We start from the raw sequence: 50,712 nt of genomic DNA, 5'->3' as shown, positions 1-50,712 counted from the left end.
GCAACAATAGTCTCACTCGCCTTTAAATCAAGCGGGATAAAAGCAGCCTGATGATTGATTTAAAAATCAATTCAATTGCGATTCCCATGAGCTTCAAACAGTGTTTCCGTTGGGCCTCACGGAGTCTGAAACCTGCTGTTGTTTAATATGACTGTCCCAGTACGCATTACTCTAGTGCGACTGTCCAATCAAACGGACAGGCATTTCTATCCTTAGATAATGGAGCGATGTTTAATGATGTCTGTCCCAAAGGGCGCTCCCTCGGAAAACGGAGTAACGTGTCTGTCCTAAAGGATGCTTTGAATACGCTCATGTGTCTGTCCGCTTGGAAAACGGTGAGATAAACCATTAGCCTCGCTCTGCCTCAGGCAATTGAACCGGAATCTGAAAATTAAAAATCGCATATCCGGCAAAATCGGTATCCATTTCCAGCAAGGTTTCGAGAAGGCAGCCAGAAGTGTTGATCTCGTATCCCAGTTTTTCCGCAATCTGAAACAGAGACTCGATGGCTTTGAGGTACGCCATCTCGGAAGCAATGCGCACCTGACTGCATAAATAGTGTCCCGCTTCAATCACATCATCTCCTGTTTCTGGAGGCATGCGCCAGAGGCCAAAGCTGGCGCTCATATCCTGCCAGCTGCGTTCAAGCTGGGTGATGGGCGTCGCACAAAGCATCTTTGCGGTGCGTGCACCAAAGTGTTCATGATAATGGGTCCAGTTGCCCCGGTGGGTCACTGGCCGGGATATCCCTCGGGCGGGAAACCAGAGTAATTCACAGGGCATGGAGGCTGCGAGTTGTTGCTCCAGTGATTGAGGTGCCTGTCCGATGGGAAAACGCTGGCTGGGGTGGGCCAGTTTCGCAAGGAATGCTATGGTTTCTCCAGGAGTGCCCTGCGCACCCAATGTCTTGACCTGTTTCGGCTGAAAGCCGGTTTCGCGTTTTAATGCCTTGGCAAGCGACTGAGAGGACGAAAAGCCTGCGCTCAGCGCAATGTCTGTGACAGAGGCTTGCTGCACGGTGAGTAATCTGGAGACGGCGAATTGCAGCCTGAGCCGGTTCAAATATTGTCCCGGTGTTTCATGGAACAACTGCGTGAATTGACGGTGAAAATGAAAGGGGGAGATCGCGCTGCGCTGTGCAATGGTTTCCCAGGACAAGGGTTCCGCCAGCGACTGATGCATCAGTTGCAAAGCGGTTTCGAACCGGTGACGCAAATGCGCTGGCATCATGGCAAGTAAAGCGCTTTCCGGCACGATTTCATGTAAGGCAGACAAAGGGTGAGCATGTTGTAAATGCTGTTCCATGACAGAAAAGGCATTGTGAATGGTCACAAAAGCATGCACTGTCCTGCATTGTTGATCAAGCATCAGGGAATCTCTTGCTGCAAAGATTCAGAGAGAACCGATGCTGGGGTTGTAGAGAAACGACCCGCTGTCAGCCGTGACGGCACATTCAATAAGTTCAGCCAGGAGACTTGTCTGGCCCCGAACGTTTGCTGATTGAGCCAGTCTGTCAGTGTGTCGAGCGCTGCTGGTGCAAATGCTGCCTGTCCGAGCCAATGCAGCTTCAACAGATCCCAGAAGTCCATCTTCTGACGGGGAAAGTGGTGTGTATGCAGCAGCCCATGATTGGCGAATGGGATGAGGGTGGCGGTGACTGACATATTGCTGAGGTGCTGTTGCCGCTGATATTCAAGGGCTGCATCAACATTCAGATCATGCTCGCCCCACATCAGTAGTGTCGGTATTTCCAGCCGCTCATAATCCGCTTTTGCATCGGCGTCTAAATTTTTCAGAACAAACGAATACCGCGCTTCCGGCATTGCATCATTGCCCATTATTTTCCGGTAATCCGCGTAACTCGGGCGTTGATGCAGCAGTGCAATTTCCTGATCATATGCACTGAGTGCCGCCTGAATATCAGCGGCGGACGCGCCGGCTTCTTCCTGCTGGATACGCGTATAATACCGGCTTTGTTCGATCCAGTTTGTGGCAAAACCAATACCGACCATGAATCCGATGTGTGCTTTGGCATGGGTTGCCAGTGCAGGCAAGATCCAACCGGCTTGGCTGAATCCAATGATTCCGGTCGTTTGTGGGGTGAAATGATATCGGGACTGGACCCATTGAATGGCTGCCAGCACTTCGTTTTGTCTGTCTGTCATCGACTGATCCAGCCAGTTGCCTGTCGACGCTCCGATGCCCGGTTTATCCCAGCTCAATATGGAGTATCCTTCCGCCCGGAGCTGATCCCAAATGAGAGGATAATATCCTTCCGCATCAAACGGCATCGCGCCGTCGCCATGGACAAAAAGGAGGACGGCTTTGCTTGGCTGATGATTGGTCGGATGCAGGAATACCCCGGATAATCGGTTCTCGCCACTTTGAAAGGTGATTTTTTCTTCTGAAAAGCAGCCCGAAACCAGACAGGCGAAGAATAAGAGGAGGATTTTCAGCGTATTCATCGGGATATCTCTGTTTTCTTTTGGGTTGAGTATCGAACAGGTCAGCGCAGAAAACGTGTCTCGTTTTGCTGTTTTACTTATAAAGCAGATCAAGAACTGATGCGAAGAAATGACGCTATGCTGATCTTTCTGCGAGTGATACCTAAGTGTAATCTGATCAATATGAAATAAGAATAATATTCATGCTGGCTATATCTCATTCATTGTCGTTCAGGCTTGTCTGGTATGGTTGATCTCTGTTTCTCTCCTGAGTTCATCTGATTGATTCATCAGCAAAAGGTCAGATGAAAGTTCTCAATTATGGAGTTGAAATATGAAAGGAAAATCGATTTTATCTTTCGCAGCACTGACATTGGCAATGACGTCGATGACGACCCAAGCGCGCTCGTTTGATTTACCGGCAGGCTGTGAGTATGGCCGTGTGAAGTCGTATGATGTTCAGTATCAGGATGTCCGGAATGCGATTGACAGTGGTTATGATATTTACAATGATCCCCAAACTTATCCCGACCCCTCTCAACCGGATCAGACTGACTATAATCAGGAAGAATACGCGAACTTTTTTGAAGCCCTGATTAATCTGTTTAACTCGTTCGATTACCTGCGTGTCGAAGTACCAAAGCATGTGTTGCAGGATGAAGAGTTCCGGGCCAAAGGAAATTTATTCGACCGATATGCTTACGTTCGGTTTAATAACTCTGAGTTTGGATATGTGGGCAAAGATAAATCGAATCTGGATGCAAACTCCTATCTGAATATGAAGTTTTCCCGAACTTATGGTTATGGGCTGGTATGGATCAACCGTGCTGGGGGCATGTGCTCTGCTGAAGGGGTCTGGGTCCAGAAAAAGCCAAGAATTGTCAGTGCCAGCGCTTCCCATGCTTCCGGTAAAATTCAGGCCAATGTCCAGTATCTGATCGACAAGTATTCAACCGCAGCGAAAGATACGAGTGTTAATGCGCGCCTGACGATCCGGGTTCGGGATGACTTATATGGTCAGTCAACGTCGCGTTCGATTAGCCTCAGTGCATTGAATGGCAGCAAGACGATCAGCATCACGCCCGCCAATCCGGGAATTAACAGCGTGAGCATTTCGCTGTCAGATGGTAAATATACCGATGGCCAGTCCTTGGGATATGTCCGTGTACCGGGCACACCCAAGCCACCGTGTCCGCGATGTCAGCCACTTTAATGGTTTATAAAACTCAGGCCCGGAAGCGGGCCTGAATTCGTTTGGAGGGTTAGTGTGAATGGATCTGAAAGAAGGCCATTTCCTTCCTGAGGCGCTGCGTCAGGGCTGAAATATCATCATTGGCCAACTGGGTCTGGTTCGCGTTATCCGTATTCTGCTGCACGATCTGACTGATGGCTTCCAGTCGTTGCGAGATATCCCTGGTCACTGAAGATTGCTCTTCCGAGGCGGTGGCAACCAGAGTGTTAATGTCGGAAATCTGCGAGACTTGTTCTGAGATCATCTGAAATGCTTCCGACAGAGCGTGCGTATTCGTCTGAGATTCTGTCACCAGCGCCGTGTTCAGCTGCATGTGATCATCGGCCCGTTTGGATTGCGCCTGTAACTGGCTGATGATTTGCTGAATGTGGATGGTTGATTGCTGTGTTTTGGCAGCCAGTGCCCGGACTTCATCTGCAACCACGGCAAAACCGCGTCCCTGTTCTCCTGCCCGGGCGGCTTCAATGGCCGCATTCAGCGCCAGCAGGTTGGTTTGCTCAGAAATGCCGTTAATCACATCAACCACGGAGCTGATGTTGTCGGAATGCACTTTGAGTTCGTTGATGATGGTCGCAGATTCCTGAATAGACTGGCCCACGCGTTCAGCAATCTGATCAGAACGTTCCAGGGTATTGGTACTGTCGACGATCACCTGAATCGCTGAGCCTGTGGTTGTGTCAGCAGATTGAGCATTTTGCGCGACATCGGATGCGGTGGAAGATAATTGCGTGGCTGCGGCCGCAACCTGTTCGACTTCAGATAATTCACGTTCAGCATTGATGGAGTTGTTGCGAATCACTTCAGAGATTTGGGTTTGATTCACGGCCAGCTGACTCAAAATGTTTTCAGAGGCTTCAATGATGCTGACAATGCTTTTCTGCAATGCGTGCAGGGACGATGAAATAATGTCTAATTCATTGTTCGCTGTGGTGATCAGGTTGGGCGTAAAATCACCGTTCGACATTTTCTGAATGGCGCGTGTGATTTCCGGTAAAACACGTAATTCTTTCCGGATAATCCAAAAGGCAATGAGAAAACCCAGAATACAGGCGATGATGAGTAATATGATGGATTGAATTAAATCAGATTCATATTGTGTCTGGCTTTGCTGATAGACACTTTCAGAGGTTTTCAACTGAACCTGAATCAACGAATCGATATGGTTGGACAGGGGGTCAATTAACTCATAAACATGTCGGGTAATCTGATCCGCTGCTTCGGGGTTTGTTTTCGTTTGTTGTAAAAGCGTGATTAAGTCTTTATTAATGACCTGTATTTCAATTGAAAGCTGACTTGCAATCGCTTTTTCCTCTGTCGTTAAAGAGGTTGAGTGATAGCGGTTCCATGTGTCTTCGACGGTATCTTTTGCCTTCAATACGGATGTATTCAGTTCAATTTGAGATATCTGGCCAATATTCCACTTATTAAAAGCATCTACAATATCAACTGCAAATGCATCAGAAATATTTTTCAATTGCTGAAGTGGTATAACGCGATCTAAATAAATCGAGTTCATTGCTTTGAGTGTGCCTTGATTTCCAGACAATTGATTCCAGAACATCAGGAACATTAAGACACATAACGTCAACGGAACCACAAGAAGTTTTGTGAAAATTTTCTGCTTCATATTAACCTGGATCAATACCTGTTCAGTATAGCGTGTGGAGTGAGTATGGATTATGGCAATAATAATGTTTTTTGAATGACATTTCTTCATGTTTACGAGTGGATATCACACTGTCATTGCATGTTTTGCCACCAGTTAAAATCCCTCACCTTTCATAAGCGTTTGTATGCATAGTTGGGGTGAAAAATATTTCACCCCAACTTGTTCTGAAAATGTTTCAATCCATCGGCTTTGATGTAAATGTTGCCGATTGTTTTGATCCTTTTAAGTCGGCAGCGATCATTGTCGTTTTGTATTTTTTATCTCTGCTCATTATCTTGTGTAAAAGAATACTGCTATGAAATTGATTCCGATGCTTTCTCTCCCTGTCTTGTTGCTGTCTGTGACTGCCTGCACGGGGGATTCCGATGAAAAACAAGCCTCGAATGTCACGGAATCTACTTCCGCCGTGAATAGTAACCAGCTTGCTGCTCCTGATACCTGCGGCACGCTGGGGGTGAAATCAGTGCCTGTCCTGGTGCCGGATCTAAATCAGTTGATTGAGGTTTCAGATTACACGGCATTGAAAGCGGCCCTGGATAGCGGCTACGCCTATGTCAAAGTGCCGAATGGTGTCACGATTGAAATCCCCAATCAGCCGGGTGCTTTGTCGGTTGGTGCATCCCAGACGTTGTTTGGGGAGCGGGGGAGGGCGGCACAACCGGGGAAGTTACTGGTCTTGCCGAATTCTGGCAGCGATGAAGACCGATATCCTGTGATGACACTGGCCAGCCATGCGCGCGTGACGGGCTTGATCATTGAAGGACCAAGTCAGGTGAGTGACACCCTGAAGTCGACAATCGCGATGCAATCGCAAAGTGATGCTGTCGGGATTGTTGTCGATAATAATGAAATTTTTGGCTGGCCCTGGGCGGGGGTGTCGCTAAAGCGTTCGAGGGACAGTCAGATCAGCCATAACTTTATTCACCATAATATTAAAAGCGAACTTGGTTATGGGGTCGTGGTGCAGAACGGTGAGACCACCGCGGACATCCGGTGCAATATTTTTAATCATAACCGACATGCGATCGCCGGCTCTGGCGCATTGGGAGAAGGGTATACGGCATCATACAATCTGGTCATGCAAGGGGGCGGAAAAGATGCCTATCATCAGTTTGATATGCACGAAAAAGTCGGCTACGGCGGCAGTTATGTTCATGTTTACAACAACTGGTTTAATTATGGTGATTTCGGGACGGCGAACCGTTCATCCATCATGATCCGGGCCATTCCACAGCAAGGGTCGATTGAAGTGACTGGGAATGTCTTCAAGTCAGCGGTTGAAATCAGCCCCGGACGACCCACTGTCGCCGGTGTGGCAGGAGCTGTGCCGGATGAGGCCGCGCTGAAAGAGAACAATCAGTTCGCGCAGGTATTTGAGTTCCTGCGTGAAGAAGCTGATCAGTGTGTCATGAAGGTCGCGGGTCAGACGATTCCGGTCCATTGTCAGAGCGTGAGCTTGTAAGTGACTCCCTCAGCGCCGGAGGTGGGCGCTGAGGGAGAAGCGTTATTTCTGCTGCGGTGTCGGGAGTGGCTCTGGTTTGGTTCGCACCTGCTCCGCGACTGCTGCAATCCCCTGTGCGATGAGGACAAACGTGAAGGGGATAGCGCCTGCGATCGCGACCTGTTTATTCAAATCAACGTCGTTGAACATCACCAATGCCATGCTCATGGCAACCACAATCACAGACCAGCTGATTTTACTGCTGGTACGGGTGTCATCCGTCATCATGCCAGCTGCGTAAATGGCAGAATCCGAGCTGGAAATGACGAAGGTCAGTAACAAGACCAGTGCGGCAATCGACAGGATGTTACTGAAGGGCAGGTGTGCAAAAAACAGGAATAGCCCCTGCGTGTAATCCTGATTCACCGCTGCCATGATTTCCGGCAGATAATCACTTTCAAACACGGCACCGGCAAAGCCGGAAAACCACAGAATCGATGCCAGTGTCGGGATCATGATGGTACAGATCAAAAATTGCCTGACCGTTCTGCCCCGGCTGATTCTGGCAATAAAGGGCCCGACAAAAGGTGTCCAGGCAATCCACCAGACCAGATAAATAACCGTCCAGCCCTGGCTCCAGGTTTTGCTGCCTTCAATCATCCCGAACGAGACGTCTGGCAGCAGTGTTATGTAGGCTGCAACCGAACTGAACATTCGCGTGATCACGGCGCTGCCGTCAATATTGATGAACACGAATATGAATAATGCCAGCATGAGCCAGACATTCAGGCTGCTGAGTCGCTGAATCCCTTTCTTTAATCCTAATGCACTGGACGCTGTAAAAAGCACACCAATGACAGCGGTCATGACCAGTCTGAATCCGGTCATTTCTCCTTCGATCTGGAATACCTGACGAACCCCCTGTTCCACCAACGCCATGGTGTTAGCCAGCACACCTGCAATGCCGAACAGAATGGCAAGTACAGCGATCAAGTCTACCAGAGAGAACCATCCGGGGTTCCGGGCACCGATAAAGGAGGCACTGACACGCATGGGTCGTTTCTTTTCATAAGCAACCCAGGCCATGACTAATCCAGCCAATGCATACAGACACCAGGCATGAACGCCCCAGTGAAAATAGGTCAGTGCCAGTGCGGTATCTTTGGGATCCATCCCGGCTGACTGCAATGGCGGGTTGGCTAAATGAAAGACGGGTTCGGCAATCCCCCAGAAAATTAAACCCGAGCCCATACCGGTGGTAAACAGCATCACCAGCCAGGGGATGAATCCAAATTCAGGCGCTTCGTCCCCTAAACGCTTTTTGCCAAAGGGGCTGACCACGATGGCTGCACAAATCAGCAGTGCCAGGGTGGATAATTGAATCACCTGATTGCCCAGCTGTTCGATCACAAACTGAGTAAAGGCAGCCAGTTGATAGACACTGATGGACGGGAAAAGAATAAATACGCCAGCAATGATGGCAGATACCAACATTAAGCGCTGGGTGTGAGTGGTCAATAATTGCATAGTTTGCTCTGTGGCGGCATGAGTTAGCGCGGTCATGAAAAACGATGCGTTATTGCATTGCAAGCAGAAGGATGTGAAGAACACGAAAGTTTTTAAACAGCGCCCATTTTCAGGAAAAAGATAGCGATCATCTGAGTAGATTCATCCTGAGAACATCGTGAATACACAGGGCTGTCGGGTCATTTGAGATGCACTGTGATGATTTTAATGATTCGTTTGATTAAATCTCTGAATGTTATATGACGCAAATTCAATGTGTTGAATATTCACTGTCACTTTGTTTAAACAGAAAGGAAACCCATTGAACTGCTATCAGATTTATGTGAAAGAAAAAGAGATTGTTGTTTTAGATTTAGGCCTTGAGGGCGCATCGAAGCAAGCCTGTGCCATGCTGGACAATCATTATACTTTGTATGAAAAGAGCATCTCCGCTGAGAATGAAGCCGAAGCATTATCGATATATCAGCGCGAGTCAGTCAAAAATCTTCCCCTGAACCATTTGGATCTGCTGTGCTTTCAGAGCAACCGACTCAGAAGGCTGCGGTACTTTTTCTACTCATCGTTGATTAGTTTTCCGTTGCTTTACATGGTTGAAACGTACAACAGTTATTCCAGCGGGTTTCATTTGTTTGCAATCATTCTCTTTTTTTATATCAACATGGCTGTGAATATTGCACGCTGGAAGAACATTGGCCATCCATGGGGCGTTTTCTTCATTGCATTTGTTGCTTCTATCCTGATCAACTTCTTGACTTTGGGGCTGGCGAGTCTCTTCCTGGGAATTTATCTGATGGCTGCGAAGGAACATTCAGTTCAACATGCATTTCCATCGAAATAACCACATTCTCGAATTCATTCGGTGAGTCACATTCATCAGATGCCATGCTTTTTCGGGTTGTTCAGGCCGTAATATCGGCTCTGAGCAACCCATGCTGACACCGTAGATGTTGTGGTTGCCGAATCCCTGATGCTTGCTGCGATGATATGAATGCCTTCTGATGGGTCGCGATGGCCTGGTGAAAATCACAGCCTGAAAAGTCAGAATTACGGTCAATTATGTGGAAGTAACAGGCTGATAATCATCAATTTATTGCTTTTTGGGGTTTAAATTTGTCGGGTTGATTGGTCGCCAGACAATGTCATCCGTTCTTTGTCTGATGGCTCAAGCATGCATGATCAAAAACAATCCGAAACCCAACACGTGATTCATTACCACCCGACTCAATCCGATTCCATACAGCAGGCCCTTCAGCAGTTCTGCGAATGGATCAGCCATGAGCAGGCACTGGAAACGGAGGGTGTCACACTCAGCTTTCTGCCCCAAACCGATGTGAATGAGGTGCTGAAGAACCATCTGCACCAGCCACTGATGAAAGCATTGCTGTCCTGGAAATCCATTGATGCCTGGCAGCACCGGGATAACCTGTCGGCGGAGTTGAGCCCGGAAGAGGTTTTTTTCTTGCTGGCCTGTTCCAATCCCGCGTTGAAAGCGCAGCTCTTTGACGCAGGCGACCGTATTCGACTGGCCGCACGCGCACTGAATTGCCCGCAGAAACTCAGCGTAAATGAGGCGGAAGTTTTCGGTGCTGCGGCGCTTTATCTGATTGGCTTTACTTATCCTGAATACGCTTACTTAGCTGCGGGTTATGTGGTCGCTGGCTGGGATGAACGTTGTGCGCCCTCTGTGCTGAATCTGCCCGCTTTGCTGGTGGCTCATCATGGATTCAGTGCGTCGATGCTGAAGGCATTTTGTTACTGCGATAACGATATCGCCCGCGGACGTATGTTTTCCCAATGTGACTTGAAAGGGCCGTTCAACAACCTGATCCAGGTTGATTTTCGCCAGCATGTCAATCTGGTTCATGTGTGTCAGAAAGAGCCGGAGACGATTGACCAGTTACTGAGCCTGCTTGCGCAGCGTTGTGAAGCGCAACCTTATGTGTTTCCTGCTACCGATGAGCCGCACGGGGTTCAGTTTGCACGGCGGTTGGTTCTGTCGGTGATTCACCCGGATGATCAGGGGACAGACAGGACAGACGCGGAATCTCTGGCGGGGCCATTCATCGATACAATGTCTGTGGCTGCATTGACCGCCGAGGTGTCGTCGGTGATTCCGCCTGAGTTTGACCGCCGCATTGCAGCGGTTGAAAAGGCTGATGACGATATTGTCGAAGAAGACGGTGAAGAGTCTGATGATGAATACGAATTTGGTCAGAGTGTCGCTGCCTGGCAGGAATTCATCACTGGTGCACTCCCTCAGGGGGAAGCCTTATGGCGTTATGTGGAATCGGGAGAAAGCGAATGTGTTCTGGATGAAATCGAGCCCTGCGATATCCTGAGCCGGGCACGTGAAGGACAGTATCAGCTGCATCGGCAGTTAGTCCGGTTCTCATTACGGCAGGAAGACTTCGATCATTGCTTACCGATGCACTTCTCAGTGGGTTTAAGTGCTGACTGGTTTATGAGAGGTGTCGTGACAGGAGATGAAATTGAATATAACCGATATCAGTGCATTCGTTTGCTGGATGTCATCTACCGACTGAAAAATAAGACGCCTTTCTCAGATCAATTGGTGTTTAGTGTGCTTGCAAATGTTGGTCTGATGCCCGCTGAGGACTTTTATTTACGATACGGCTGTGATTGGGGGTCATTATTTTGGGGGGGATTTAAAGAATTTAAATCCAAAGGTGGTCAGGTTGATTACTTGGTGAATTTCTGTGGCAAGTTGCTCAGTGAGCATCAGGAGCAGGCAAGATCATTCTTGACGCAAATCCTTGACGATCCGAAACACAAGTCTGCGGGTATGGCACTGATTGCAGGGCTTTACTACATTCACTACTTTATCGATAAAAGTCATCTGCTTTTTACTTTGAGTCAATCGCTTCTGCAGCAAGAACTTGGGCAAGGTATGGTGGCTCATTTGCGAGCGTGGTGTACGAACGAAGTGGCGTTGGATCGGATTGAATGCACACTGTACGAAAATGATGAAGAAGAAGATCTGGCGCATTTTGCACAACCGATAACAGAGGCTCAGGAACAGGCTTTCATCGTGCTTGAAGACTATCTTCATGCCCGAAATAATGTCAGCCGGGAGGCGTCTGTGAAAGCGTTGAAGGCCATTTTGGAGGGCACCGAAAATGTCAGTGAAGAGACCATCTTTCACGATTATATTGACAGGTGTCGTGGGGCCGATTACTGGTTGCATGCAGCACATCAGTTGGCGAAGTTTCAAAATGACCTCGGGGAAACTTGTCGCAGGTTCTTATCACTCTGGATTGAAGTTGCACCGGCACAAGTTGCGGATGTGATTGCCGGGCAGTTCTATGTCGAGATGGATGTGGTTGCAATTATTCTTCATTTACGGGCGATTGTCGGAGACGAAATTGGCGAACTTCAGGAAACTGCCGTGCTGATGACGGCCCTGATTCAGTCCGACGATGCTGCAGCAAAACCGATTCTTGAAAAGTATGGTGCTCGCTATGCCGCTGAAAAACAGGAACCGAATCGCGATCAGGTGATTCATTCTGTTGTCAGTTACCTGCGGAAAGAGGATCAGCAACAGTTCTTTCAGATGCTGACCGAATTGTATCCGTCTCTTGAATGGTTTGAGTATTTTGATATCGCATTGTTCGATGAGATTCGCGAGCAGATTAGCGGGGAGATTTTTTCATATCTGGTGAAGCAAGAGATGGCGCTTCCGGATGATGAAGATGCTGTTCTCAAACCGTTAGAAGATGAAATTCTGACCTTCTTTACCGGACAATTAAGTCTGGAAAACACGCTGGAAAAGCTGCGTTTGTATCAGGTAGAAACTTTCCAGAGAAGGTTCGAGACTGTGAATCTGAGTTCTTTACTGTGGTATACGAGTCCGGCATTACGGGAGCTCGTTCTGACTTTGTGCGCCGCTCTGTCCGATCAAGCGTTACATGATTGCTATGACCCCAGCCAGATCAGTGAAAACGACTATGCACAGCAGCTGTATGACGCTGGCATTTCACTGGAAAGACTGCTCCCGTATTTGATTCGGTATGATTTATTTCATGGGATTCGTTATCTGGCGGAACGCCATGACTTGTTCTGTGCGATTCAAGGACTCAGTGAGCACACTCAGCTGAAGCTACTGAAATCGTTGTCGGTCGTGGATGGCCAGATGTCACTGGTGGAACGATTTTCGGATGATGATTCAGCGGCGATTCGTGACTTAGTCAGACGGATTCGTGCGGGGCAATACCGTCGCCGGATATATGGTTCCCTGCTGGACTTGGTCGATGAAGGGATTTACACGCTAGACGAGGAACAACTTGAAATCTATCAGCGGGAAAATCCGGAAGCGAAAGTTGTTCCCAATATTACGGATTATTTAGTGCTGGACAGCAATACGCGAATCTCTGAACTGACCTTCGAAAAGATTCTCGGGATGAAAGTTGTTTATCGCCCGGAAATGGACGGCCAGTCTTACCCGGATGAAATTGATGTGATCCTGAGAGTCACTCATCCGGAAGATCAGGGGCTGCCGTTTCAGACCAATTACACAATTCAGCCGAATCGCGAATTTTTCCTTGGCTGGTATCTGGGGACGAAAGAACACTGTCGTCCTGGCCGGTATGACATTGAAGTCATGGATGATCAGCATCGGGTTCTGTGGCACAGAACCTTCCATCTGTTCCTGCCGCCTCGCGGGCAACGTAACCGACTCCCTGAACTTGAGGCATTCCTGACCAACGATGCTGTGCTGCGGGAAACGCTGCAACCTGTGTCGATGGGACAGGGAGAAATCACCGTTGTTGATCCGGCGCGTGAGAATGAAGACGTGGTTTTCCCTTACTTGCTGGGGGATGCGCCCATTCCTGTCACTCTGTTCCGGGAACAGGCGTCGGTGATCGGTCTGGCGGTCGGACAACTGGCCTCGGTACAACAATGGCATCAAGGCTGTACGCCTGCTTATATGTGGCTGGAGCGTTCTCTGAAATCCAAAACGTTGCTTGTCGGAAACAAATCGACACTGGATCAAGTGCTGGCCGAACCCGACCAGAGCTGGCAACAGGTATCGAAAGCGGAACCTTACCGGGTATATCAGCCTGAAGGCCAAACTCAGGAATCATCGGCGTTGATTGCACTTCATTTTCAGCGTCAGGGCTATCATATCTTTTTCGGTTTTGATGACCAGGAAGAGATGTGCTGTTACTTCATCATGAGCCGCCGATTGAGCCTGTGGGATCGACTTGTCAGTTGGTTGACTCGAAAAGATGGACAACGCCGTATCGAAGTTCGAAATGAGGTGTGGATGCATCATTAAATCCAGACGTCAGGCCACGGCAAGGGCAGTGGCCTGCATGATCTCGTTGAATCTTGAAGATCTGACATGCTTTCGTGATTTCGGATGAACCCGGTTCTTTATCTTTGGGATAACAATATTCCTGCCTGAGCAACTCCGACAATAAAATGCTTCGGACAAGGTTCGATGAAATCATGGGGTGAGTGTATTCAATCAGGATATTAAATTGATTGAATCAAAGTTGGATCCATCTCATAAAACAAATAATTTAATGCAAACCAGTGTTTTTGACAGGGTGGATAGTAAAAATGACTGCTGTAACTTTCACAATCAAAGTTGTCTTAAAAAACAATGAGTAATACGATTACCTTCATTCACGAATCGTGAGATCACTTGGGTTTAAACAATATGAGTGCTTTATCATTTCAGGTTGTTCCTGGCCCGGTTAGAGCAGAGTGAACGAATGGTTAAAACATTTCACAGTGCGGTTCAGACCAGCAAAGAAAATAAGCCGAAGATAAAAGACTTCGCTTCAGTTGAACGTGAGAAACCGAAAGAAATCTCGACACCCGTTGCTGCACCACAGCCGGAAAAACCGCATCGTTCCCCCGGTGTTCTTTTTTCGCATCAGGTGAAATCTGTCAATGGCGAGGTCGATATTCCGGCAGACTGGAAACATCAGGTCGATGCCGAGAAACAGCCTGATGTTGAGCTGTCGAGTAACGATTATCTGAAAGTCAGAACGTATTCAGAAGAGATCAACCTGGAAAGCGCAACGGCTCAGATTGAGTTCTGCAATCATTTGTCGCAGCAATTTCAGGAGATTCAGGGTGAATTGTCGGACTATGCCAAGCTGGGAAAAGTCGATCAACTGACTGATATGGGATCGTCGGTGATTGATATTGCGAAAAGTATTGATATTTCAATATTCAATCCCAGAAAAGTGACCAGCAAAATCGCAACACTGATGCGAACTAAGAAAGGGAAGATCGAATTTGTGAAGCATGAATTTGATTTTGCCTGTGATCAGATCGACGCAAAAATCGACTCTGTTTTTCAGGATCTGACTTCAATGAAGTCGACCCTAACCGACTTCGAAGTGCGTATGGCGTCCGTTCAGTCCATTTATCAGGAACTGGAACTACGGGTGCTGGCTGCCAAAGTCAGACTGACCGTTTTTCGGGAAGAAATCAGTCAGGCGCAATCGTCTCAATCTGCGTCGGATCCTTTTGCCGCCGATAAAGTGTCGAGCAAGAAAGAAGCCTTGTCGCGTTGGGAAAGAAAAATCACGAATCTTCAGGTATTGCGTCAGTCTTTGCTGATGACGTTACCGCAACTCAAGCTTTATTCATCGAATCTGGTGAATGGTTTCAGTCGGCTTGAAGAAATCCGCACGCATATTATTCAAGTGTGGAAACAGCAGTTTTTAACTGCCATTGCGCTTCATGAGAAAAGTGAAGTCTCTCTGTATTACGAACTCAACGATGTTCAGGAAAAATTATTCACCAGTATCATGGAGCTGAATAAAAATGACGTTTAAACCTGTTTTTGTAAACACGGCGACCCCTGCACCTGGGGGTCAGTCCACTGAAGTTTCTCAACCGCCGGTTGCGCTTGAGCAGGGTGTGATCCAGGCTGCGGTTGATCAGGCCATGGGGCAGTATCAGTCTGAGCTGGAGCAATGCCAGATTGATACCAAAGTGCTCAGTACCACGCTGGTCAGCCAATTATCCCAAATGGATATTTACAGTCCGAATGGTGTGGCAACACTGGGCGATGCGTCTGCTCAGAAGATCAGCAGCTATTCGGATGACATGCTCAAGCATGTGAAGTGTAAAGACCTGGAGCACATGGCTGGTAACCTGACGGAAGTGATTGGCCTGGCGAAGGGCGTCAATATTGAAGCCCTGATGGGGGAGGACAATTTCTTCTCTAAACTGATCGCCAAGGTCAAGAACACCAAAGAGAAAATACTGGCCCAGTTTAATTCGGTGAATACGCAGCTTGAGCGCCTGGTCAAAGAAATTGATAAGCAGCAATCGAGTTTGCGTGAACGTGCACATCAGCTGGATAACGTCTTCATTCATAACATGAATGAGTATAAAGAGCTGTCTTCCTGCATTGTGTTCGGCGAAGCCAAGCTGAGTCTGATCCAGCAGCGTATTGATAGTATGGCTGAAGAAGCGGCAGGCTCCCCGTATCTGGCGCAGCAGGTCAGTGATCTGAAGGACATTGCTGCCCGGGTTGAAAAGCGCGTTTACGACCTGAAGTCACTGCAAATGCTGGCCCTGCAAACCGCCCCGATGATCCGCATGGTGCAGACCAACAACCTGACACTGGTTGAAAAATTCGACAACATCAAAACGCTGACGATTCCGGCATGGAAAAAGCAGTTTACGCTGGCGATTTCGATGCTGGAGCAGAAAAAAGCTGTCCAGCTCAGCAACAAAATTGACGATACCACCAATGATCTGATTCGTAAAAATGCCGACATGCTGCGCCAGAACACGCTGGATGTTGCGCGAAGCAATCAGCGTTCCGTTGTGGATATCGAAACCCTTGAACATGTCCAGACCACACTGATCAGCACGCTGCAGGATGTGGTCACCATTGAGCAGGAAGGCGCCAGACAACGTCAGGCCGCCAGCCAGAAAATGGAATCCATGAAAACAGAATTACTGTCTGTTCTGTCTAATTAAATCATCAGTAGAGAAACGTTATGGCTATTAATCTAGAAAAAGGCAACTCCATCAACCTGCAAAAAACAGAACCAGGTTTGGTTAATCTTCGTCTGGGCTTGGGTTGGGATCCTGTGACCCATACCTCCCCTTTTGATATCGACGCATCGGCTTTTGTTTGCCGTCATAATGCGCAGGGTGAGCCAAAACTACTGTCTGATGGTCACTTTATTTTTTATAACAACCTGAAGTGTCCGCAGGGCGCGGTTGTGCACACCGGTGATAACCGTACCGGTAATGGCGATGGTGATGACGAAAGCATCAAAATCAACCTGACCAGCATGTCTCCGGATGCAGACGAGATTTCTCTGATTGTCACGATCCACGATGCCCCAGCGCGTAATCATAACTTCGGTCTGGTGAAAAACAGCTATATCAAGCTGTATAACGAAGATTCAGGTCAGTTGATTGCACAGTTCAATCTGGGCAATGAATTCCAAAGTGAAACGTCGGTACAGTTCGGCTCTCTGTTTAAAGAAAACGGTCAGTGGAACTTCAAAGCCGTGGGCGCTGGCTATCAGCTGGGTCTGGTTGATTTTGTGAACGGTTACCAATAATTCACGGACCTGGAAGAAGTAGTTATGGCGATTAATCTAGAAAAGAACAGCACGATTTCCCTGACCAAATCGGCGTCGGTTGAATTAAAAAAACTGACATTGGGACTGGGCTGGAGCCCAATCCGTTCAACCGGTTTCTTTGGCGCAATTTTCGGTTCGGGTGATATCGATCTGGACGCCTCCTGTGTCCTGCTGGATGATACCGGTGAAGTCCTGGATACCGTGTATTTCCAACAGTTGAAATCAAAATGTAAAAGCGTTCATCATCAGGGTGATAACCGGACCGGTGAAGGCGATGGCGACGATGAGCAGATTAAGATCAATCTGGAAAAATTGCCGAATAATGTGGCTTATATGGCACTGACGGTGAACAGCTTCCGTGGCCAGCCATTCAGTAAAGTTGATAATGCGTACTGCCGTGTGATGGATCAAACCCAGACAGAAGTGTGTCGTTTCACCCTATCTGAGCAGGGAAATCATACCGGCATTTTCATTGCGATGCTGTCTCGTCAGGGCTCTGAATGGCACTTCTCTGCCAAAGGGGCACCGGTTCAGGGCACGCATGTGAACGAGATGATCGCGACCATTCAAGCCTCGTTGTAACCGACGAATTGCTGAACTTTGAAATGAAAAGCCATGATGGATGTCATGGCTTTTTTCTTGAAAATGACAAGGATAACAATACAAATGCGAAGCTTATTTTCACCGGGTCAGGTTGCTGCAGGGACTTTTATCGGTGGGCCCCTGGCCGCAATCTTTCTTTTGAAAAAGAACTTTGAAGCGATTGACGCACAGAAATCAGCAAAGAATATTGTCAGTCTCGGATGTTTACTGGTTGTTTTATTTTCGTTTATTGTGGTGTTGCTGCCCGAGAATTTCCCTGGCCTCATTGTGCCGATTCTGATGACGATTGCGGCGTATCATTACACGAAAAATCATTTCCCGCTGAAAGAGGATATCCAGAACTCAGAAACCTACCAGCTTCAATCCGGCTGGTTTGTGTTTGGTATCTCCATTGGCATGTTGATCGCCCACTTCGTTTTACTGTACCTCATTGTCGCTCTGCTCGATACCATGGGTATGATCAGTTTGTAAGCTTGATGTGAAAGCATACCGAGGCCGTTCAGCGAATCGAACTCAGGTCGCAGCTGAGATTTCGATACAGTTTGATTCTTTAAGGGCATAAAATGAGATCAAACTGTGCATTCACTTCAAATATTGCAAGCTGACACTTAAATAAGTGGATCGATGCATAAGCTTTTTGCTCAAATTGAGTCACTTTTGGGTTTATTGCTGCTGCCTGGCGTGCCGCTTTTCTGATATGACGGCTCGCAGGCAGCAGTGATAATGCAGGCCAATTTCATGAAATTCTAATTTAAGTCTTTACGGCGTCAGGGTCTAACAACAATGAAAAAGATCATCGTTATGGTCGTGTGTGCGATGTTTGCGATCGCTGCGATTGCAAGTATCACCTCCACGTCCTATATCTCCCATCAGGAAATCGACAGTATCATTCTGAAGCGGTCGCAGGCTCAGGCTGAATTGCTGGCGAAGCAGGTGGAATATGTGCTGCATTCATCTGATCAACCCTTAGTCGACTTACAGTCTCTCGTTTCGTCACTGAAACAGCGCACAGATATTAGTTATGCCGTGGTGATTGATACCAATATGACGGCTGTGGTGCACAGTGATCTCGAGAAACTGCATCAAGTGTACCCGACGAGTGACAAATATACTCTGGAGGGCGCGACTCAAGGGAAACCAAAGCATTCGAAATGGTATGCGGATGTGCAGAAAGTTTGGGTGTACGACATCATGACGCCCGTCTATCTGAATGGAAAATTATACGGTTCATTTGATGTGGGGATCCCGATCACGGAAGTGGATAACGCCGCCAAGCAGATTATCTACGCTCAGTTGGCTGCCATTCTGCTGATTTTTGCTGTGTGTGCTGTCGTACTGATGTGGGTGCTCGGTCGACTGTTCCAACCCCTGACCGGTTTGCAGCAGGCGCTGGAAGATATTTCCAGAGGCGATGGTAACCTGACGGTTCGCCTGCCAGTGAAAGGGGATGATGAAATTGCCCGTATTTCGACGGCCTTCAATACCTTTGTGGGCAAGATCAACGGAATCATTGTTGAGGTTGTAAATACCGGAGTTGGCTTGGGTCGCACCGCGACTTCGCTGCGTGAACAATCTGTACATGCCCTTTCCCGTGGACAGGAGCAAAGTGAACAAACGCTGCTGGTGGTCACGTCCATGAACGAAATGATCGCCACCATCAACGAAATTTCGAACAATGCAGCCGGAGCGGCTGAATCTGCGGGCACAGCAAACAGTCAAACCCAGGCGGGCCGTCATACGCTCCAGGCGGCAACCAGCACCATCAATCATCTGGCTGATGAAATGAATAACATGTCTGTGGTTGTGGCCACACTGGCAGACAAAACTCAGTCGATTGGCTCCATTCTGGAGGTGATTCGCGGTATTTCCGAGCAGACCAACCTGCTGGCGCTGAATGCTGCCATTGAAGCGGCACGGGCGGGTGAAGCCGGACGTGGTTTTGCCGTGGTCGCGGATGAGGTACGGAATCTGGCAACGAAAACGTCGAAATCGACCGATGAAATTCAGACCATGATTGACCAGCTGCAGCAGGAAGCAAAAAATGCAGTTGATGCCATGGAAAGCAGCCGCTCACTGACGGAAGATGGCACCAAAGCCACTGAAAATGCGCGGAATGCACTGGAAGAAATTTCCCGTCAGGTGGTTTCGATTCTGGATATGAACACGCAGGTGGCGACAGCAACCGAGCAGCAATCCAGTGTGGCGAATGAAATCAACCTGAACATGGATACAGTGAATCAGGCCGTTCAGGCTGGTCTGGACGCCAGCACCGAACTGGAAAAATCCAGTCAGGAACTGGCAGAACTGGCACAGACACTGGATCGTCTGGTCGGCGCGTTTAAACTCGCGAAGTAATCAAACTTCAGCCGCGGATGTGTTCTTCGCCGCGGCTTATTTCTTACATCCATCACGCATCTGGCCCGACCAGCCCCAGAGAATCAAAAGGCATTTCTGGGGATTCTATGTGTTCACTAAACGTCCCTGGTGTGCAACCACGAACATTGAGTTCATCGCAATACTGAAAGCGCGACAAACAGGGATATCATGTTTTTGACATCCTATGTTTACAATCGCCCAATGACGTTTCATTCCCTCCGAGACTCAGATCACTTTTTTTATTCCTCTTACTGATAGATCTCACGATCCTAATCACAGTTCAACTTTTCACCTGCTGCAAAGAAATCTCAGTGAATTAGAATTCATCGAAACGTTTCGATGGGTTTTCCCCAATCATAAAAAAGACAGGGGACAGACAACGCATCACTGCCCGTTTCGGGGAGAGAAACCGACATTTTGACGACGTTAGACAATTTTCCCGGCTGTTTCATCTGGCGCCGCCGGGATGATCCAATCAAGGTTTGAGCAAGGTCCGACCCAAAGACCGAACAAGGTATTGAAGCATGAAAAAAAGTACCCTCCTGCACGCTGAGTTGTCCTATCTGGTGGCGACGCTGGGGCACACCGATGAAGTGACAATTTGTGATGCCGGATTGCCGGTGCCGGATCAGGTGCAGCGGATTGATCTGGCACTGACCCATGGCGTGCCGGGTTTCATTGAGACTGTCCGCACACTGTTGTCTGAATCGCAGATTGAAGGCGTGGTGATGGCAGAGGAGTTTCAGCAGGTGAGTCCGGCGCTTCATCAGTCGCTGATGGGCTTGCTTCAGGAGGAACAGGCACACACTGGCCGCGAGATTTCTGTGACTTACCTGTCTCACGACGTGTTCAAGCAGCGGACGTACAACAGCCGGGCCGTGGTCCGGACGGGAGAATGCACCCCGTATGCGAACGTGATTTTTCAGGCTGGTGTGGTGTTCTGACCCCTGCAACCAAACCATTGAGGACGGCATATGACGCAAGCCATTTTACAGCTCAGTGACATTGAAAAAGCCTTTCCGGGCGTGAAGGCACTGGATAAAGCCAGCCTGAATGTCTATCCGGGACGGGTGATGGCGCTGATGGGGGAAAACGGTGCCGGAAAATCAACGCTGATGAAAGTTCTGACCGGGATCTACAGCAAAGACGCGGGCACCATTCACTATCAGGGGCAAACGGCCGCGTTCAAAGGGCCACGGGATTCCCAGCAGGCGGGGATCAGTATTATTCATCAGGAACTGAATCTGATCCCTGAACTGACGATTGCCGAGAATATCTTTCTCGGTCGTGAATTCACAGGGCCGCTGGGCCGGATTCAGTGGGGCCGGATGTACGCGGAAGCCGATCGGCTGCTGGCTCGGCTGAATGTGAAACACAGCTCGAAAACTTTACTGGGCGACCTGAGTCTGGGTGAGCAGCAGATGGTTGAGATTGCCAAGGCGCTGTCGTTCGAGTCGAAAGTCATCATTATGGATGAGCCGACTGATGCACTGACGGATACCGAAACCGCCTCGCTGTTCACGGTGATCCATGAACTGCGCGCGCAAGGCTGCGGCATTGTGTATATCTCGCACCGCCTGAAAGAAATCTTCGAGATCTGCGACGACATCACCGTCCTGCGGGACGGCAAATTCATTGGGGAATGCCGGGTGGCCAACACCAATGAAGACGGCCTGATTGAAATGATGGTTGGCCGAAAACTGGAAGAGCAGTATCCGCGCATTGCGGTTCAGCATGGCGAAACCTGCCTTGAAGTCATCGGCCTGACCGGCTCCGGCGTTCAGGAGGTGAGTTTTACCCTCAAACGCGGGGAGATTCTGGGCATTTCAGGTCTGATGGGCGCAGGCCGGACAGAACTGATGAAGGTGATTTACGGCGCTTTGCCAAGCGAGCGGGGCGTGATCAGCCTGAACGGCAAAACCATCAATCCGATCAGCCCACAGGACGGGCTGGCCAATGGCATCGCTTATATTTCAGAAGATCGCAAAGGTGACGGTCTGGTTCTGGGGTTGTCGGTGAAAGAAAACATGTCCCTGTGTGCGCTGGCACAACTGAGCCGAGGTGTTCAGATCCAGCATGGCGATGAAGCCATCGCTGTGGAGGATTTTATCCGCCTGTTCAACATTAAAACGCCGGGCCGGGATCAGATCATCGGCCATCTGTCGGGCGGGAATCAACAGAAAGTGGCGATTGCCAAAGGTCTGATGACCCGGCCAAAAGTCCTGATTCTGGATGAACCGACACGAGGCGTCGATGTTGGCGCTAAAAAAGAAATCTATCAGCTGATCAATCAATTCAAAGCCGAAGGCATGAGCATCATTTTGGTGTCTTCCGAAATGCCGGAAGTTCTTGGCATGAGTGACCGGATTCTGGTGATGCATGAAGGCCGGATCAGCGGCGAATTTGATGCAAAAGATGCCAATCAGGAAAAACTGCTGGCCTGTGCTGTCGGCAAAATGATGAACGGGGAAGCAGCATGAGTACCAAAACCTTGAGTCAACCGACCGAAGCCCGCGAGAAAAAGTGGTTCAGTAAAGCTTGGCTGATTGAGCAGAAATCGCTGATTGCCCTGCTGTTACTGATTGCTGTGGTGTCCTTTCTGAATCCGAACTTTTTCACCGCGGATAATATTCTCAATATTCTGCGCCAGACCTCGGTGAACGCTATTATCGCGGTGGGCATGACGCTGGTCATTCTGACTGCGGGGATCGATCTCAGTGTCGGCTCGGTGCTGGCGTTATGCGGCGCGTTTGCCGCCAGCCTGATTGCGATGGAAGTGCCGGTTCTGATTGCCGTGCCGACAGCGCTGCTCGCCGGGGCTGCATTGGGCGCAGTCAGCGGGATCATCATTGCCAAGGGCAAAGTGCAGGCTTTTATTGCCACCCTGGTCACCATGACGCTGCTGCGCGGTGTCACCATGGTGTACACCGACGGTCGTCCGATTTCGACTGGTTTTACCGATACGGCAGATGCTTTTGCCTGGTTTGGCACCGGCTATGCGCTGGGGATTCCGGTGCCGGTCTGGCTGATGGTGGTGGTATTTGCGGCGGTGTGGTATCTGCTCAATCACACCCGTTTTGGCCGCTATGTGTATGCACTCGGCGGGAATGAGTCGGCGACCCGTTTGTCCGGTATCAATGTGGATCGGGTGAAGATCGGTGTGTACGCGATCTGTGGTCTGCTGGCCGCACTGGCGGGCATTATTGTCACCTCGCGTCTGTCTTCGGCGCAGCCGACGGCGGGCATGGGATACGAACTCGACGCCATTGCGGCTGTGGTGCTGGGCGGCACCAGCCTGATGGGCGGTAAAGGCCGGATTATGGGCACCCTGATTGGTGCGCTGATCATCGGCTTTCTGAATAACGCGCTGAACCTGCTCGATGTTTCTTCTTACTACCAGATGATTGCCAAAGCAGTTGTGATTTTGCTGGCCGTGCTGGTGGACAATAAAAACAAGTAAATCCTCTGGATTTATCCATGAAAAGAGAGCCGGATGACGTGTACCGGCTCCCCCTACACAAAGGATCATGAGAATGAAAAAACTGGCAACCCTGATTTCTGCTGCATTGCTCACTTCGACCGTTTCTGTTTCTGCTCAGGCACAGGACACACTGGCGATTGTGGTCTCGACCCTGAACAACCCCTTCTTCGTGACGATGAAAGATGGTGCGGAAGCCAAGGCGAAGGAACTGGGCTACGACCTGATTGTACTGGACTCGCAAAATGACCCGAGTAAAGAGCTGTCGAATGTGGAAGATCTGAGTATCCGTGGTGTGAAGGCCATCTTGATCAACCCGACGGATTCTGATGCGGTGTCGAATGCGATTCGCATGGCAAACCGTTCCAAGATACCCGTCCTGACCCTGGACCGGGGTGCCAGCCGGGGTGAAGTGGTCAGCCATATTGCTTCGGATAACGTGGCTGGCGGCGAAATGGCGGGCAAGTTCATTATGGAAAAAGTCGGTGAGCAGGCCAAAGTCATTCAGCTGGAAGGCATTGCCGGTACGTCTGCGGCCCGCGAGCGGGGTGAGGGTTTCATGAAAGCGGTGAAAGGCAGCCAGATGGATCTGCTGGCGAGCCAGCCTGCGGATTTCGACCGGACCAAAGGTTTGAACGTGATGGAAAACCTGCTGGCAGCGAACCCGGATGTGCAGGCTGTGTTTGCGCAGAATGATGAAATGGCTCTGGGGGCGCTGCGTGCCGTTCAGGCGTCGGGCAAGCAAGTCATGATTGTCGGATTTGACGGCACAGACGACGGCATTGCGGCGGTGAACCGAGGTAAGCTGGCGGCGACGATAGCACAGCAGCCGGATCAGATCGGTGCGCTGGGCGTGGAAACCGCGGTGAAAGTGCTGAAAGGTGAGCCGGTTGAGCAGTACATTCCGGTGCCGTTGAAAGTGGTTGCGAAGCAGTAAACCTCAGGAATATACCCTCCCCCTTGAAAAGGGGGAGGGACAGTCTGAGTTTGTTGCAAGCACTGAATATTCCCTCACCTTTGGCTGGGGGAGTTGAGCACAACGCTTTGCTTTTTGCGGAAACGGTAAAGCCTTGTGTTTAAGTCGGAACAGAATTTCCAGGATAACGTGATGAATAAATTAGTGGTTTTAGGCAGTGTGAATGCGGACCATGTTCTGCGTGTGCCCGCATTTCCCCGCCCGGGCGAAACGTTGCAGGGACGTGATTATCAGGTGATTCCCGGCGGAAAAGGTGCAAATCAGGCGGTTGCGGCAGCACGGCTGAATGCGGATATCGGCTTAATTGCCTGTGTCGGCGATGATGCATTCGGCATTCATATCCGGGAAAGCTTCAAGCACGATGGTATCAATATCTCAGGCGTGAAAATGCAGCCCAACTGCCCGACCGGCATCGCCATGATTCAGGTGTCGGACAGCGGTGAAAATACAATTTGCCTTTCTGCGGAAGCGAATGATTATCTGACGGCTGAGCGGATCGAACCGGATCTGACGCGGATCCGTGAAGCCCGGTTTCTGCTGATGCAACTGGAAACACCGCTGGACGGGATCGTAAAAGCGGCACAGGTTGCGAAAGTACACCAGACCAACGTGATTCTTAATCCGGCGCCGGCGCGTGCATTGCCGGACAGCTTGTTGTCGTGCATCGATGTGATTACACCGAATGAAACTGAAGCTGAAGTGCTGACAGGGATTTCGGTCACAGACAATGCGTCTGCGCAGCGTGCTGCAGATGAATTACACCGGAAAGGCATTGAAATCGTGCTGATCACCCTGGGTGCGAAAGGCGTCTGGCTGAGTCAGAATGGCAGGGGCCAGCTGATTCCCGGTTACGCAGTGGATGCGGTAGATACTACGGCGGCAGGTGATACCTTTAACGGCGCGCTGGTGACTGGTTTACTGGAAGAAATGTCTTTAGAATCAGCCATTCGTTTTGCACACGCTGCTGCCGCGATTTCTGTGACGCGTTTTGGCGCGCAGACATCGATTCCGACGCATGCAGAGGTGGATGCTTTTCTGGCGGAGCGTTTTGCGGTCGTCGATTAAATACAGGAACATGACATGGCCACGATGAAAGATATTGCGAGACTGGCAGGGGTGTCGACTTCTACCGTGAGCCATGTGATCAACAAATCCCGCTTTGTCAGTGAGGAAATTGCAGCGCGGGTGAACCGGGCAGCTCAAGAGCTGAACTATGCCCCGTCCGCACTGGCTCGCAGCCTCAAGGTCAATCGGACTCAGACCATCGGGATGCTGGTGACCACTTCGACCAACCCATTTTTTGGTGAAGTGGTGAAAGGGGTTGAGCGCAGTTGCTATCAGAAAGGGTACAACCTGATCCTCTGCAACACCGAAGGGGATAACGAACGCATGAAAGCCTCGATTGATACCTTGCTGCAAAAGCGGGTCGACGGTTTGTTGCTGATGTGCTCAACGCTGGAAGGTGAGCGTATTGAAGTGTTCGATCGCTATCCGGACATTCCGGTCGTGGTGATGGATTGGGGGCCGATGTCTTTTGCCAGCGACAAGATTCAGGATAACTCCTATCAGGGGGGGTATCTGGCGGCGCAATATCTGATTCAGAGCGGACATCGTGAGATCGGCTGTATTACCGGTCCTTTGGTCAGACACCAGGCACAAATTCGTTATGAAGGCTATAAGCGAGCCATGAATGAAGCGGGTCTGCCCATTCCACCTGATTGGATTGTCGAATCGGATTTTGAATGTGACGGTGGATACCGGGCATTTCAGCAGATCTGTGCCAGCGGCCATTTACCCACGGCGCTCTTTGTCTGTAACGATATGATGGCGATGGGCGTGATCCACGCTGCACATGAACAAGGGATCCGAATTCCAGACGATCTCTCCATCATCGGCTACGATGATATCCATATCGCGAAATTTATGACCCCATCCCTGACGACCATTCACCAGCCGAAATATCGTCTGGGGCAGGCAGCGGTTGAGACGCTGCTCAAACGAATTAATAAAGAAATCACAGACACTCAAGTCGTGCAACTTGAGCCAACGCTGGTCAAGCGTCGGAGTGTGAAAGAGATTTCGGAATAATCGGAAGCCCTCCCCTCTTCAAAGCGTGTGTTCATTTGAGGGAGAGGGCTCTTTATTTTTTATCAGACCGTTTCAGATCCGCTTTGTGCAAGTGCGTTCTTCTTTGCCAGATAATATTCGGAGAGTGAGATGATCTCATCCATGAAAACAGGAAAAAAGAAGGGCATTAAAAGCAGCATGACAAAAACATAGCTGCATTTGTGTCGGAAAGGCATGGCTTGTTTTTTGCCCTGATCAAATATCGTTAAACCGGTCAGAAAGAAAAACACAAGCGCGTACAGGGTTGCCACTCCCCCGATGGCCAGATAAACCAAAAACATAAGAAAAGATAAGCTTTCCATGAGTACTCCAGGCTGAAAATAGATTGATTGCAGCAACATCGCATACAGTTGGTGCAAAAGAATGAGAATCATCGGCTAAGTTGGATGATTTCACTGAAATTTTCTAGCCTTCCCGTTATGTGCTGCGGTGCTTATCAAATTTTTCAGTAAAAGATTCTATCTGGAATTGATTTTATGTGTGGGTGTTCATATTATTCCGTTTTTTTGCTCTTTTTTCGTTATTGTTGATGAGTCTTGAACGGGAAAGCGGAAAGGCGCGGGGGTCATGATGTTTCTGGCAGCGGCCAGTATGATGGCCCGGACGGTTTGAGCGCGATTCGCTGAAAAGAAAAGGGGGAACTGGAGTCCCCCTCAGAGCGGGCCATCACCGAGTTATTGATGGGCCATTTTTTGTTTTGCGCGTTCGATGACACTGATGCTGATGCCCAGAAACAGGAGATCTTTGATCAGAAAGAAATTCGGGATCAGTAATCCGTCAGACACTTTCCAGGCATCCGGAGTCGTCACCATGAAACTGAGTGTCACGACGAAGATAACGGATGCCGCAATCCCCGACCAATAAGCCACGAGCGGCACGTGAAAACCAATCAGCAGTCCGCCCGCGACAATCATTTCACTGAGTCCTATCAGGTTCGACACCGCTTGCAGTGAAAAAATGTCATACAGCCAGCCCATCAGGGGGTGATTTGCCACCAGAGGCTCAATCGCTTTGGCTTCTGTCGGCGTAAATTTGTAGATCCCCAACCAGAGCAGGACCAGAATCACACCGGATGTTCCCAGAAGATAGCCATAATTTGTGTGATTGGATGTTGCGTTTGAAGTCATCTTTGATTCCTTGAAATTACAGTGCCTACATGAACCTGTTTCCTGCGGAGAAATTTCAGTCGTTCTGGCGGAAGTTGTTCAGAAATATTTCCTGACAGTAAAAGCGATGCACGCATTGGTATTGATCAGTCCCTGATCAACTCATTCAGTTGCATTCATTTTATGTTTGGCTGGAGTCACCTGGCATGTCATGCACTGGGGGCCATCTCGCATACCCGCAGCTTATGACAGCGCGTCTTACTCAGTGTCTGCCGGGCTCATTGACCGCTTTAGCCCGGTGTTTGATTGTGTTCGTCGTTCTGAGGGGGGAAGCGTGAGATTAAAAAAGCCACGGCACTCAGACAAGTGACGTGGCTTTGTTGGGGCTGTACCGATTATTTCCCCGGATAGACAGACCAGCTTCTGCCATCCAGCGACACATACGGCTTGCCGTTGATTTGGATCACTGTTGAGCCGTCATTTTGAGAGACGACAGGCGTTTCCGGCAGGTTTCTGATCAGCGTGGCCGGATCAAAGCTGTTGTGCTGATACGGATTCTGAGCCAGCACATTACTGATCAGCTGCGCCAGTGCCTGATGACTGGAAGGCGCGGTCACATGAACCGTGTCGCCGGTCCGGACCACATCTTTCCCAAACACTTTCAGGCCGACCGGAATATGAGTGATCGACTGAGACGGAATCTCGCGCATGCCGGAGATTTGCATCCGGTCGCCTTTCATGCCAGCGCCATGTTCAGGAATCATCACGACAACAATGTTTCGTTCAGACTGCTTGAGTGTCTGAAAGAAAGCATAGAGATCATCCAGCAAATTTTTCAGGCGTAGCTGGTAGCTGGCCATACTGGTGGTGCGATCGCCACGAATCAGCCGATTGCCGTCATGCAGTGAAATGGAGTTATACAGCGTGACAATTTGCGCATGACTGTCGGTGTTGCGCTGGGTGAGCCAGTCTTCAAGGACTTGTTTATCGCGATAAATCGACTTGCCATCGAACGCCTTCTGATACGGCGAAAAGCCATCCTGAGGCATGAGATCTGCGGTGACCTGTCCATCGGTTTGGATCAGTTTCAGGAAATTATCGAACACGCCATCGTGGTTCATGACCAGATTTTCTTCATAACCCAGCTTTTTCAGATTGTCGAACAGATAGCATTGTTGTGAGGGCGCACCGGAGAACAACTGACTGTGTGTTTCCTGTCCGCAGCCTGCGCGCAGCAGACGGATCACGGCCGGGCCACTGTAAGAGGTTGCGGCATTGTACTGGTCAAACAGGATGTCGAATTCTTCGAACAGCGGGTGATCACTCAGCCCGGCGATAGCGATATCGTCCCAGGCAACTGAACAGATGCTCAGGAACAGGATGTCAAAGGGAGCCCCTGCGGGTGTGTTTGGTTCAAAGCGCACCTGACGCTGGGCCTCGGACTGAAAGAAGTCCGACACATAAGTGTTCAGCGAGGCATCATCTGTTTGTGTTGGTATGGTCAGCGAATCTGACGGCTTCTGTACCGTGACAGACGGTTCAAGCCTGGTGGCGGTTTCTGGCTGTGCCACAGCCTGAGGCGTTTTGGCTGCAGGCACGCAGAGCACCACTAATGTTGCAACCACAAGAACAGAGACTCGCAGAAAACGATTCAGCAGCACATAACCCAGACAGACCGTCATCAGGGCCAGAAGGCTCTGAACCGTGATGAACCGGCCCATCAGTTCCAGCTGATAACTGAATTCAAATTGCATCAGCTGGCCCAACTGTGCCCATAAACGGGTCAGCGGTGGCAGGAAAGAATCGTAATGCAGCAGCCAGACGGCTGCCGGAATGGCAACAACCTGACGCAGCACCCTGAGCCAGGATGAACCCAGTGGCAGTAACAGAAAGACCACCAGTGCCATATTTTCCAGCGGGTGGAAGCCCAGCGTCCCCTGAATGTACAGGGCAATTTTGAGGATGAAATAGACATTCCACCATCCCAGTCCCGGCAGGACTTGTTTCGGATGACCGTTTACTTGATCTGTCATGTGCTGAATCTGTTCGTTAGTCTTGTTTAAAGTAATGCGCACGCCTGAAGCGGGTTTTGTAAGTTCGCTGCACCCAGGCGGCCAGATTTCGGGCAAAATAGCCGAGGATCAGTCCAATCAGCAGGCTGATGCCTGAAGTCAGCAGAAAATCTTCCAGACTCATTGGCCACCCCGCAGTTGAATGGGTTTTTGAGTGGCAAAAAATGAAGGTCGGACAGACTCAGGCTGCGTTGACTCACCGAATGCTTCTTTCTCAAAGTCGGACGCTGACACATTCTCCAGCGGGACAGCCTGCGTGATCACGGTCTGGAGTTCGCGTTCTGCGTCGTACTGCGTCTGAAAGATCTGAATCTGCTGAAACAGATCCCGGACCGGAATATCAAAGATATGATTCAGGGCTGTATGCACATCCGTCATGCGAATCGCACTGAACAAGACATAGAGTGCATGGTGGCAAGCGGTGACCACATCACCATCCCGCCGTATCCGACATAATTTGAGACATTCCTCTGCCTGCATTCCCGGCAGCAGATTGAGCCGAACCAGCGCAAATCCCAGCTGTGCAGGGGCCGCCTGCTGCATGGCGAGATGACTGTATTGACTGAATTGCTGATTGTCGAGATAACCGCGGCTTGCATACTGAAGGTTGAGCGACAGTAAAGCGTCCGGATCGGATGGTAAAGTTCGGACTAAAACCTGGTACTGAATGGCTTCCACCTGACTCATCAATCGGCTGAACGGCAGGTTGACCGGAACAATCAGGTTCACTCCAGCGGCCAGCAGAAAGGTTTCGTCGGAATATCGCAAGCACTGCCGGGTCTCCCGGATGATGATCTTCAGGGATGCGCCGGTTTGATGCCGTAATCGCAGGCAGGCGATGGCTAAGGGCTGAATGGACGCCGGGGAACCACATCCCAGAATCAGGGTGGCGGTTGCCGGAAAGTCTGTCTGAGTGAGCAGCACCTCATTGGAAATCAGACGCACCACCTGATCCGGCGTGCGTTCACCGTCGAGTAATGCCTCGTCACTGAGATAGATCGGGCTCGGCTCTGAATCGGGCTGCATGTCCGCTGAACGCTGGTGCAGCGGCGATTCAGGACTCAGCCAGTGTCCGTTTTCCGCCCGGTTTAACAGAAAAGTCTGATCAGACAGCACACCTTGCCGGTTTGCCCAGAAGGCCAACTGATACTGGCACTGGTGTGCGTTGATTGCCGTCATCGAGACAAGCCCGCGTATGCAGTGATTTATGGCAAGCAAGGCGGGGCGGATTGAGGTTGCCTGCTCACCGTAAATCATCAGTTCAATGGTTGCATTTCTGTCAATCGCATGCTTATTCAGCAGGTTGAGTAAATTGTGACGGCGATTTTGCATTAAATTGACAATCAGGGTATCGGGCATCAGGATAATCATGCGAGATTGCCTTGAAATCCGTATACGGCATAGATCTTTGATGAGCTTTAATGCACTTTGAGTTTTTCCTGACATGTCTTTGGACAGGAAATAAGCCTGCTTTCCACATTCCCGAACTAAATATTCCAGCGCACTCGTGACAGAAGGATTTAATCCACTGTAAAAGCTATCTTTATCGGTGACAAAAGTAAACGTTGTGTTGTTATTCTGTGTTTTATTTTGTGTCATAAAATCGATTGCAATCTGTTTGTGCCCAAATAAATAAACATAAACGGATTGTAATTCCTTCATTTCCTGAAATGGCTGAACGCCCTGGAAGTCAGACATAAGAAATACCAATCATACATCGCTCGCATCCTGTACGGATGGCTGGTCATCGGGAAAACTGAAGACTTTCGCAACAGACCCGAAATTATGGGTGTCAAAAATGTAGCCAGATAATATAGAATACGGTCAAAAAGTGAAGCGTTGATCCCAATAACTTACATATCATCGTCATTTTTCTGACAAGATCAAATCCTTATAGGTATGCGTGCTGGTGGTTATGCTTGCTGGTGCATTTCAATAAATTTGAAATCTTTTGGGATGCATCCGGTCTATTGATGTCCCTTTTTTTTTGTACAGGAAAATAGAATTTTTTATTCAGTGGATTTTTGATGTTTCAAGTAACAAAAGTAAAATAAAGTATCACAAAAAAATGATGTTCAATTGTATTCGTTGATTTTAAAGACGTTAAATAAAAATCTGAAAAATATACATTTTAATATTTTGTGTTAAGAAGTGGTGATCATTCGTGGCTGTTCCTGCTAAAGATATTGAAGCGATTTACGCTTCCTATAAATTGCCTGGCAACGAGTATGTCGAAACAACAGAAAGAGAAGCCTATGTGCGAATTCAGCTTAAATGGCTGATTCTCAGAGAAAAATGGGAGACAGCCATTCCCGCGGACTGTGAGCTGAGCACGCACCCTGTGGCTGCCCGTGTCACGGAAGCTGGATCATGATGAAACGGGTGGCACTGATCAGCCAGCGGGGGGGCGCTGGTTCGAATACCGTGACGGCGAATCTGGCGCAGGCACTTCGGCTGATTCAGAAAAATGTCCTGGTGGTGGATGCTGATCCGGCAAATGTACTGCGCTTGCATCTCGGCATGCCGCTGTCGAAAAAACAAGGCTGGGCACCGCTTGTCTGCGCGGGTGAAAACTGGCAGTCGGCTGGGTTTGAAAGCCCTTCAGGTGTGGCATTTCTGCCGTTTGGCCAATTGCAACAGCTTCAGCAGCTGCAGATGAGCACCTGCCGGATTCAGTTTCTGTCAGAACTGGCAGCATCGCTGTGCCGGATTGAATTACCTGCGCATGCAGACCACTGGCAGTTGTTTCATTTTGCACCGTCAGATTTGCACGAATTGAGCCCGTTGGCGCAAGCCCATCAGTTTGATTTGGTGCTGGTTGTGATGACGCCTGAGGCTTCAGCTTACAGTCTGCTGTCGCAAACGATCGATGTACTGGCGGAGTCGGGCAGTCCCCAGCAACGCCAACCACGCATCAGATACGTGCTGAACCAGTACCAGCCGGAAACCGAGATCAGCCGGGATTTTACCCTGGTGCTGAAAGAAGAACTGGGGACGCAGTTGTCCTCTGTTGTGTTACACCGGGATACCGCACTGCTCGACAGCGTGGCGAACCTGACCACGGTGCAGCAATTTTCGCCCAGCAGTCAGGCGGCGCGGGATTATCAGTCGTTGGCGCTCTGGTGTGTCTCACAGCTTGCCGCAGAAGCCAGTGAACGATAAACCATGCCAAACTTTTTCAACTTCATTTTTCAGGCCTGGATTGTCGCGCAGTTCAAGACCCAATTGAAGGTCTATGAACGTGAAGGGGGCCAGCCCGCTTCACGTTTGGGCCACTGGGTGCTTGGTTTCTGGTTTACGATGGCTTTTGTGCTGTTCAAACCCGTTGTCGCTGGGATGCCTGCGTGGCGTTTGCCGCTGGTCTATTATCCGCAGATTAACTTTGCGGCACCTGTCTGGCTGGATCCGGTTCGTTTTCTGATCCAAAGCCTGTGGCTGATCGGTGTGCGTCAGTCCGGATCTGCGCCATCATATCGAGATGTGTCTGTCCCTTTTCTTTGGGTGACCGGGCAGATTCGCCGGGTGCTGTTGCTGCTCATGGCAGCCCTGCGTCGTTTGGTGCTGTGGCTGGAACATCAGGCCAGTGAGACAGACACCCGGGAAATTCAGGCGATGCTCCGTGAAACGAAGACGGGACGGGTGATCAACGGATTACTTCTGGCGGCCGTGGTTTTGCTGGCGTTGATCTGTTTCACCGTCCCTTTTGGTCTGGAAGCGCAGACGGTTTTTGTCCTGCTGCTCTGGGTACTGGCGATGCTGTTCCGGCGGATGCCGGGTCATTTCCCGACGCTGTTAATGATTATTTTGTCGATCACGGCATCCTGCCGATACTTATGGTGGCGCTATTCATCGACGTTGAACTGGGATGAGCCTGTCGCTTTAGGCCTCGGGCTGGTATTGCTGCTCGCTGAAACATATTCCTGGCTGGTTCTGATTCTGGGGTATTTCCAGAATATCTGGCCGCTGAATCGCCAACCGGAGCCGCTGCCGTCTGACTCGTCGTCGTGGCCGACCATTGATGTGATGATCCCGACCTACAACGAAGATCTGGATGTCGTCCGGGCAACTGTGTACGCCGCGCTGGGCGTGGACTGGCCGAAAGAGAAGCTGAATATCTATATCCTGGATGACGGAAAGCGGGACAGTTTTCGTGACTTTGCCGGGGAAGTGGGTGTTCACTACATCCGCCGTCCGACCAATGAGCACGCAAAAGCGGGCAACATCAATTACGCACTCAAACAATCTCAGGGCGAGTATGTCGCCATTTTTGACTGCGACCATATTCCGGCCCGGGCATTTTTTCAGCTCACGATGGGCTTGTTTCTGAAAGATCCTAAACTGGCCCTGATTCAGACCCCGCACCATTTCTTTTCGCCGGATCCTTTTGAGCGGAATCTGTCGAATTTTCGCAATGTTCCGAATGAAGGCAACCTGTTCTACGGGTTGATTCAGGACGGTAACGACCTGTGGGATGCCACTTTTTTCTGCGGCTCCTGTGCCGTATTACGGCGTGAACCGCTGGAAGAAGTGGGTGGGATTGCTGTTGAAACGGTTACCGAGGATGCACACACGTCGTTGCGGATACATCGGCTGGGTTATCGATCAGCGTATCTGAAACAACCGATTTCTGCCGGGTTGGCAACCGAAACTTTATCGGCGCATGTGGGCCAGCGAATTCGCTGGGCAAGGGGAATGGCACAGATATTCCGGGTGGATAATCCGCTGACCGGGAAGGGACTGAAGCTGTCGCAGCGATTGTGCTATGCCAATGCCATGCTGCATTTTTTATCGGGGATCCCGCGGCTGATCTTTCTGACCGCCCCACTGGCGTTTCTGCTGCTGCATGAATACATCATTTATGCACCAGCCATGGCGATCATTCTGTACGTTTTGCCGCACATGATTCATGCCAGTATGACCAATTCCCGCATGCAGGGAGAGTACCGCTATTCTTTCTGGGGAGAGGTGTATGAAACGGTGCTCGCCTGGTATATCGCACGCCCGACCACGGTCGCGCTGTTTGCACCTCATAAAGGAACCTTCAATGTCACGGCGAAAGGCGGGCTGGTCGAGGCATCTCATTATGACTGGGTGATTTCCCGGCCTTATCTGATGCTGGTCCTGCTGAACGTACTGGGGTTGGGTGTCGGTGTATATCGTCTTGGATGGGGCCCGGCAGATGAGCTGACGACAGTGCTGGTGAACATTGTCTGGACGCTTTATAACCTGCTGATTCTCGGGGCGGCCGTGGCTGTGGCCGTGGAAGCCAAGCAGGTTCGCCGGGATCACCGGGTTGAGGTGTCGATGCCGGTGGCGGTTCGGCTTCATTCCGGACACCTGCTGCAGGCAGAACTGAAAGATTTTTCGCTGGGGGGACTGCGTATTCGGATGACAGAAACCGACGGGGAACGCCTGAAAGCGCTGGTGAGTCAAAAGCTCTCTGTGGTCATGAGCCGGGGCAGTCAGTCGTATGTCTTCCCGGCGACGATTGCGTATATCCGTCATGGCGAGCTGGGGCTGCGGCTTGATCCGCTCAGCACACAACAGCGGATTGATTACGTGCAGTGCACTTTTGCCAGAGCAGACACCTGGGCGAAGTGGCAACAGTCATATCAGTCCGACAAGCCATTATCCAGCATGCAGGCCGTGTTGCAGGTTGGTCTGGATGGTTACCGCCGTTTAATTCAGCATGGCCCGAAAGTGATGGCCGTGACGGTGAATCTGGTTATATCGCTGGGGGAGCGCCTGTGGTCGCTCAGACCCCGTTTTGTCCCCAACAGGGCTTAATTTCATGAAAATAAAACAAAAAATTCAAACAATGTCGGCTTTGATGCTGGGCCTGAGTGCATCAGCACTGGCGGGTGCACAGACGGCACCTGAGGTCACTGAACCTTTGAGGGCGCCTTTGGCGTCCGACACTTTATCGGCGGTCATTCAGCGCGAACTGCCTTTTTCACAGCTCGGGTTTCAGGGATCGGTGGGGATTCAGGGCAGCGAGGCCAGCGCCTATATTGGCTTTGGTTCCCGGTTAGACGAAGTGATCGCTCAGGCATCTCTGAACTTTGACGTCACCCCTTCACCTGCTTTGCTGGCGTTGGTGTCTCATATCAAGATTTACCTGAACAACGAGCTAATGGGGGTCGTGGCGATCACCGACGGACAGCAAGGCAAGAAAATGAATATTTCGATGCCGCTGGACCCGCGTTATTTCAGTAATTATAACCAGATTCGTTTTGAGCTGATTGGCAATACACACAAAACCTGCTCCAACCCGAACGATGCCAGTATCTGGGCTGAAATCAGCCAGAGCAGTCACGTTGCCTTACAGGTTCAGAAAACACAGTTGCAAAGCGATCTCAGCCTGTTGCCAGCGCCATTTTTTGATCCGCGTGATTTCGGTCGTGTGAATCTGCCGTTTGTGATGGGAGACGGGTACGATCTGGCGGCAATGAAAGCGGCGGGTGTGCTGGCGTCTCATTTTGGTGCGTTGTCTCAGTGGCGCGGTGCCCAGTTCCCTTTGTCGTTTGATCACCTGCCGGAACGACATGCCGTGGTGTTCGTGACCAATGAGAACAAACCTGACTTTCTGCGGGATTTTCCCGATACAGATGGTCCGCGGTTACAGATGATTACCCATCCGACCAACCCTTATGTGAAGTTGCTGTTGGTGATTGGGCGCGATAGTGCGGATCTGAATACGGCTGTTCAGGGGCTGGCGCTGGGCACGCAATTGTTTACCGGGCCGATGGCAAAAATCAATGCCGTAAAGCAGATCAAACCGCGTGTCCCTTATGATGCGCCAAACTGGATTGAGACCTCACGGCCGATTGCATTCTCCGAACTGGTGGAACAGCGCAGTCAGCTTCAGGTGGAAGGCCGCACGCCGCCACCGATCCGGCTGAATCTGAATCTGGCACCGGATCTCTTTACCTGGCAGAGCCGGGGCATCCCGATGGATCTCAGCTACCGCTATTCACCGCCGATGACAGACAACTCCGGTTCGCGCCTGAGCCTGAAAATCAATGATGAATTTATTGAAGCCTTCAACCTGACCACCAAAGGGCAGGGAGGCGAGTCGACCCGAATCCGTGTGCCATTACTGGATGACGGCATGCTGAACGGCCATGACCGGGTACGGATTCCTGCATTCAAAGTGGGCAGCAAGAATAATATAGCGTTTGAGTTTGGGTTTGCATCGGTGACTGAAGGCAACTGTCAGGTCACGCAACCCAGCAAGCAATATGCCGTGATCGATGGCAGTTCAACCATCGATTTCAGCGGATTTCCGCATTACATCGAAATGCCGAATCTGCGGGCGTTTGCAACTTCGGGCTTTCCTTTTACCCGGATGGCGGACTTGTCTGAAACCGTTGTGGTGGTGCCAAAGTCGCCTTCCAGAGATGCCTTGCAGAGCTTTCTTAATCTGATGGGCCGTTTTGGGGCAGATACCGGTTATCCGGGGCTGAACGTCACCCTGACAAATCAGTGGGACCCGCAACACCTGAAAGACAAAGATATCCTGAGTATCGGGGTCGTGCCGGAACTGCAGCAGGCGGCGTTCGATACCGATCAGGTGAATCTGGTGATGCAGGCCGGGCAACGTCAGATTCGGCTGCCGGGCCGGAATGAAACGGCGCAGTCGAAGGAAGGTGTCGCAACATCGGGTCAGCATCGGGATGCGGCAGATTGGGTGTCGGTTGAAGCCGGAGGGGCTTTCGCGGCAATCACCGGGCTCGAATCCCCCTTTACGAAGAAGCGAAGTCTGGTGACTGTGATGGCGGCAGATCCGCAGGCACTCAGCCTGGTGGATCAGGCGCTGACGGATGCTGGCAAAGTTGAGTTTATGTCGGGCTCTGTCGTGACACTGCGCAATCAGGAAGTCGCCAGTTATCAGGTTGGCAGTCGGTACTATGTCGGCAAATTACCGGTCTGGCAGCTGGTCTGGTATCACTTCTCGAATCATCCGGTGCTGGTTGCCAGTCTGGCGGCATTGCTCGTGGTGATTGTGACGATTTTCCTGTGGCGTGTTTTGCGCCGAATTGCTGCTAAACGGCTGTCAAAAGGCGAGGATGAAGCATGAAAGCGCTGATATTCCTTCTGGCACTGCTCATCAGCCTACCGGGCCGTGCTGCAACGTGTGACTGGCCGCAGTGGCAGCAGTTTCAATCGATTTACATTGTAAATGGCCGGGTTGTGGATGGCAGTGATGCCCGTCAGATCACAACCTCGGAAGGCCAGTCGTACGCGCTATTTTTTGCGCTGGTTGCCAACGACCGGGCGATGTTTGCTGAGTTACTGAACTGGACTCAAACCCATCTGGCCAGCGGCGATCTGACCGCCCGATTACCCGCCTGGCAGTGGGGCAGGCAAGCGTCCGGACGTTTCGGTGTGCTGGATGCCAATCCGGCGTCGGACTCAGATCTCTGGATTGCCTATACCCTCGCGGAGGCTGGACGCCTGTGGGACAACTTTTACTATCAGTCGTTGGCACATCTGCTGGCGAGCCGGATTATGCGGGAAGAAACGGTGCTGATCGACGGTCTGGGCACGGTCCTGCTGCCGGGAATCTCGGGGTTTGAACTGGGTGATGGGCAGTACAGCGTGAATCCGAGTTATGTGCCGCTTCAGATCATGGCGCGTTTTCGGGCGCTGTATCCACATGACGACTGGGCGTCTTTATATCAGACCAGTCAGGCTCTGATGCTGGCAACAATGCCTGCCGGATTCAGTCCCGACTGGGCAAAAGCCAGCCGTGCAGGATTCCATCTGGATCCCCAGACGGGATTCACCGGGAGCTACAACGCTATCCGGAGCTATTTGTGGGCGGGGATGCTCAGCGATGCATCTCCAGAGAAAGCCGCGCTGGTCGCCGCGATGCAGCCGATGGTTGCTGCGACAGCCCGGTTATCCGCACCGCCGCGTGAAGTGAATACGTCGAATGGCAAATTTCAGCAGTCGGGAAGCGCCGGATTTTCTGCCGCGATGCTGCCGTTGATCCATGCTTCGGGCGAGCAGGCGTTACTGAAAACACAGGCGGAGCGAGCTGCCGCCATGCTGGTCAGCCAGCCTGATGATTACTATTACGACAATGTGCTGGCCCTGTTTGGACTAGGCTGGCATCAAGCGCGCTATCGTTTTGATGTGGATGGCAAGTTACTGCCAGCTTGGGAAAATCAATGTCAGTGAGCCGTTCTGCCGTTTCATTTACCCGGGTTGCGCTGAGCATCGGTGCATTGTTCAGCAGCCCAACCATACTGGCCGGTGTGGTCCCGGATACGCCGTTAACGCCGCAGCAGTTAAAGCAGGTGTATCAGCCGGTCACGCCTGTTCAACTGGCGACCTCACTGGATCAGGTGGATTCTGTGGCGTTTTTACGCGATCAGTTAGCGCTGGCAACCGCATTGGGGCGGGACGATATTGTGTCCAGTGCGCTGGAGCGACTCTTTGCAATTGACAGTCGTCATCCGGACGGCCTGTATTATCAGGCGCGTCTGTATCTGAAACAGAATCAGATTTCGCTGGCAGACGCTGTGGTTCGCCAGATGACCCCCGATGCCAGGCAAGCCATTGCAATCCGGGATCTGATGGCGGTGGCCGGGGAACAGAGAGGTACTCTGCAGCAGGCTCGCTTGCTGGCCCATGCCGGACGTTACCCGGAAGCCCTGCAAGCCTATCAGGCGCTTTTTCCGCATGGCATGCCGTCGCCGGAGCTGCAATTGGAATATTTGCAGGTGGAAGGAAATATTGGCGACCAGTGGCCGGATGTTCAACAGGGACTGGAGCAACTGAATGCCGCTTATCCGGGCGTCCCTGCATTCCAGCTGGCGCTGGCGAATCATATCCGCCGCCGCAACCCGGCTGATCCCTGGATTCTCAATACCTACCGCCAGCTGTCGTTACGAACGGATTTGGGCCGAGCGGCTGCCGATGCCTGGCTGCGCGCGCTGGATCAGTTGCCGATTTCGCAAGCCGTTGCGGATCAGTATGCCATTCTGGCCAGTTATTATCCGTCCGATCTGGCGATCAACCGGGCGAATCAGGACGCACAACAACGCTGGGAAACCGAGCAAACCCTCCGGCAAGACCCAACGTATCAGGCGAAACGTCAGGGCCTGGCACTGATTGAGAAATCACAATACATCCAGGCCGAGCGCCAACTGCGCTATGCGCTGACCACACGTCCCAAAGATCCTGAAATTCTGGGCGGATTGGGACTGGTGTATTTGCGGATGGGTCAGCAGGGCAAAGCGCTGGGCTATTTTCAGCAGGCTCAGGCGCTCGACAGCGACCCGGATAACCTGAGTAAATGGCAGTCGCTGATTGAAGCGTCATCCTACTGGGCAGATCTGGATGAAGGCGATGCGCTGCTGGCGAAAGGGCAGTCTGCGTCTGCGAAGAAAGCGTACCGGAAAGCGGCATCGGTGAATGATGCACAGCCCTATGCGTACCTGAAAATGGCGGATGTACTGCTGTCTGAACAAGCTTACGATGCCGCTGATCAGGCTTACTTACAGGCGCTGAAACGGGAACCGGGGAATGCCTCTGCCTTGCGGGGGCGGGTGAATGTCCGTGAAGCACAAGGGGCCCTGAAAGAAGCCATTGCATTGATTGAATCGATGCCAGTGTCTGCGCAACGGTTGCTGCAAGACAGACTACAGGACCTGAAAACCCGTCAGGCCCTGACCAGATTCGAGCAGGCCGTGGCAACAAACCAGCCCGGTGAGATTGAGCGGGCTGCTGATGCACTCCTGGCATTGAATCCGACCTCGGCCTGGCAACGACGGGATATCGCGGATGCCCTGGTTTCTGTCGGGCAGCGTGCGCGTGCAGATACCCTGATGCGTGACTGGTCTTCCGGCAGTTCAGACCCGGAAATGTACTTTGCTTATGCGCTGTATCTGTCGCAATCCGGCCGTGAAGCAGAAGCGGTACAGACCTTGTCCCGCGTGCCGGTTCCCCAGCGCACGGGTGCCATGACCCGGAATCTGACCCGGCTGAAACTCAACCAGTCTCTGGATGCGGTCGCGGACCGTTACGCGGCCAACCCGGTTGCGGTGCGCTCGCAGCTGGATGGTCTGACCCAGCAGTATGGCGATCAGCCTGCGGTGCTGGCCCGGCTGGGCGTCACACTGGTGCGTTTGGGGGAGCGGACCCGGGCTGAAGCGATCTATCGGGGGATGCAGCCGGATGAGGCCTGGTCGGAATCGGACACTCTGGGACACGGCGAGCTGATGATTGCGCTGGCGAAGTTCGGCGATTTTGATGCGTGGCTGACAAAGCAAGGCCAATTGCGACTCAAAGGCGATCCGAATGCACTGCCGGTGGCCGATCTGGATGAATTACATGCGCAACGTATGCTGGCTGAAGCTGATCTGAGGTTGGCGCAACGCCAGTATCCTTCGGCATTGGCGTTATATCAGCAAGTGCTGAGAAAACCGGAACCCTATCAGACTGCAGCGCAGCTCGGCGTACTGGAAGTCGCTGCACTGACCGGTGAAACCACACTTTATCAGCAGACATCTGAACAGCTTTATACGAAAAAATCACAACTGACAGCACGGCAGCTGATGACGGCAGCGGGGGTGATGAATCAGCAGAGAGAAACTTCAAAAGCCAATGCACTGAATGTGGAACTTGAACTGCGGATCGATGCCGATGCTATGGATTACCGGGATGCGATGGCCATTGCGATGGCCAACCGGCACTGGACACTGGCTGAGCAGCGGGGTTATCAGGCGCTGAATGCAGATCGCATCGACAAAAGCAAAGATCCGGCACTAGCGAGTACGGAGTCACCGGATCTGCGCACGCTTTATGAGGAAGCGGAGGATTACTGGCTGACCCGGAATGTGAAAGCTGATCTTGACCGCTTGCGGGCCCGCAGTGATGGTCATGTCATCATCGGCTGGGATTTTAGCGCCCGGGAGGGTGAAAACCAGTCCAGTCAGGTGCCGATTGAAGCGCGGATCCCGGTTGAGGCGTGGTCGGGTCATTTGTTGCTGCGGGCCGACGCTGTGCATGTGGATTCTGGCGATCTGACCTATTTCGATAAAACCCCAAATGAGAATAATGATGCACCTGCGACCTTCCGGGAGCAGGCTTCCGGTATGGCGCTGGGGGTTGGCTGGCAGGCAGAGAACTGGCGTGCAGATATCGGAACCACGCCGCTGGGCTTTGATCATACGACCTGGGTGGGCGGTGTGACCCTTCGAGGGGAGCTGGGTGATTATGGGGTCTCCGGCACGCTGTCACGTCGTCCGGAAACCAGCAGTACGCTGTCTTATGCAGGCATGACGGTGCCTGAGAATACCAATGCTCCTGCGGGCACGTCCTGGGGAGGTGTGGTCCGTACCGGAGTGAAACTGAATACCAGCTGGGATCTCGGCGGGCCTTATGGATTCTGGAATAGTCTTCAGCGCCATCAGATGACCGGAGACAATGTGGCCGACAATACCCGGCTGGCGCTGCTGGGCGGGGCTTATTACAAGTTGATCGCAACCGATGCGCAGCGTTTGAGTATTGGCACCAATCTGCTGTTCTTCCATTACGATAAAAACCTGAGTGAATATACACTCGGCAGCGGTGGCTATTACAGTCCGGATCGCTACTTCTCGGTGTCCATTCCGGTGAATTATTACGGTCGTTATGACAACAGCCTGTCCTATCTTGTCAGTGCATCTGTTTCCAATTCTTGGTCACAGCTGGATGCCCCATATCAGAGCGATGGCGCGGACAGTACCGGAGGCGGGTTTGGTTATTCGCTGGAGGCTGCCGTAGAAAAACGGGTGAGTCAGCGTTGGTATCTTGGTGCATCACTTGATTTGCAGCGATCAGATTTTTATGAGCCTAATCATGTCATGCTGTATTTTAAATATACCTTCAGCGATCGCTGGCAGCCGATTGAATATCCGCCAGCCGTGCCAACGTTGTACAGTGATTATGATTAATTTTTCTCAATGAAAAGAGCGCTTAAACACTGCTGAAACTCGCTTGAGTCAGGCGCGAGACTATCCGGGCAATGGTATCGTGAACAGGCAGACCACCTTTGAATAAGCCCTTATCTTGGAGCCAATCAAGGTGGATATCAGCGAAATCTTCAATGTCTTCCCATCCTTCAGCACCGGCTGTCGTTGAACAAACAGTGAGGGATAACTGATTTTTGCTGACTGACGTGGGTCTTTTAGATCGCAAAAGTGCTGAGAAAAGGCATTGAAGCTCATTGTAATAGTCTCGAAAAAAAGAGTATCAAGTCACAGGTCAATCAGGATGAAATTGGTCATAAAACGTTCGCGATCTCATCCTGCCAGCCAGGTAATGTTAATATCATCGGCTCAGTATTGTTTTGTGGCTTTGTATGCTTAGCGACTGATCAGATCGCGCAAAAGCTACCCAGCCATCTTCATTTTCCACTTGCCTGTGACCTACCTTCAGGAACAACTATTTAGTGGAAGTCTTTAAGGGCGGGCTTAGTTGCGTTGTAGGTTACTAAAATAGGGAAGGATACACTGTTGTCGTGATGACATTTCATCTGCGAAATGCCGACCGTAAATTGCTTTACGGGGCTTATTGACAGATAAAGAGCTAAGCTTATTTATAAAAAGATGCAAGAGTTTAAGTATAATTTACCTTTTTTTTAGGTTGATAAATAATTTTTAAAATAGCAATCAAGGGTCCGCTTATCATTACAGAAGACAAAATAACCATACCAAGAATAAAACTAAATTCATCAATCAAATAAGTAGATACCATTGCTAAGAGGATCGAAAATGATAGAGCAATCATTTCATAGTATCCAGAGATTACACCAATGATGCCTTTATCTACATCTAACATTAATTGATGATTCCGATTGACTCGGATAAGTGAGTGGCAGAATGCAAATGTGAAAATAAAAAAGTAAATACTGACAATGCTTGTTGTGAATGAAAAACATAGTAATGATATAGAGAATATTCCCATCATTATGATGGAAACTTTTATCCAATCAATATTTACAGTTTTAGGTGCTAGTGTACTACCGACAATCGCACCAATACCATATGGTATAACCAGTGCTGAATAGAATTGAGGAGAGTCTGTAATATTAATAAAAGCTTTTGGATATATAGAGTTTAAAGCTAAAACCATAGAATAAGGTATGAGTGTTACTATCATCAATAAGAAGTTTTTATTCTGTGAGGCATGATTAATAAATATTCTAATAGTGCCGTGTTTATCATGTCTATTGTCTTTGTCATGTGTGATGTTTTTTTTATCAAATTTATATGATACCAAAGCACTAGCAATAAGACAGAACACGCAAAATAAACAAGCACCGTATATGTTATCTTTATTTATTATCAAGATTGCTATACCGCCAGAACAAAAAGTAATGCCTTGTCTAACTAATTCCAAATACTTTGACGCTTCTAAATAATGATCCTTAGATAAGTTAAGATGAATTATTGATGTTCTGGTTGATTGATCAAGCATCCTAACCAAAGTCATCACTGATGAAGTTATTATCAGTGTGATGTAAAATATAATCCCTTGAATGTTGTTATAAGAAAGGTAGGCTGCAATTAAAGAAAAAACTATTCCAATAAAATAAGAATAACGTAAATTTCTTTCTTTATTACTTGAGTCAGCAATTTTCCCTATCTTTGCTGAACATAAGATAGATAAAATTTGACCTACAACAGCACAGATAGCAACTAACTTAGATTGTTCATATGTTACTTGTATTGATAAGAATATTGCGGCGAATATCACCGCAATACCAGTCCCAGAACAGAAGGCAATCACAAGTGTGTTTAGTATAACCTTATTACGCAACATATTACACCTAGCTGTTACACACCAAAAAAATCAACTCTTTGACGGGGTATATAGTTTCCAGTATGCCCATAATAATCAAGGATTTCTAATTTTTGAATGTCGAATGAATGTTTAATGTCGTGTATTCTATTTAAAATTATATGTGCATCTTCAATATTGGATACTTTGATAAATTCATGGTGCTCATCAATAAGATTAGAGTGACCAAGACTATAATCTATCGCCATGTGTTCAATGAGCCCATCAAGGCAATTTCTATCAATTTTTAGATTGTTTTCTAAAGCGTTTCTTATTTCAATTGCGATATCTTCGTTATATTCATCGGCTTCAATAACTCTTGCAACAAGTGCTACAGAATATGGATATTTTACAAATAGGTCTTTAATTAGATTTAACAAAGATTGTGTGGATACTAAAGGAATGGAAGTGGTGACTTCCTCTGAAGATAGCCCCAATTTTTCTAAGCAAGACAAAATAAATACTTCATGTCCTTTTTCTTGGTTATAATAGATGTCTAATTTTTCTTTCAATCTATTATTACTCGTATTATCTCTTGCTGCTTTGATGCAATCAGGAAAGTCTTTTATATAATGATAGGTTTCTAATAATAGACCTTTAAGAATGTTAATATCATGGTTCCCATGAATTACATCATTAAATAGATGGCTGTCTTCTAGTTGCTCAGCCCACATTTCACAAGCTGTTTTCATTTTATCATAAATAATATCGTCAGTAATTAAGTTAATATCTGACTCAATTCGTAAGCATTCGATTTCTTCTAATGATTTAATGATATCTGATATTTTATCAAGTGGAATACCTGTTTTATCTGATATCTCTGACTGAGAATTATGTCCTGTACACAACCCTCTAAATTTTAAAAACAACTCAGAATCATTTTTATCAACCTCAAAATACCCTTTAGATGTTCGCAATAGATATACATCTGGATTATCTTCAAAGTGTGTCCATAAATTATGAATAAACTTTGGGTTGTCAATGTAAGTCATGAACTTCATCCTTAGCTGATAAAAATAATCTTTAAAGTAATCATTTTAAAAATAATCCAGGAAAAATCCTGGATTATTTTTAGTGGGTAATGATTAGCCGCAAGTCGCACCGCCACGAGCTACACGCTTACCTTTTTTAATAGAAACTTTTGAAATTTTCATCATAAGATCCTTTAAAATGAATGTTTGTACCAGTATGGCACATGAAAATATTTGCATAACATTTTGTTACACGTCAAACCTGATTTAGTCCTTTCTACAGAGGGGGTGTTGCTACATTGTTATGCATATGTTGCAGTAATGTGATTTTTTATTTGTTTTCTTATGGGTAGTTAGAATAATAGCCTTTAATTTTCCGTAATCTTGAAATTATATAAATTTATACGAATGTGATTGGTTTGGCTCAATATCACTTCATAATGTAATTAATAATACTGATATTTTCGGTCAACAAAGCTCTAGTTTGAAGTCCGTATGGTCGTGGCGCGCGCATAGCGACGCTTCACCAAGTGGAAGAACAGACTGGCCTCTTCTCTGGACATGGGTTTGTTGCTATAAGGCGCGGCGATGCGACGGCTCCGTCTGCCAATCTTGTTGAGATAATCGATGGCAGGTTATCATTCGCCTTCTTGGTATAGACACTCAGTTCACCCTCCGAGCTGATTCGGATGGTCACAGGCTGACGACAGTAAGCGGACGGCAAGCTGTCGTGGCTGTCCCGTACTTCGCTTTATGCATCATTTGCAACGTGACGAAGATCATCATCACGCGCATCAAAGTCGATGTGCGACAGCATTTTTATTTTGGGCGCTTGTCATCCAGCTTGCTGGGCCTAGATGTTTTGGGTCAGCCTTTGCACGACGCAGGCAGTGCCAGCTGACGTCGAACGATGCGCTCACAGCACCAATTTGATGAGCAATATCCACAATAGATACCTTTTGTTGAGGAAGTTGCTTTATCCTGTAGAAGTCATTTCTGTTTAGCATATTTCTTTTTTCTGTAGCTTCGACACTATCAGGAAAGTACATGCTGATTTGAGCGGAGATTCTAGATTTGACGATTGACAGTCATTTAGCACTGGTGCTGGCCGTTGCGACAGCTCAAAACATTAAAAACTGGCTCAACTGCTGTGGGGAGAGGTATTTCACGACCCAAAAGACATCTTGGCGAATCATGTCAGGTCACCAAGAATCGTAAACCTAAGACCTGAAACGATAGTTCTTGCTGGCTATTATCAGAAAACCCGGTGCAAAGCTGGGTTTCTCAATAGTCTGAGAGCCCTCTTGCATTCTTTTTTTGAACGTACTTTCATGTTCTCACGAAATCAATCTGTATTTCGGGCTGAAGAGATTGCTTCCAGATTGAAATGAAACTCAGAGAAAAGTCCCTCGCAAATTTCTCATCAATCGATTGATTACCCAATCAGATTCATAGGTAAGGCTGTGATTTTCATTGATGATCCCGATTTACCTGATTTCAGACGTCATAGGATACCCATGAAGCATTCAATCTCTGCAAAAGGACTTTTCTATGGCACAGAGTAAATATTCAGAATTCGGTCCGTTGGATGGTTTTTTCCATGCCAGCAACCGTGATGCACATTTTCAGATGCGTTATAAATACCCGCTGGCTGGCAAGATGGCCGCGGCAACGTATGCCAACAGTCAGATGAGTATTTGCTCTGATAGTCGATTGCCGGTGTTGATTTACAGTGATATCGGCCCTGAACAATTATCCTTGTGCGCGCAGGATGATTATCAGCGGGATGCAGGTCAGTTCATTGTCATTCCATCCTCGCTCGAGTCGGCAGAAGCGTATCAGCAATGTCTGCGGGAAGGGGTATCCAGAGCGACGTCAGGCACGCTTTACCTGTCAGAAATTGATCGCTTATCTGAGGCACAGAAACTTTGTCTGATCGAGGTGATTCAGGTCGACAAGTTGATGGAGAAACTCGCCGAGCATGATATTCAGCTGATTGTCTCTTGTACGGAACGTGTGGATACATTATCGAAAAGCACCACGTATTTTGAATTGATTATGCGCTTGCTGAAACCTTGTCTGGAAGTGAGTTTACCGAGTGTCCAGGGGTTTCAACCGGATGCATTTTCACATATTCCAAGCTTTCTCAATCAAAGCCATGATTTGAGAGAAGATCAACCCTTTGATGAGCGCGGTGACATTCCGCCTGATATTATCGAAATGATACTTGATGAGCAGACGACCGTATTCAGTAAGTATCATCCGGGATTACAGAAAGCACTGTCATTCCTTAAAGACAATTTTACGCAAGACATTCACTTAGATGACATCGCAAAATCCTCTTTTACCAGCCCTTCTCATTTATCCTACCTGTTTCGACGATATATTGGTCAGTCATTCAAAAAGCTCCTGGTTCAGATCAGAATCCATTATGCGAAAACACTGATTGATGAAAAGCCGATGTGCAAAATTACCGAGGTGAGTTTATCTGCCGGATTTGGTGATTTAAGCCATTTCGAAAAAATGTTTAAACGTTATGTCGGGTGCACACCACGACAATATCGCTTTCAGCAACGCAAGTTGCAGTGTATCGCCAGAAGATGAGCACATTACCGGTGTCCTTTTGCTGTGACACAGCTTCTGAAGCCTGTTTGATTCTGTTTGTGCGCCTGTTGTTATCCGTCAGAAAGCATTTTACGGAAGCTGCATATAAATCCCCGGTAAGATCATTTGTTTCGCTGAGATAATTGTTGAAGTGCATTATATATTTATATCAACAAAGAAGCCGTGTGTCGGATAAAGACGACAATGAGATAGGACATTGAGAAGAGCGAGGAATTCATGAGTCAAATTGTATCGAATACTGTCGCAGATAGTTCATTGCTGACTTTAGGGCTCATGTCCTCGAATTCGGCTGCGAATATGATTTCAGCGAGCAGCCAATCATTGGGAATGTCTTTTTACAATTGCATTTCCAATCAGCAGCAAATGTACATCATTCAGCAAGCCTCTGGTGTTCAGGGGAGAAATAGTATGTTTGCAACGACTTTAGCAGCAGATAAAGCTTTATTCCTTGGAGAGTCGTCATAAAGATTTATCGCTGATTCAGAGATACTTGATGTTGATCTTTGCTGTATCACTCAGCATCAGGTTGTGCCACATGGTAGCTGTATAAACCATACGATTATCTAAATTGAGGAGAAATATATGCCAAATACAGTTGATGGTTCAATCACTGATTCGGTCACGCAAGTGAATACGAAAGTTCTGGGAGACACACCAGCCACGGCAATGGGGAATCTGATGTTACCCGTGAGTCAGTCGCTTTCGGTTGCTGCACAAAATCTGGTCACGAGTCAGCAACAGGCCAATGTGATGTATCAGGCGGCGACGGTGCAGGGGATTAATGCCCTGATGAATACCGGTGATGCGGTGACGGGTAAAGTCGCTTCTCAGGTACTGACACTGCCAGCAAACCCATAATCCTGTAAAGCGCAGGCCAATTTTGGAAACTGAAAATTAAGGAAAGCACATGCCAAACTATGTCAATGAACAAATCACAGATTCAGTGACTCAGGTGAATACGAAAGTATTGGGTGATACGCCAGCTACGGCGATGGGGAATCTGATGATGAGCACCAGTCAGGCCCTGGCCATCAGTGCACAGAACTTGACGACTGGCCAGCAGCAGGCGAATGTCATGTGGCAGGCCGCAACCGTTCAGGGCATTAATGCACTGATGAATACCGGCAATGCAGTCACCGGGAAAGTAACCACTCAGGTCCTGGATCTGCCGGCAGAACCTCGCCGTTAATATTCGCTGATTGAATAGACTCCAGCCCAAAGTTTTTTCCTTCGGGAGTGGCTTTGGGTTTTTTTTAACTTGTTGAATGGTGGCAGTCATGAAAAGTAATTCATCTGATGTCAAAACTCAGAATATGGTTGATAAATCTCTGGCGCAGTCGGGTGCATTAGCAGTACAGGATGCAGCGAATAATCTGAGGGAAATGAATACCCTGTTATCAACGGCTTCAGGAGTTGCGCTTGCTAATTTCATTGAAACCGGCGATGTGAATTATCTGAAAGCAATTGATGACATTAATTCTCAGGCAAAGAATTCAACCGATCACTTTATTAATATTTTCACCAGGGTTTATCAGTCGATCAGCAGCCGGAATGATGGAGGAAGCCATGGATAATCAATCAGGAAAGGATCAGACCCATACTGAAGCCACACAAACGCATCCGGATATGTCTGAAATCTTTTCCGAGGAGATGCTTCGCGGCAATTATTCCAGTGAAATGATTGATACGATGTTCGCAGACAGTCTGTCCCGTGGCATGCAGAACGCCATTATCTCCCAGCAAAATGCGCAGATGGTGTCATCTTCATCGATCACCAATGCCTGTGCCCGGATTTTACAGGCTAAATCCGGCGGGAAAGTGACCGAAGAATCCACCCCTGTATCGGGGAATACAAGCACACCCGCGCCGGTCAAAACGACGCCACGGGTCAAAAAGCTCATTCATTTTCTGGCTCATGTCTGGCGAAACAACAAGAAGTATCTCTTTGCGCTCTTGATCTTGTTTGTGCTGGTCTGGGCGGGTTACGAAATTTTTCACCGGTTGAGTTTTTCCAGTCTGATTGATGTGAATTTTAATTCGAATTCGATCAGCCAGCCGATATCAGGAGGGAACAGTGATGAATGAAAGCAAAGTTGAGTCAGAAGCGATGGAGATTTCAGACGCGCGTTATTCGGTGCGGGAAACGGAGCGTTCAAGGGCAGAACAGTCAGAATCGCGTGCGTCAAATCATGCTGACAGCAGCCAGGATATTTTTGATTTTGAGGCATTTGAACATCGTTCGGCCGAACGTCTGGCTCAAATCAGAGCCAGCTTAGAAGCACTCAATACCGATATCCAGCAGTATGTACAGTCACAGATGGATGACGTTGAACAGTCTAACCAGAACTTAAAATGCGTCCTGGATGATTTGCATGCCCAGCTCAGGAGCACTATGAAAGAGCGGGAATGACGTTAATTGCATGAATTATATGAAGTTTGAGTCACGATTCCTCTTTCTACCACTCATGCCAAACCTGTGTCGTTCCCGCGCAGGCGGGAACCCAGTGACGTTGATGCGACGGAGCCTCGTTTAGGCGCTGTGCCCACTTGAGAATGATCCCGAAGCATGGTGGAACCTTGTTGTGAGTTTATTTGTTCAATTCTGATGCTCGCGTGCTT

At 49.3% G+C, this 50,712-nt stretch carries 40 protein-coding genes and 1 pseudogene; 29 read left to right on the top strand and 12 right to left on the bottom strand.

Annotated features, from left to right (window positions below; all coding sequences use genetic code 11):
- Window positions 1-348 precede the first annotated feature (348 nt).
- Window positions 349-1,368: a helix-turn-helix transcriptional regulator gene (locus Q4579_RS19365; protein WP_303566393.1), complete on the bottom strand. Its 1,020-nt coding sequence runs from the start codon at window positions 1,366-1,368 to the stop codon at window positions 349-351.
- Window positions 1,368-2,465: a S9 family peptidase gene (locus Q4579_RS19360; RefSeq protein ID WP_303566392.1), complete on the bottom strand. Its 1,098-nt coding sequence runs from the start codon at window positions 2,463-2,465 to the stop codon at window positions 1,368-1,370. The genes Q4579_RS19365 and Q4579_RS19360 overlap by 1 nt, the downstream gene beginning before the upstream one ends.
- Before the next feature lie 313 nt (window positions 2,466-2,778).
- Between Q4579_RS19360 and Q4579_RS19355 the strand changes: the two genes are divergently transcribed.
- The gene (locus Q4579_RS19355) at window positions 2,779-3,657 is read left to right on the top strand and encodes a hypothetical protein (RefSeq protein WP_303566391.1); all 879 of its coding nucleotides are present in this window, start codon (window positions 2,779-2,781) and stop codon (window positions 3,655-3,657) included.
- Window positions 3,658-3,706: 49 nt separating this feature from the next.
- On the opposite strand, the gene Q4579_RS19350 is transcribed toward Q4579_RS19355, so the two are convergent.
- Window positions 3,707-5,323 (bottom strand): methyl-accepting chemotaxis protein, encoded by a 1,617-nt coding sequence (locus Q4579_RS19350; protein WP_303566390.1) that lies wholly within the window; start codon window positions 5,321-5,323, stop codon window positions 3,707-3,709.
- A gap of 337 nt (window positions 5,324-5,660) precedes the next feature.
- Here Q4579_RS19350 and Q4579_RS19345 point away from each other — a divergent pair, with 337 nt between their 5' ends.
- Window positions 5,661-6,827, top strand: coding sequence for a right-handed parallel beta-helix repeat-containing protein (locus tag Q4579_RS19345; protein ID WP_303566389.1), 1,167 nt, complete (start codon window positions 5,661-5,663; stop codon window positions 6,825-6,827).
- Between the two features lie 42 nt (window positions 6,828-6,869).
- On the opposite strand, the gene Q4579_RS19340 is transcribed toward Q4579_RS19345, so the two are convergent.
- A complete protein-coding gene (locus Q4579_RS19340; RefSeq protein ID WP_303566387.1) occupies window positions 6,870-8,333 on the bottom strand; it encodes a BCCT family transporter in 1,464 nt (487 codons plus the stop codon).
- Window positions 8,334-8,655: 322 nt separating this feature from the next.
- Between Q4579_RS19340 and Q4579_RS19335 the strand changes: the two genes are divergently transcribed.
- The 14 genes from Q4579_RS19335 to Q4579_RS19270 all read left to right on the top strand — a co-directional run bounded on the left by Q4579_RS19335 (window position 8,656) and on the right by Q4579_RS19270 (window position 26,445).
- Entirely contained in the window at window positions 8,656-9,171 is a 516-nt protein-coding gene (locus tag Q4579_RS19335) for a hypothetical protein (protein ID WP_303566386.1), read from the top strand.
- A gap of 330 nt (window positions 9,172-9,501) precedes the next feature.
- Window positions 9,502-13,629, top strand: a complete 4,128-nt coding sequence (locus Q4579_RS19330) for a hypothetical protein (protein WP_303566385.1) — start codon at window positions 9,502-9,504, stop codon at window positions 13,627-13,629.
- Window positions 13,630-14,071: 442 nt separating this feature from the next.
- Window positions 14,072-15,148, top strand: a complete 1,077-nt coding sequence (locus tag Q4579_RS19325; protein ID WP_303566384.1) for a toxic anion resistance protein — start codon at window positions 14,072-14,074, stop codon at window positions 15,146-15,148.
- Entirely contained in the window at window positions 15,138-16,307 is a 1,170-nt protein-coding gene (locus tag Q4579_RS19320; RefSeq protein ID WP_303566383.1) for a toxic anion resistance protein, read from the top strand. Before Q4579_RS19325 ends, Q4579_RS19320 begins: the two co-directional genes overlap by 11 nt.
- A 20-nt stretch (window positions 16,308-16,327) precedes the next feature.
- Window positions 16,328-16,903, top strand: coding sequence for a TerD family protein (locus Q4579_RS19315; protein ID WP_211650950.1), 576 nt, complete (start codon window positions 16,328-16,330; stop codon window positions 16,901-16,903).
- A gap of 24 nt (window positions 16,904-16,927) precedes the next feature.
- A complete protein-coding gene (locus tag Q4579_RS19310) occupies window positions 16,928-17,506 on the top strand; it encodes a TerD family protein (protein ID WP_303566381.1) in 579 nt (192 codons plus the stop codon).
- 84 nt (window positions 17,507-17,590) lie between these two features.
- Window positions 17,591-17,998 carry a hypothetical protein gene (locus Q4579_RS19305; protein WP_303566380.1) on the top strand — a complete coding sequence of 136 codons (408 nt, stop codon included), beginning with the start codon at window positions 17,591-17,593 and terminating at the stop codon, window positions 17,996-17,998.
- A gap of 345 nt (window positions 17,999-18,343) precedes the next feature.
- Window positions 18,344-19,882, top strand: coding sequence for a methyl-accepting chemotaxis protein (locus Q4579_RS19300; protein WP_303566395.1), 1,539 nt, complete (start codon window positions 18,344-18,346; stop codon window positions 19,880-19,882).
- Window positions 19,883-20,427: 545 nt separating this feature from the next.
- Complete coding sequence (rbsD, locus tag Q4579_RS19295; protein WP_303566379.1) at window positions 20,428-20,847, top strand: D-ribose pyranase; 420 nt, start codon at window positions 20,428-20,430, stop codon at window positions 20,845-20,847.
- Between the two features lie 30 nt (window positions 20,848-20,877).
- Window positions 20,878-22,383 (top strand): ribose ABC transporter ATP-binding protein RbsA, encoded by a 1,506-nt coding sequence (gene rbsA / locus Q4579_RS19290; RefSeq protein WP_303566378.1) that lies wholly within the window; start codon window positions 20,878-20,880, stop codon window positions 22,381-22,383.
- A complete protein-coding gene (gene rbsC / locus Q4579_RS19285; RefSeq protein WP_303566377.1) occupies window positions 22,380-23,363 on the top strand; it encodes a ribose ABC transporter permease in 984 nt (327 codons plus the stop codon). The genes rbsA and rbsC overlap by 4 nt, the downstream gene beginning before the upstream one ends.
- Window positions 23,364-23,436: 73 nt before the next feature.
- Entirely contained in the window at window positions 23,437-24,318 is an 882-nt protein-coding gene (gene rbsB / locus Q4579_RS19280; RefSeq protein ID WP_211650942.1) for a ribose ABC transporter substrate-binding protein RbsB, read from the top strand.
- Window positions 24,319-24,489: 171 nt separating this feature from the next.
- Window positions 24,490-25,422, top strand: a complete 933-nt coding sequence (gene rbsK / locus Q4579_RS19275) for a ribokinase (RefSeq protein WP_303566376.1) — start codon at window positions 24,490-24,492, stop codon at window positions 25,420-25,422.
- A 15-nt stretch (window positions 25,423-25,437) separates the two neighbouring features.
- Window positions 25,438-26,445 carry a substrate-binding domain-containing protein gene (locus tag Q4579_RS19270; RefSeq protein ID WP_303566375.1) on the top strand — a complete coding sequence of 336 codons (1,008 nt, stop codon included), beginning with the start codon at window positions 25,438-25,440 and terminating at the stop codon, window positions 26,443-26,445.
- Between the two features lie 62 nt (window positions 26,446-26,507).
- On the opposite strand, the gene Q4579_RS19265 is transcribed toward Q4579_RS19270, so the two are convergent.
- The 5 genes from Q4579_RS19265 to bcsE all read right to left on the bottom strand — a co-directional run bounded on the left by Q4579_RS19265 (window position 26,508) and on the right by bcsE (window position 31,108).
- Window positions 26,508-26,825, bottom strand: a complete 318-nt coding sequence (locus Q4579_RS19265; protein ID WP_303566374.1) for a hypothetical protein — start codon at window positions 26,823-26,825, stop codon at window positions 26,508-26,510.
- A 333-nt stretch (window positions 26,826-27,158) separates the two neighbouring features.
- The gene (locus tag Q4579_RS19260) at window positions 27,159-27,611 is read right to left on the bottom strand and encodes a DUF417 family protein (RefSeq protein ID WP_303566372.1); all 453 of its coding nucleotides are present in this window, start codon (window positions 27,609-27,611) and stop codon (window positions 27,159-27,161) included.
- Window positions 27,612-27,985: 374 nt separating this feature from the next.
- Complete coding sequence (gene bcsG, locus Q4579_RS19255) at window positions 27,986-29,623, bottom strand: cellulose biosynthesis protein BcsG (protein WP_303566371.1); 1,638 nt, start codon at window positions 29,621-29,623, stop codon at window positions 27,986-27,988.
- Between the two features lie 16 nt (window positions 29,624-29,639).
- The gene (locus Q4579_RS19250; protein WP_303566369.1) at window positions 29,640-29,786 is read right to left on the bottom strand and encodes a hypothetical protein; all 147 of its coding nucleotides are present in this window, start codon (window positions 29,784-29,786) and stop codon (window positions 29,640-29,642) included.
- The gene (bcsE, locus tag Q4579_RS19245) at window positions 29,783-31,108 is read right to left on the bottom strand and encodes a cellulose biosynthesis protein BcsE (RefSeq protein ID WP_303566394.1); all 1,326 of its coding nucleotides are present in this window, start codon (window positions 31,106-31,108) and stop codon (window positions 29,783-29,785) included. The genes Q4579_RS19250 and bcsE overlap by 4 nt, the downstream gene beginning before the upstream one ends.
- 718 nt (window positions 31,109-31,826) lie before the next feature.
- Here bcsE and Q4579_RS19240 point away from each other — a divergent pair.
- Genes Q4579_RS19240 through Q4579_RS19215 form a run of 6 tightly spaced genes read left to right on the top strand, consistent with a single transcriptional unit; the run spans window position 31,827 to window position 42,609 of the window.
- Window positions 31,827-32,036 (top strand): hypothetical protein, encoded by a 210-nt coding sequence (locus tag Q4579_RS19240; protein WP_303566368.1) that lies wholly within the window; start codon window positions 31,827-31,829, stop codon window positions 32,034-32,036.
- Window positions 32,033-32,824: a cellulose biosynthesis protein BcsQ gene (gene bcsQ, locus Q4579_RS19235; RefSeq protein WP_303566366.1), complete on the top strand. Its 792-nt coding sequence runs from the start codon at window positions 32,033-32,035 to the stop codon at window positions 32,822-32,824. The genes Q4579_RS19240 and bcsQ overlap by 4 nt, the downstream gene beginning before the upstream one ends.
- Before the next feature lie 3 nt (window positions 32,825-32,827).
- Window positions 32,828-35,449, top strand: coding sequence for a UDP-forming cellulose synthase catalytic subunit (gene bcsA / locus Q4579_RS19230; protein WP_303566364.1), 2,622 nt, complete (start codon window positions 32,828-32,830; stop codon window positions 35,447-35,449).
- Between the two features lie 4 nt (window positions 35,450-35,453).
- A complete protein-coding gene (gene bcsB / locus Q4579_RS19225) occupies window positions 35,454-37,742 on the top strand; it encodes a cellulose biosynthesis cyclic di-GMP-binding regulatory protein BcsB (RefSeq protein WP_303566362.1) in 2,289 nt (762 codons plus the stop codon).
- Window positions 37,739-38,848, top strand: coding sequence for a cellulose synthase complex periplasmic endoglucanase BcsZ (bcsZ, locus tag Q4579_RS19220; RefSeq protein ID WP_303566361.1), 1,110 nt, complete (start codon window positions 37,739-37,741; stop codon window positions 38,846-38,848). The genes bcsB and bcsZ overlap by 4 nt, the downstream gene beginning before the upstream one ends.
- A complete protein-coding gene (locus Q4579_RS19215; protein ID WP_303566360.1) occupies window positions 38,839-42,609 on the top strand; it encodes a cellulose synthase subunit BcsC-related outer membrane protein in 3,771 nt (1,256 codons plus the stop codon). The genes bcsZ and Q4579_RS19215 overlap by 10 nt, the downstream gene beginning before the upstream one ends.
- Before the next feature lie 49 nt (window positions 42,610-42,658).
- Here Q4579_RS19215 and Q4579_RS19210 read toward each other — a convergent pair.
- From Q4579_RS19210 to Q4579_RS19200, 3 genes and pseudogenes are all read right to left on the bottom strand, one after another.
- A pseudogene (locus Q4579_RS19210) lies at window positions 42,659-42,882 on the bottom strand (transposase family protein); the annotation flags it as partial.
- Between the two features lie 391 nt (window positions 42,883-43,273).
- A complete protein-coding gene (locus Q4579_RS19205; protein ID WP_303566359.1) occupies window positions 43,274-44,479 on the bottom strand; it encodes an MFS transporter in 1,206 nt (401 codons plus the stop codon).
- 14 nt (window positions 44,480-44,493) lie between these two features.
- On the bottom strand, window positions 44,494-45,489 hold the full coding sequence (locus Q4579_RS19200) for a hypothetical protein (protein WP_303566357.1): 996 nt from the start codon (window positions 45,487-45,489) through the stop codon (window positions 44,494-44,496).
- 1,530 nt (window positions 45,490-47,019) lie between these two features.
- Between Q4579_RS19200 and Q4579_RS19195 the strand changes: the two genes are divergently transcribed.
- The 7 genes from Q4579_RS19195 to Q4579_RS19165 all read left to right on the top strand — a co-directional run bounded on the left by Q4579_RS19195 (window position 47,020) and on the right by Q4579_RS19165 (window position 50,503).
- Window positions 47,020-48,072 carry an AraC family transcriptional regulator gene (locus tag Q4579_RS19195; protein WP_303566356.1) on the top strand — a complete coding sequence of 351 codons (1,053 nt, stop codon included), beginning with the start codon at window positions 47,020-47,022 and terminating at the stop codon, window positions 48,070-48,072.
- A gap of 237 nt (window positions 48,073-48,309) precedes the next feature.
- Window positions 48,310-48,558: a RebB family R body protein gene (locus Q4579_RS19190; RefSeq protein WP_303566355.1), complete on the top strand. Its 249-nt coding sequence runs from the start codon at window positions 48,310-48,312 to the stop codon at window positions 48,556-48,558.
- 117 nt (window positions 48,559-48,675) lie between these two features.
- Window positions 48,676-48,951: a RebB family R body protein gene (locus tag Q4579_RS19185; RefSeq protein ID WP_303566354.1), complete on the top strand. Its 276-nt coding sequence runs from the start codon at window positions 48,676-48,678 to the stop codon at window positions 48,949-48,951.
- Window positions 48,952-49,000: 49 nt separating this feature from the next.
- Entirely contained in the window at window positions 49,001-49,282 is a 282-nt protein-coding gene (locus tag Q4579_RS19180; RefSeq protein ID WP_303566353.1) for a RebB family R body protein, read from the top strand.
- An 88-nt stretch (window positions 49,283-49,370) separates the two neighbouring features.
- Window positions 49,371-49,667, top strand: a complete 297-nt coding sequence (locus Q4579_RS19175) for a hypothetical protein (protein ID WP_303566352.1) — start codon at window positions 49,371-49,373, stop codon at window positions 49,665-49,667.
- A complete protein-coding gene (locus Q4579_RS19170; protein WP_303566351.1) occupies window positions 49,660-50,178 on the top strand; it encodes a RebB family R body protein in 519 nt (172 codons plus the stop codon). The genes Q4579_RS19175 and Q4579_RS19170 overlap by 8 nt, the downstream gene beginning before the upstream one ends.
- Window positions 50,171-50,503 (top strand): hypothetical protein, encoded by a 333-nt coding sequence (locus Q4579_RS19165; RefSeq protein WP_303566350.1) that lies wholly within the window; start codon window positions 50,171-50,173, stop codon window positions 50,501-50,503. Before Q4579_RS19170 ends, Q4579_RS19165 begins: the two co-directional genes overlap by 8 nt.
- The last annotated feature ends 209 nt before the right edge of the window (window positions 50,504-50,712 follow it).

Origin of the sequence: Photobacterium sp. 1_MG-2023 (assembly GCF_030547945.1) — a bacterium.
GTDB lineage: Bacteria > Pseudomonadota > Gammaproteobacteria > Enterobacterales > Vibrionaceae > Photobacterium.
Note: the sequence above shows the minus strand (reverse complement) of the source record. Positions and strands in the feature narration are given on the sequence as shown.

What these genes read in the sequence shown, in the direction of transcription:
- Q4579_RS19365 (WP_303566393.1), bottom strand. Translation starts at nt 1,368, where the DNA reads ATGCTTGATCAACAATGCAGGACAGTGCATGCTTTTGTGACCATTCAC.
- Q4579_RS19360 (WP_303566392.1), bottom strand. Translation starts at nt 2,465, where the DNA reads ATGAATACGCTGAAAATCCTCCTCTTATTCTTCGCCTGTCTGGTTTCG.
- Q4579_RS19355 (WP_303566391.1), top strand. Translation starts at nt 2,779, where the DNA reads ATGAAAGGAAAATCGATTTTATCTTTCGCAGCACTGACATTGGCAATG.
- Q4579_RS19350 (WP_303566390.1), bottom strand. Translation starts at nt 5,323, where the DNA reads ATGAAGCAGAAAATTTTCACAAAACTTCTTGTGGTTCCGTTGACGTTA.
- Q4579_RS19345 (WP_303566389.1), top strand. Translation starts at nt 5,661, where the DNA reads ATGAAATTGATTCCGATGCTTTCTCTCCCTGTCTTGTTGCTGTCTGTG.
- Q4579_RS19340 (WP_303566387.1), bottom strand. Translation starts at nt 8,333, where the DNA reads ATGCAATTATTGACCACTCACACCCAGCGCTTAATGTTGGTATCTGCC.
- Q4579_RS19330 (WP_303566385.1), top strand. Translation starts at nt 9,502, where the DNA reads ATGCATGATCAAAAACAATCCGAAACCCAACACGTGATTCATTACCAC.
- Q4579_RS19325 (WP_303566384.1), top strand. Translation starts at nt 14,072, where the DNA reads ATGGTTAAAACATTTCACAGTGCGGTTCAGACCAGCAAAGAAAATAAG.
- Q4579_RS19320 (WP_303566383.1), top strand. Translation starts at nt 15,138, where the DNA reads ATGACGTTTAAACCTGTTTTTGTAAACACGGCGACCCCTGCACCTGGG.
- Q4579_RS19315 (WP_211650950.1), top strand. Translation starts at nt 16,328, where the DNA reads ATGGCTATTAATCTAGAAAAAGGCAACTCCATCAACCTGCAAAAAACA.
- Q4579_RS19310 (WP_303566381.1), top strand. Translation starts at nt 16,928, where the DNA reads ATGGCGATTAATCTAGAAAAGAACAGCACGATTTCCCTGACCAAATCG.
- Q4579_RS19305 (WP_303566380.1), top strand. Translation starts at nt 17,591, where the DNA reads ATGCGAAGCTTATTTTCACCGGGTCAGGTTGCTGCAGGGACTTTTATC.
- Q4579_RS19300 (WP_303566395.1), top strand. Translation starts at nt 18,344, where the DNA reads ATGTTTGCGATCGCTGCGATTGCAAGTATCACCTCCACGTCCTATATC.
- rbsD (WP_303566379.1), top strand. Translation starts at nt 20,428, where the DNA reads ATGAAAAAAAGTACCCTCCTGCACGCTGAGTTGTCCTATCTGGTGGCG.
- rbsA (WP_303566378.1), top strand. Translation starts at nt 20,878, where the DNA reads ATGACGCAAGCCATTTTACAGCTCAGTGACATTGAAAAAGCCTTTCCG.
- rbsC (WP_303566377.1), top strand. Translation starts at nt 22,380, where the DNA reads ATGAGTACCAAAACCTTGAGTCAACCGACCGAAGCCCGCGAGAAAAAG.
- rbsB (WP_211650942.1), top strand. Translation starts at nt 23,437, where the DNA reads ATGAAAAAACTGGCAACCCTGATTTCTGCTGCATTGCTCACTTCGACC.
- rbsK (WP_303566376.1), top strand. Translation starts at nt 24,490, where the DNA reads ATGAATAAATTAGTGGTTTTAGGCAGTGTGAATGCGGACCATGTTCTG.
- Q4579_RS19270 (WP_303566375.1), top strand. Translation starts at nt 25,438, where the DNA reads ATGGCCACGATGAAAGATATTGCGAGACTGGCAGGGGTGTCGACTTCT.
- Q4579_RS19265 (WP_303566374.1), bottom strand. Translation starts at nt 26,825, where the DNA reads ATGTTGCTGCAATCAATCTATTTTCAGCCTGGAGTACTCATGGAAAGC.
- Q4579_RS19260 (WP_303566372.1), bottom strand. Translation starts at nt 27,611, where the DNA reads ATGACTTCAAACGCAACATCCAATCACACAAATTATGGCTATCTTCTG.
- bcsG (WP_303566371.1), bottom strand. Translation starts at nt 29,623, where the DNA reads ATGACAGATCAAGTAAACGGTCATCCGAAACAAGTCCTGCCGGGACTG.
- Q4579_RS19250 (WP_303566369.1), bottom strand. Translation starts at nt 29,786, where the DNA reads ATGAGTCTGGAAGATTTTCTGCTGACTTCAGGCATCAGCCTGCTGATT.
- bcsE (WP_303566394.1), bottom strand. Translation starts at nt 31,108, where the DNA reads ATGTCAGGAAAAACTCAAAGTGCATTAAAGCTCATCAAAGATCTATGC.
- bcsQ (WP_303566366.1), top strand. Translation starts at nt 32,033, where the DNA reads ATGATGAAACGGGTGGCACTGATCAGCCAGCGGGGGGGCGCTGGTTCG.
- bcsA (WP_303566364.1), top strand. Translation starts at nt 32,828, where the DNA reads ATGCCAAACTTTTTCAACTTCATTTTTCAGGCCTGGATTGTCGCGCAG.
- bcsB (WP_303566362.1), top strand. Translation starts at nt 35,454, where the DNA reads ATGAAAATAAAACAAAAAATTCAAACAATGTCGGCTTTGATGCTGGGC.
- bcsZ (WP_303566361.1), top strand. Translation starts at nt 37,739, where the DNA reads ATGAAAGCGCTGATATTCCTTCTGGCACTGCTCATCAGCCTACCGGGC.
- Q4579_RS19215 (WP_303566360.1), top strand. Translation starts at nt 38,839, where the DNA reads ATGTCAGTGAGCCGTTCTGCCGTTTCATTTACCCGGGTTGCGCTGAGC.
- Q4579_RS19205 (WP_303566359.1), bottom strand. Translation starts at nt 44,479, where the DNA reads ATGTTGCGTAATAAGGTTATACTAAACACACTTGTGATTGCCTTCTGT.
- Q4579_RS19200 (WP_303566357.1), bottom strand. Translation starts at nt 45,489, where the DNA reads ATGACTTACATTGACAACCCAAAGTTTATTCATAATTTATGGACACAC.
- Q4579_RS19195 (WP_303566356.1), top strand. Translation starts at nt 47,020, where the DNA reads ATGGCACAGAGTAAATATTCAGAATTCGGTCCGTTGGATGGTTTTTTC.
- Q4579_RS19190 (WP_303566355.1), top strand. Translation starts at nt 48,310, where the DNA reads ATGAGTCAAATTGTATCGAATACTGTCGCAGATAGTTCATTGCTGACT.
- Q4579_RS19185 (WP_303566354.1), top strand. Translation starts at nt 48,676, where the DNA reads ATGCCAAATACAGTTGATGGTTCAATCACTGATTCGGTCACGCAAGTG.
- Q4579_RS19180 (WP_303566353.1), top strand. Translation starts at nt 49,001, where the DNA reads ATGCCAAACTATGTCAATGAACAAATCACAGATTCAGTGACTCAGGTG.
- Q4579_RS19175 (WP_303566352.1), top strand. Translation starts at nt 49,371, where the DNA reads ATGAAAAGTAATTCATCTGATGTCAAAACTCAGAATATGGTTGATAAA.
- Q4579_RS19170 (WP_303566351.1), top strand. Translation starts at nt 49,660, where the DNA reads ATGGATAATCAATCAGGAAAGGATCAGACCCATACTGAAGCCACACAA.
- Q4579_RS19165 (WP_303566350.1), top strand. Translation starts at nt 50,171, where the DNA reads ATGAATGAAAGCAAAGTTGAGTCAGAAGCGATGGAGATTTCAGACGCG.